Below are 57,671 nucleotides of genomic sequence, written 5' to 3'. Positions count from 1 at the left end.
GTTTGTTCGTCCGATTGACGAATATAAGGCATCGCCACGATCCCACGATCATAATTGCCAGATTGTAAATCGACTAATAATTCAGGCGTAAGCTCAGCATTAGGATCGAAATAATCCAATAAATAATCATCTAAAATGCCATTAGGCAGTAAAGCATCATCTTCAATCGGGAACCATTTTTCATTGGGATAATGAACAAAATCGCCGTTTGCAATTTCTTGTCCTAAATAGAAATCGGCAAAGAAATAATTAGTGGAAAGACGCTCAAAATATTCACCAAGGGCAGAGGCTAACGCCGCTTTTTTGCTTGCCCCTTTACCATTCGAAAAACACTGCGGGCAGTCTTTATCGCGAATATGTACAGACCATACATTTGGCACAGGATTTAGCCAAGATGCCTCTTCAATATTAAAACCAAGTGCGGTCAATTTTTGCTGAAATTTTGCAATACTATCTTCTAATGCGGCATCTTTGCCGAGGATAAAGGTTTGTTCAGACATAAAGTACCTTATTAATGTCGTTAAAAATTGTCGTATTCTAGCAAAATTTGATCGTTAGTTATAACTTTCTAATCTATAAAGTGCATTTTATTTCTTTTTATTTATTGCAAAAACTTCGTATTATTTCTCACACAAAGCACATCTATTTATATTTATTTAGGAGAAACACAATGTCTAAATTTCAAATTCATACTATTGAAACTGCACCAGAAGCTGCAATAGAGGCTTTAACTGCGGTAAAAAATACAAATGGTTTTATTCCTAATTTAATTGGTGTATTAGCCAATGCTCCAACTGCATTAGAAACTTATCGTACCGTAGGCGGAATCAATGGTCGTAATAGCTTAACGGCAACAGAACGTGAAGTCGTGCAAATTACCGCCGCAGTGGTCAATGGGTGTGGGTTCTGTGTAGCAGGTCACACCAAAGTTGCATTAAAAGTGTTGAAACTAGAAGAAGAGTTGGTAAACCAAATTCGAGCAACGGCTCGCATTGAAAGTGACAGCAAATTAGATGCTTTAGCCCGTTTTACCCTTGCAGTGATGTTACAAAAAGCAAAATTAACAGAAGCGCAATTAAATGTCTTCTTTAGTGCAGGTTATACACAAGAGCAAGCAATTGATGTTGTGTTAGGGGTAAGTTTAGCGACACTCTGTAATTATGTGAATAATCTTGCGGAAACACCGATTAATCCTGAATTACAAGCGTTCGCTTAATTGGTAATAATGTTTGAATCAATTTAACGGCAGATAAATCTGCCGCTTTTTATTGTTTTAAGGAAATGTTTCTCTAGCTGTTACACTTACTATAAATTGCTCAATAAGTTTATTTTATTTCTAGTGACTTAGGTGACGTTTCTTCATTTGGTTATTTTAACCTAATCAAGTTTTTAGTTGTTATTTGGAGCTGTCTAAACAAGAAAAATTTGGTCGCTTTGGCATTCCAGTTTACAATCATTTATTCCTCCATCACAAATGAAAAAGACGATTATGTTATTTGCTTTGCCTGCGCTGAATGATAACTACATTTGGCTTTATCAACGAGAAAATCTGCCTCTTATTATTGTCGATTTGCCTGAAACGGACAAGCTGTTTGCATGGCTAGATAAGCAAAATGCAACGGTTGAAGCGGTATTGCTTACTCACGAACACGATGATCATACACAAGGTGTGTCGGCATTTAAAAAACGTTATCCAACAGTGCCGATTTATGGGCCGCAAGAATGTGAGAAAAAAGGTGCAACTCAAATTGTGAACGAAGGGAAGATTTTTACCACACATTATCAAATTGATGTCATTCCGACGGGTGGACACACTAAACAGCACGTTAGTTTTTTAGTGGATAATCATTTATTTTGTGGTGATGCGTTATTTTCTGCAGGTTGCGGACGTGTTTTCACCGGTAATTATGCGCAGATGTTTGAAGGTTTGCAGCGTTTGAATAGATTGCTTGACGAGACGATTGTTTGCCCTGCTCACGAATATACATTAGGAAATTTAGCGTTTGCGGAAACGGTGCTGGTGGAGAAAAGTGCGGTAGAAAAAAGTGCGGTGGAAAAACAACGTATTTTTGTTGAAAAACAGCGATCTGAGAATAAACCTAGTTTACCGACCACTTTAAAACTTGAGCGAGAAATTAATCCGTTTTTACAAGCAAAAACACTTGAAGAATTTACCGCACTTCGCAAAGCAAAAGATATTTTCTAAGTTATCTTTTTATTGGGTGTAGCGCAAAGTGCGGTGATTTTTTAAATTAGCGGGTTATTTCTTTCTCGCTAACATCGTGGCAAATTTCATTTTAATACGATTGCCGTTTTCATCGGTTTTGTGTAATTCGCCCATATTTTCGTTATATTCTAAGAATTCCCAATCTTTGTAATATTCTTTCAATTCGTTTTCAGCGAAGGTGAAGGAGAATGGAAGCGGGCAAGGCACATCATCAGTGGACATCGCTGCAACGATTAAGTTATACCCACCGACATTGGTATGTTCTTGCATATTTTTAATGATTGATGGCACACGTTCACGATTTAAGAACATAAACACCACTGTTGAAACAATGAAATCGTAGTTTTCTTGAATATTGGCAGCGTTAATATCATAAAGTGCGGTAGAAATATTAAGGTTTTCTTTCTCTTTGGTTTCATTTAAAAAGGCAATGCTGTTTTCATTGTGATCCCAAGAGGTCACATCATAGCCTAATAAACTTAAATAAAGTGAATTACGCCCTTGGCCGCAACCTAAATCTAATACTTTACAAGGCGAGATAATTTTTGCTGCATCCACCACATCGCCGTGAGTGGCAGTCATATTGTATTTTTTACTGAAATAATCTTCTTTTTTGCAATAGAAACCTAGGGTACATTCTAAATCATCTGAAAGAGCTTCAACACGATGCCATGCTTGAGGTTCGACAAAAGGAATCTCGCTTTCTGAGGTAAAAATATGCTCAGCAACAACATCGCCATTTTCGGTTAGCTCATAAAATTTGAGTTTACCTTTTAATACGGTTAATTTCCCCCAAGTACCGACTTTTGTATTGTGCTTTTCTTGGAACATTTGTGGCAATTTGTCTTTTGTCCACACTGGCATTTGTTTATAGCAAATTAATTCGTTTTTCATAGTATTCTCCAAATAGATAAATAGTTGAGTGTTATAGTAGGTTATAAGTCATCTGTTTTCAACAAGAAAATAAAAGGGCAACGTAATGTTGCCCTCATTTAGATTGAATTGATTATTTTACTTGCATGCCTGCAGTGACACCACTATCGGCTGATAATAAGAATAAATCACTACCGCTTGTTACTGCGGATAAAATCATTCCTTCAGACACGCCGAATTTCATTTTACGTGGTGCAAGGTTTGCCACCATAATCACAAAACGACCCTCTAATTCTTCAGGTTTATTGTAAGCCGCTTTAATGCCAGAGAAGACTTGACGAGTATGATCGCCAAGATCTAATTCAAAACGTAAAAGTTTATTAGATTCTGGCACCGCTTCGCATTTCAATACTTTTGCTACACGCATATCAAGTTTAGCGAAATCATCAATGGTGATGGTTTCAGCAATAGGTTCAACGGCAGAAAGTGCGGTTGGTTTTACTTCTGTTTTTTCTGCTGCTTTATTGGCTGCGGCAAATAAGACTTTAGTTTCTTCTACAACCGCATCAATTTGTTTTTTCTCTAAACGAGAGAATAAGGCTTTGAACGGTGTGAGGGTATGGCCAAGCAATGGTTGATGAATGTTCTCCCAACGTAATTCAGCTTGTAAGAAGGCTTCTGAACGTTCTGCCAGTTTGGGAAGAACGGGTTTTAAGTAAGACATCAACACGCGGAAAAGCTCAATTCCCATTGAACATACGGCTTGCAATTCTGCGTCTTTGCCTTCTTCTTTTGCAATCACCCAAGGGGCTTTTTCATCAATATATTTATTGGCTTTATCCGTTAATGCCATAATTTCACGAATGGCTTTATTGTATTCACGGCTTTCGTAATAAGCGGCGATTTGCTCGGCTTGAGCGGTAAATTCTGCAAATAATGCTTCGTCTTCCAGTTTATTTGCAAGTTTGCCTTCAAAGCGTTTCGCAATAAAGCCGGCATTGCGTGAAGCCAAATTCACTAATTTGTTTACAATATCCGTGTTTACACGTTGTACGAAATCTTCAAGATTAAAGTCTAAATCTTCAATGCGATCATTTAATTTTGCCGCATAGTAATAACGCAAACATTCAGGATCGATATGATTCAAATAAGTGCTGGCTTGAATGAAAGTCCCGCGAGATTTTGACATCTTAGCCCCATTCACCGTGACATAACCGTGAGTGAACACATTAGTCGGTTTACGATAGCCACTGCCTTCAAGCATTGCAGGCCAGAATAGACTGTGGAAATAAACGATGTCTTTACCGATGAAATGATAAAGCTCTGCGTCACTGCCTTCCGCCCAAAATTCATTGAAATCAATGCCTTCACGATTGCATAGATTTTTGAATGAAGCCATATAGCCGATTGGCGCATCTAACCAAACATAGAAGAATTTATCTTTTGCACCTGGAATTTCAAAACCGAAATAAGGCGCATCGCGTGAAATATCCCATTGTTGTAAACCGCTCTCAAACCATTCTTGCATTTTGTTCGCAATTTCAGATTGAAGTGAGCCAGAACGTGTCCATTCTTTTAACATTCCTTCAAATGCAGGTAAGTCAAAGAAAAAGTGTTCAGATTCTTTTACAACAGGTGTTGCGCCAGAAACAGCTGAACGAGGATTAATTAAATCCATTGGGCTATAAGTAGAAGCACACACTTCGCAGTTATCGCCATATTGATCTTCTGCTTTACATTTTGGGCAAGTGCCTTTTACAAAACGATCAGGCAAGAACATATTTTTTTCAGGGTCGAATAATTGAGAAATAACTTTGCTTTTAATAAAGCCATTGGCTTTGAGTTTATTGTAAATTTCTGCGGTGAGCTGTTTGTTTTCTTCACTGTGAGTGGAATGGTAGTTATCAAAACTAATGTTGAAACCTGCAAAATCACGAATGTGATCGGCTTTTGCTTTGGCAATTAATTCTTCAGGTGTAATGCCAAGTTTATCGGCATTCAACATGATCGGCGTGCCGTGCGCATCGTCCGCACAAACAAAATGGATTTTATTGCCACGCATACGTTGAAAACGCACCCAAATATCCGCTTGGATATGTTCTAACATATGGCCTAAATGAATTGCCCCATTGGCATAAGGCAAGGCGCAAGTGACTAAAATTTTACGGGGTTGAGTTGTCATTTATTATTCTCTTTTTTAGCATATAAAAATTGTGGACATCTTACCCGATACAGGGCTTTTTTTCTAGTTTGAAAAACTTTAACTTAACATACCGCACTTTCCGTGATTAAATATGCCCGACAAATTTACTCTACTAAACAGGAAGTTATTATGGCAACCTACTTTTCTGATAATTTGACTGCCGAACAGCAAAATCAAGTTCAGCAGATTATTCAACAATTTAAACATCCAACCCTGCAAAAGGATCTGATTGCGCTTAATACTTTGAAAAAAGTGGAAAAGGGCGGTGATACTTTACGTATTGAATTGCAATTACCTTTTGCGTGGAATTCTGGTGCAGAACAGTTAAAACAAGCGGTTTCAGATGCGTTGTTGAAAGCAACAGATTGCAAAGCTATTAAATGGGCGGTGACCTATCAAATCGCCACACTTAAACGTGCAAATAATCAACCAGCCGTAAAAGGTGTGAAAAATATTATTGCGGTGAGTTCTGGCAAAGGTGGTGTAGGGAAATCATCGGTTTCTGTTAATCTAGCTTTAGCATTACAAGCACAAGGCGCACGTGTTGGGATTTTAGATGCGGATATTTATGGCCCTTCTATTCCACATATGTTAGGCGCAGCGGATCAACGTCCAACTTCGCCAGATAATCAACACATCACCCCAATTAAAGCACATGGTTTATCTGCAAATTCCATTGGCTTTTTAATGAATGAAGACAGCGCAACAATTTGGCGTGGCCCGATGGCGAGCAGTGCATTAAGCCAATTATTAAATGAAACCCTATGGGATAGTTTAGATTATCTTGTTATCGATATGCCACCGGGCACTGGTGATATCCAACTTACCTTATCACAACAAATTCCTGTGACTGGCGCAGTGGTAGTGACAACTCCGCAAGATATTGCTTTGCTTGATGCGGTGAAAGGTATTTCAATGTTTGAGCGAGTATCCGTACCGGTATTGGGTATTGTAGAAAATATGTCAATGCACATTTGTAGCGAGTGCGGTCACCACGAAGCGATTTTTGGCACAGGCGGTGCAGAGAAAATGGCTGAAAAATACAATGTAAAAGTATTAGGTCAACTTCCTTTACACATTCGTATCCGTGAAGATTTAGATGTGGGTAACCCAACTGTTGTGCGAGTGCCTGAAAATGAAATTTCACAATCGTTCCTACAACTCGCAGAGAAAGTCTCTACAGAACTTTACTGGCAAGGTTCAGTAATCCCAAGTGAGATTTTATTTAAAGAAGTGAAATAATCGAAAAAAAGATAGGGCTGCATTTGCAGCCCTTTTTTAATGGGATTTATTTTTATCCCACCCATTTCACCACTTCATCCAACCCTTTACGGGATTTTTTCGCAATATCGCGTGAGCGGTAGCCGAAGGTTGCGGCGACAGAAACCGCATATTCTTGAGGATCGAATAATCCTTCTTCGGCGAGGCATTCATTCATTTTGTCGTAATGAAAACCTTCAATTGGGCAAGAGTCGATGCCAAGGGCGGCAGCGCCAGTAAGCATATTGGCAAGGGCGATATAAGTTTGTTTACTACACCAATCAAATAAAGTGCGGTCGCTTTCGAGCAATTTCATATCTTCTTCTTGCAAGGCTTTGTATTTTGCGAGGGCGGCTTGTTGTTGCTCTGCGTTCAAGCCTTTACGCGCCATCACATCCACAAAAAATGGACTGTCATAACGGGCATTTTTCTTCGCTAAAATCACCACAAGGTGACTGCAATGATCAAGCTGATTCATCATTCCCCAGCTAAAAGGTTTCATTTTTTCGCGTAGGGTTTTATTTTGAATCACTAAAAATTTCCAAGGCTCAGAGCCCACAGAACTCGGCGATAATCGACCGCACTCTAAAATACATTCAAAATCTTCATCACTGATTTTTTTTGTTGGGTCGTAATAACGTGTTGAGCTGCGTTGATGAAAGAGTTCAAGAACTTGTTCACGAGTAAGTTGAGTCATTTTATTTCCTCTTTTTTAAACAAAAATTTGGTGCCATATTAAAGATTAGTTTTTGCTAAAACAAGGGAAAGATTCTAGAATAGTCAGCACTTTTATCACAGAGGGTGCAAATAATGACAAGAATTGCAATTATTCCTGCGAGAGCGGGTTCTAAAGGAATTAAAGACAAAAATTTACAGCTTGTAGGTGGCGTTTCTTTGGTGGGGCGTGCGATTTTGGCGGCACAAGAATCGGGTATGTTTGATCAAATTGTGGTGACATCAGATGGTGAAAATATTTTAAAAGAAGCCACAAAATATGGCGCAAAAGCAGTGGCACGCCCTGAAAGTTTGGCGCAAAGTGATACACGCACCATTGATGCGATTTTGCATTGCTTAGAAACACTCAATATTTCACAAGGCACCGCCGCACTTTTGCAACCAACCAGCCCATTGCGCAATGCTTTAGATATTCGTAATGCGATGGAAATTTTCCTTGGCGGCAAATATAAATCCGTGGTTTCCGCTTGCGAATGTGAGCATCATCCTTATAAATCTTTCACTTTAGAAGGCACAGAAGTTCAGCCTATTCACGAATTAACGGATTTTGAAGCCCCTCGCCAAAAATTACCGAAATCTTATCGTGCAAATGGCGCAATTTATATTAATGACATCGCAAGTCTCTTTGAAGAAAAACGCTTTTTTATTGCGCCAATGCGTTTTTATTTAATGCCAACTTATCGTTCCATTGATATTGATTCCACACTTGATTTGCAATTAGCAGAAAGTTTAATTTCAAAAGAATTCTAAAAAAATTGGCCGCACGTTGCGGCCTTTGTTTTTTGATAAGCATATTTGCTTTTTCTTCCATGATATTTTCAAATATAAATTACTGTAAAGATCGTACCTACAAATTAAGTTTTATTGCTAAATCAGTAATATTATGGCTTTATCCTTCTAACCTCTTTTTAGAATCAAATTAGAGGTTATGTATCATTCTCCTGGAGGTACGCGATTTGTCCTAAATACCACAACATATTCGCAATGTTTTAAGCTGTTATTTTGGTATTCCAAAGTTAAACTGAAGTTCACATTTCTTCAAGAATAAAGGAAGGTTTTGGTCAATTTTGTTATATTTTTTGGGTATTCTCTTCGTGTGACTCCAAAAATTTCTATAAATAACAGGTATTAGTGTTTTTGTTTTTATATTTTAACGGAATAAGACAACTTTTCCGGCTCCCTCACCTTTTTTTCCTCTGCGATACCAAAATAACTTTCATCAAGCTCAATTTAATCATCAAAAATTTTTCGGTAAAACAAAATCTCTGAATTGGCTTGGATATTGAGTAAATCGGCTGTTGCTCAGGCTGTGGTTTCCAATAAAAAATTAAGGAACTTATTTTGATAGATTTCTTTAATTTACAATAAGTTATTTTTATATGGCTAATATACTTGCTAATCTGCATTAGCCTTAATAAGAAAGTATTTGAAGGTTATTTTGATAGGTATGTAGTAGATGAAATTTATGGTAATAAAAAAGCATAAGAAAAGACCGCACTTTATTAAAAGTGCGGTCAGAAATTTAAAGAAATTAAGCGGCGAACGGATCACGTAAAATCATGGTTTCCACACGATCAGGGCCAGTTGAAAGAATATCAATTGGTACCCCAGTTACTTCTTCAATACGTTTAATGTAGTTAATGCAGTTTTGTGGTAATTTATTTACATCTGTGACCCGGAAAGTATTTTCTTTCCAACCTGGTAATGTTTCATAAATTGGTTCTACACCTTCCCAATCCTTCGCTGCTAATGGTGCATATTCAACGATTTCACCATTTGGCATTTTGTATGCAACACAGATTTTAACTTCATCAAAACCATCCAATACGTCCAGTTTGGTCATGCAGAAGCCAGAAATAGAGTTTAGTTGGATTGCTCGGCGAATGGCGACGGCATCGAACCAACCACAACGACGTGGACGGCCTGTTACAGCACCAAATTCGTTACCTTTACGAGCAATTTCAGCACCCACATCATCAAATAATTCCGTTGTGAATGGGCCTCCACCTACACGAGTACAGTAAGCTTTGATGATACCAAGTACATAGTCTAAGTTACGAGGGCCAAAACCAGAACCTGTTGCAACACCACCAGCCGTTGTATTTGAGCTGGTTACATACGGATAAGTACCGTGGTCGATATCCAACATGGTACCTTGCGCACCTTCAAATAAAATGTGCTCACCATTTTTGCGTGCTGTATCAAGAATTGTAGTGATGTCTGCTACCATACCAGTGATTACATCGGCAATTGCCATTACATCATCTAAGGTTTTTTGATAATCGACTGGTTCAACTTTGTAGTAGTTCACCAATTGGAAATTATAGTATTCAAGGATGTTTTTGAGTTTTTCGGCAAAAGCTTCTTTATCAAATAAATCGCCTACGCGTAAACCACGACGAGCCACTTTATCTTCATAAGCTGGGCCAATACCACGCCCCGTTGTGCCGATAGCTTTTTTGCCGAGTGCTGCTTCACGGGCATGATCCATCGCCACATGATAAGGCAAGATTAACGGGCAAGCTTCAGAAATTAACAATCGTTCACGAACTTTAATACCACGGCTTTCAAGTTCGCCCATTTCTTTCATTAATGCTTCAGGTGAAACCACAACGCCATTACCAATTAAGCAAGTTACGTTTGGATGTAACATACCAGATGGAATTAAACGTAATACGGTTTTCTCTCCATTGATGATAAGTGTGTGACCTGCGTTGTGACCGCCTTGGTAACGAACTACGTATTTTACGCGATCCGTTAGAAGATCGACGATTTTCCCTTTACCTTCATCGCCCCATTGAGCGCCTAAGATAACAACACTTTTTCCCATAATTTCCGCCTTTTATTCGGTTAAATTAGTCAAATGAACAGCCGTTTACTTTACTCTTTTTCGGCTTTAATCTCAATGATATAAAAGAAAAAGTGCGGTGATTTTTCACCGCACTTTAGGCTTTCTACTTTATTCAAATAAAGATTTGTGTAACGAACGAACGACTTCATCAGCATGTTCACTTTGCACGAGCATACAAATATTGTTGGTGCTTGCGCCATAACTAATCATGCGAATGTTGTAAGATTGAAGCGTATCAAAAATACGTTTTGCTACACCGGAAGCAATGTGTAAGTCGTTTCCGATTAATGCGACTAATGACACGCCGGTATCGACTTTTACTGCACAATATTGACGGAGTTCATCTAATAATTCGGTTGAAAGTAATTCCGCTCCTGAAGATGCTGAGCCAGTTTTGTCTAATGTCAATGCAACGCTCACTTCTGATGTGGTGATTGTATCCACTGAAATTTTGTGTTTAGCCAAAATGTTAAATACATTCGCTAAGAAACCTTGCGCATGCAGCATACTTAAGCTTGAAAGAGTGAGTAAAGTTTGATCTCGGCGTAATGCAATTGCACGGAAAGTTGGACGAGGTTGAGGATCGCGAGTAACCCAAGTTCCGCCTGCTTCTGGTGCTTTACTTGAGCCCACATAAACCGGGATATTGCTGCGTACGGCAGGGAGCAATGTAGCTGGGTGTAGCACTTTTGCGCCAAAGGTTGCCATTTCAGCTGCTTCAGCAAAGCTCATTGTGTCGATGCGTTGTGCAGCAGGAACAATTCGTGGATCAGTTGTGTAAATACCCGCAACATCAGTCCAAATTAAAACGTCTTTTGCATTTAATACTTCTGCTAACAAGGCAGCAGAGTAGTCGCTACCACCACGGCCTAATGTAGTTGTTTTACCGCTTGGTTCACGTCCGATAAAACCTTGAGTAATGACTAATTCACCTCGGTCGATTAATGGTTTTAAAATGCTATCGCTGTTTGATTGAGTTTGTTCATCATTCGGTGCTGCTTTACCAAAATGGTTATTGGTTGCAACAATTGTACGCACATCAACCCAAGTGCCCGATGTGTTTTGTTCACGTAAAATCTCAATAAAGATTTGAGTTGACATCATTTCACCGTGACTGATGAGTTCATCAGTTAATGCAGGGGACGTTGCAAGACTGGCCGCTTCAGAAAGTGCGGTAATATTTTCAAGATATTTTTCAATAATCGGACGAACACGGCTGTCGTCTTTTAATTCATTTAAAATATTCTCTTGAATTTGACGGATTTCACCAATTAATTTTTCACGTTCTGTCGTTTCTACACCATTTGCCAAAGCGACTAATAAATTCGTCACCCCAGCTGATGCAGAAAGCACGACTACGCGCGTATTTGGATCAGCGATGACAATTTTTGCACAAGCTGTCATTGCCGCATGGTTGGCTACAGATGTTCCGCCAAATTTGGCGACTGAGAGATGGGACATAAGATACTCCATTGATGTTGTGTGTTTTTTTATATAATTAGCTATACAAATAACGAGTTAGCTTTTTATTGTCAAATAGATTTTGGTTTAAAATTTAGAGAGTGTTTGTTTTTTAAACATAACTATATTTAGATATGATCTTTGTCATAAATCTGATTATGACAAGAGAGAAAAATTAAAGCGTCAAACTAAATAATCTCGTTGGTAATTCAGACTATAAATGCGTAAAAAATAATTGATGTGTTTTATTAATAATCAAATGAAAGGGAAAATCCAAATATTTTAAAAAAAGTATTTGACGAGTATCCTCAAAATCAGCATAATACGCCCCGCAAAGCCGATATGGTTAGGCAAATTAAGGTAATGGCTACATAGCTCAGTTGGTTAGAGCACAACACTCATAATGTTGGGGTCGCAAGTTCGAATCTCGCTGTAGCCACCAAATTTGCGGGACTGGCGAAATTGGTAGACGCACCAGATTTAGGTTCTGGCGCCGAGAGGTGTGTGGGTTCAAGTCCCTCGTCCCGCACCATTTATCGCTTTGTAAGTCAAATAGTAGTTGGGGTATCGCCAAGCGGTAAGGCACCGGGTTTTGATCTCGGCATCCCTAGGTTCGAATCCTAGTACCCCAGCCATACTATCAAATAAATCTTCTTTATATCTAATCAAAGATTTCTCTGTTGGGGTATCGCCAAGCGGTAAGGCACCGGGTTTTGATCTCGGCATCCCTAGGTTCGAATCCTAGTACCCCAGCCATATTTTTGAAATTCTCATAGCTCTAGCAAAAGCTAGTTTTTTGCCTTATTTAAGGTTGTTTTTGCGATCCAGATCTCAAATACGTTTATTTGTAATATAAAGTAATATTCTATTAATACTATCTTGTTTTCCTGTTCATTTAGGAGAGCAATATGGAATTTTTTTACAATACATCATTATTTTCATTTTTGTTATTTTATTTGTAATTGGCTTATTTTCATCTAAATCAAGATCAACTCGCCCTAATGCAAAGAAGAGTCGTCTTTATCTTTCGACAGAAAACAAAATTAATATTGTGAATAAAAATGATCATTTTGATGTCGTTATATTGAGTAAGTATAAAAGAAAAGCCTTGATGAATAAGAGTGAATATCAACTTTTTCTTCGTTTAGAAAAGTTGTTGTCTAAAGGTTATCAAGAGTTCCGTTTTATTTACTCAGGTTTTAATGGGAGAGTTTTTAGAATCAATAGATAAAGAGGCCCATTTTGCGATAAATAGTAAACGAGTAGATTTTTTGATTGTAGATAAGAACGGCTGTGCCGTAATAGTAATTGAATATCAAGGGCAGGGACATTATCAGGATAATGCGGCGAAGCGTGATGCAGTGAAACGGGAGGCTTGTCGAAAGGCAGGGGTGATTTTTTTAGAATTTCAGCCAAACTATGGAAAAGCAGAATTAGAATTTATTGGTGAAAACTTAAAACGTTATTTGATAAAAAATTAAAGTTTAGGTATTTATTGAGAAATAATTAAAATACTCAGAACAAAAAAGCTAAGACTGATATCTTAGCTTTTTTACTTTGTTCAAACTTGTGAATTACGCGCGTTTGAAGTCAATGTGAACCAATTTTGGTTTGAATGGGTGACGTTGCATTGCTTGTACTTTAACTGCAACTTCTTTACCACCGATCACTAAAGTAATCACTTCAGAATAGAAAGATTCATGTGCTTGCGCGTTGTTTAATTCATCGTGGTTTAAGATGATTGAAACTGGCTCTTCGCTACCACCATAAACGATTGCAGGGATTTGACCATTGTGACGCAGGCGGCGGCTCGCACCCTTACCTTGCGCTGTACGAACTTCAGCGTTAAATTTAAATGCCATTTTAATGTTCTCTTTAAATTAATGTTAAAAGAAAGAAAATTGCAGGCGACCCAGCAATTTTCCAAATATTGTTCTCAAAGACAAGCACTGCACTGAGCCACGCTTTGAGACGGCGAATTATAGAATATCCCTCTTTTCAAAGCAAACTTTTTCTAGGTTTTTTACCCTGAAAAGATTAGAATGCTTAGCAGTTTTTTATGATATTCATTAAAAAATAAAGTAGGAAAATTATGGAATTTCTGATTGGATTTTTTACTGAGTACGGCTATTGGGCTGTTCTTTTTGTTTTAATTATTTGTGGATTTGGCGTGCCGATTCCAGAAGATATCACGTTAGTTTCTGGCGGTGTCATTGCGGGGCTTTATCCAGAAAGCGTGAATTCACATTTAATGTTGCTAGTCAGTATGATTGGTGTACTTGTGGGCGATTCTAGTATGTATTGGCTTGGTCGTATTTATGGCACAAAAATTTTACGTTTTCGCCCAATGCGTAAAATCGTGACATTACAACGTTTAAGAATGGTGCGTGAAAAATTCGGCCAATATGGCAACCGAGTGTTATTTGTCGCACGTTTTTTACCCGGTTTGCGTGCCCCAATTTATATGGTCTCTGGCATTACTCGCCGTGTCAGTTACACACGTTTTGTCTTAATTGATTTCTGTGCTGCCATTATTTCTGTGCCAATTTGGGTTTATTTAGGCGAACTGGGCGCAAAAAATTTAGACTGGTTACATGCTCAAATCCAAAAAGGTCAAATGGTAATTTATGTGCTTATCGCTTTACTTGCCCTATTCCTTTTCTGGAAATGGAAAAAATCGAAAAAACAAGCGAAGTAATCAAACAAAAGAGCGGTTAAAAAATTCTGTGTTTTTTAGCCGCTCTTTTTTATTTTGAATCTAAGTATATTGGCTTTATTTGATCACTTAATTCAACTCAAATACCCAATTTTGACATAGATTATATATTTACCTTTTCAATAATCATCAAAAAATTTGATTTTCATCAATAAAATTTTTCTTTAAATGAGTAAACTTCACGTACCTCTTGTTAGGTATGGTTGAATAAATAAAATTTTTTAAGGAATGTCACTATGAAAAAAACAGCATTAACACTTATATTAGGTGGGATTTTATTAGCAGGTTCAGCTGTTGCACACGAAGCTGGAAGTGTTGTGGTACGTGCCGGTGCAATTACTGTTGATGCAAATTCAAGCTCAAGAACTCAAACTGCTATTGATGTAGGATTAAAAGTAAAAAATAATACTCAACTAGGTTTAACTGGAACCTATATGTTAACGGATAATATTGGTGTGGAATTATTAGCTGCAACGCCGTTCTCTCATAAAATTCATGCGAATGTGCCTGCACTTAATCTTGATTTAGGTCGAACAGCAATCGTGAAACAATTACCGCCAAGTTTATATGCTCAATACTATTTCTTTAAAGCGGATTCTGTTGTGCGCCCTTATTTAGGTGCTGGTTTAAATTATACTCGTTTCTATCACACAAAATCTGTTCACCCTGCAGTGACTAACTTAGAAGTGAAAAAACATTCATTTGGTCCTGTGGCAAATGTCGGTATAGATGTGAAATTGACTCAAAATGTTTATTTTAATGTTTCAGCATGGTATACACATATTAAAACCACGGCAAAATTCCAAGCACTTGGTGCAAATCATGAAGTTAAGTTAAAACTTGATCCAATGGTGTACTTTGCGGGCATTGCGGTGAAATTCTAATTTCATTGATAAAACAAAAAAGAGCAGTTAAAAAATTCTGTATTTTTTAGCCGCTCTTTTTATTTCAATGGACTACAAATTTCTCGCTTTTAAATAATTTTCCACTGTATCCACAATGGCTTGGGTCTGTGGATCAATTTCTATATTCACGATATCGCTCACTTTACGTTGCCCCATTAAGGTTCGTTGCAAAGTTTCAGGAATTAAATTCACACAGAATTGTGAACCTTTTACTTCGCCAATAGTGAGGCTAATGCCATCTACGGCAACAAATCCTTTCGTTAAAATATATTTCATTACATCTGCGCTTGGCAGCTCAAACCAAATTTGTCGGTTATTTTCACTAGCGATAATGTTTGAAATTTTTGCCGTACAATATACATGGCCAGATAATAAATGTCCGCCGATTTCGGTTCCCATTTGCATGGCTCGTTCGATATTTACATTATCACCTACTTTCAACAAGCCAAGATTCGTAATTCTTAAGGTTTCTTGCATGAGATCAAAGCTAACGAGATCGCCGTTAATTTCAGTCACGGTTAAACATACACCGTTATTTGCCACCGATGCGCCAATTTCTAGGTCTTTACGCATTTCAGGTGGTAATTTTACCACTTGTGTTCTAAAATTAGCCTTTTCTGTAATTGAATGAATAGGCGCAGTGCCTTGTACAATTCCGGTAAACATATTTTCTCCTTTTCTAAAAATTTTTCTTAGTATATCAAATTTATGAATTTTCGTCTTTTATCCCAATATCACGCTGATATTAAAAAATTAATTAAAATTTCTTTACCCATTTTGTTAGCGCAAATCGCACAAAACTCAATGGGACTAGCGGATACCATTATGGCTGGTCGAGTGAGTTCTACTGATATGGCAGCGATTTCTGTCGGCGCATCTATTTGGATGCCATTGGTGCTTTTCGGTCAAGGTTTATTATTGGCGCTCCCACCGACTATTTCTTACCTAAACGGTTCAGGCCAACGCCATCGCATTGCCCATCAAGTTCGCCAAGGCATTTGGCTTGTGTTAGGCGTGAGTATTCCTTTAGGTTTGCTGATTTATTTCTGTGAAATCCCGCTGCAATATATGCAAATGGAAAGCAAAATGTCAGATTTAGCACGCGATTATTTACATGCGATGTTGTGGGGATTGCCTGCTTATTTGATGCTGATTAATTTTCGTTGTTTAAATGATGGAATTGCCAAAACCAAGCCTGCAATGGTCATTACCTTCTTAGGTTTACTGCTGAATATTCCGCTTAATTACATTTTTATTTATGGAAAATTTGGTATGCCTGCTTTTGGTGCGGTGGGCTGTGGTATTGCGACAGCCATTGTAAACTGGGCAATGTGCTTAATGATGATGTTTTATTCCTACACGAATACTCAAGAACGTTCGCTAAAAGTATTTAGCCAATTAATTGAAATGCCGAATCCGAGAACCCTAAAAAAATTATTGCGTTTAGGTTTACCGATTGCGATTGCACTTTGTTGTGAAGTGGCGTTATTTGCCCTCACTTCGCTAATGCTTTCTCCGCTGGGCTCAACTATTGTGGCGAGCCATCAAATTACATTGAATACCAGTTCTTTCATTTTTATGTTCCCCCTGTCAATTGGTATGGCAACAACGATTTTAGTCGGACAAGCATTAGGGGCTGGCTCACCACAAAATTCGAAAAAAATGAGCTATGCCGCATTATTGTTAGGGCTAACGGTGACAATCATTACCGCATTAATTACGATTTTCTTCCGTTATGAAATTGCCTCTATTTTCGTAACCGATGAAATTGTCATCGCCATGGCGGCAAATTTATTATTATTTGCTGCACTTTATCAATTTTCAGATACCGTTCAAATGGTAGTTGGTGGCATTTTACGGGGCTATAAAGATACCAAAGTCATTTTATATATTACCCTTTTCTCTTATTGGGTAATTGGTGTGCCACTTGGTTATACGCTCGGTCGTACAGATTGGCTTGTGCCACACATTGATGCGAAAGGTTTCTGGATTGCCTTTGTGGTCTCACTCACTTTCGCCGCAATCTTGCTTTCTTTGAGAATGAAAAAAATGCAAGCTATGAGCGATAACGCCATTTTACAACGTTTAGAAAAACTCAAATAAGGAACTTTATGCAACTTCCAGCTTTACAATCGGCAAAATTAATTCGTCGTTACAAACGCTTTCTTGCGGATATTGAACTACCAACTGGTGATGTGATGACAATCCATTGTGCCAATACAGGCGCGATGACTGGGTGCGGTGAAAAAGGTGATATAATTTGGTATTCACATTCCGATAGTCAAACCCGCAAATATCCTCACTCTTGGGAACTTACTCAACTTGAAAATGGGCAACTTTGCTGTATCAATACGCATCGTTCTAATCAGCTTGTCTTTGAAGCACTGCAAAATAAGCAAATCAAAGAATTAGCAATGTATGAGGAAATTTATCCTGAAGTGAAATACGGCGAAGAAAATAGCCGAATTGATTTCTTACTAAAAGGCGAAGGCTTACCCGATTGTTATGTGGAAGTGAAGTCCATCACCTTAGTGAAAGGAAATTTAGGCATGTTCCCCGATGCGGTTACTACGCGTGGGCAAAAACATGTCCGAGAATTACTGGCAATGAAAAAACAAGGTCATCGCGCAGTGGTACTATTTGCTGGGTTACATAATGGTTTTGATCGTTTCAAAATCGCAGAATATATCGATCCCGAATATGATCGCTTATTAAAAGAAGCAATGGAACAAGGCGTTGAAGCCTATGCTTATGCGGGTAAATTTGAAATTTCTAATGGAATTCCTACCGCACTTTCCTTAACAGAATCGGTGCCTTATATAAAATAATATTTTTTGAGAATTATTTTCATTTAATTATTGACAAGGTTATTGATAACAATTATCATCTAACTATTCCAACAACAATATTAGATAATCACTCCAACATTCCCGCCTATTTCCCCACAAATAGGCGTTTTTTTTATTCACAAATCGTCAAGAATCCCTATAATAAAACCTTTCAAAAAACATAATTAGGAAATAATAATGACTGACATTAATACCGTTCTCGCGGAACTAAAGCGCGGTACTGATGAAATCCTTTCAGAAGCGGATTTAATCGAAAAACTGAAAGAAAATCGCCCATTAAAAGTAAAATTAGGCGCCGATCCAACCGCACCAGATATTCATTTAGGGCATACTGTTGTATTAAATAAATTACGTCAATTTCAACAACTCGGTCATGAAGTCTATTTCTTAATTGGTGATTTCACTGGAATGGTGGGAGATCCATCGGGAAAAAACGCCACGCGTCCTCCACTCAGCCGTGAAGACGTATTGCGTAATGCTGAAACCTATAAAGAGCAAATTTATAAAATTCTCGATCCACAAAAAACTAAAATCGTCTTCAACTCTGAATGGTTAAGCAAACTTGGTACAGAAGGCATGATTCGTCTTGCAAGCAACTACACCGTTGCGCGTATGCTTGAACGTGACGACTTCAAAAAACGCTTTAGTAACAACCAACCCATTGCAATCCATGAATTTATTTATCCATTATTACAAGGTTATGATTCCGTTGCATTAGATGCAGATGTGGAACTAGGTGGTACAGACCAAAAATTCAACTTACTTGTTGGTCGTGAATTGCAAAAATCAGCAGGCAAAAAACCACAGGTTGCGATTACACTCCCGTTACTCGTTGGCTTAGACGGCGAGAAAAAAATGTCCAAATCACTTGGTAACTATATCGGCGTAACGGAAGCACCAAGCGACATGTTCGGTAAAGTGATGTCAATTTCTGATGAACTCATGTGGGATTGGTATAACCTTCTTTCATTCCGTCCATTAAGTGAAATTGCACAATTAAAATCAGAAGTAGAAAACGGCAAAAATCCACGTGATGTAAAAATCTTATTAGCAAAAGAATTAATTGCACGTTTCCACAATGAAGAGGCAGCAAACGCCGCAGAACAAGAATTTATTAATCGTTTCCAAAAAGGCGCGATGCCTGATGAAATGCCTGAATTTACGTTTTCTGGTGAAATTGGTTTAGCCACCTTATTAAAAGAAGCGGGACTTGTGCCTTCTACTTCAGAAGCAATTCGCTCTGCTCAACAAGGCGGTGTAAAAATCAATGGTGAAAAAGTCGATAACGTAAAAGACAATGCACCGAAAGGCACAAATGTTTACCAAGTGGGTAAACGAAAATTTGCGCGTGTAACGGTTGAATAAAGTAGATACAGATAAATAATGTAAATAAAAAAATACCGCACTTTGGCAATAAAAGTGCGGTATTTTTCATTGAAATTTTAATTTAGTTAAACATAGCAGAAATAGATTCTTCGTTGCTAATTCGACGAATAGCTTCTGCCAGCATGGAAGAAAGCGTAAGCACGCGAACTTTACCGATAGCTTTCATTTCTTCTGATAATGGAATGGTGTCAGTAACAACAATCTCATCGATGGCATCGCTGGCTAAGTTTTTGGCTGCAGCGCCAGAGAAAACTGCGTGAGTTGCATAAGCAAAAACACGTTTCGCACCACGTTCTTTTAATGCTTCTGCCGCTTTACAAAGCGTACCGCCAGTATCAATCATATCATCTACTAAAATACAATCACGATCTGCAACATCACCGATAATATGCATCACTTGTGCTACGTTTGCGCGAGGGCGGCGTTTGTCAATGATAGCCATATCGGTATCGTTTAATAATTTAGCCACAGCACGAGCACGTACAACACCGCCAATATCTGGGGAGACAACAATTGGGTTTTCAAGATCAGATTTTTTCAAAATATCGTGAATTAAAACCGGAGAACCAAATACGTTGTCTACTGGAACATCAAAGAAACCTTGAATTTGTTCTGCGTGTAGGTCGCAGGTTAATACACGGTCAATACCAACAGTTGAAAGTAAATCAGCTACAACTTTAGCGGTAATTGGTACACGTGCCGAACGAACACGACGATCTTGGCGAGCATAGCCGAAATAAGGAATCACGGCAGTAATACGACCAGCAGACGCTCGACGTAATGCATCTACCATCACAATCAATTCCATCAAGTTATCATTGGTTGGTGCACAAGTTGATTGGATGATAAATACATCCGCACCACGCACATTTTCATTGATTTGAACTTGAATTTCACCATCGCTGAAACGTGCGACCGTCGCATCGCCTAGTGAAATATATAAACGTTCAGAAATACGTTTTGCAAGTTCAGGTGTTGCATTACCCGCGAAGAGTTTAATGTCAGGCATTTTATAAAACCTCAGGTTTAGATTGTCGATGAGTATAAGTTGATGATAGCTGCTTCAACATTGCGTGCAAGGGAGAAACATTGAGTCCTTTAGTGACGAAACCAAAAAATTCTTTTGGTTTTTGTCTAAATACCGCTTGTGCCTCTGCCTCATGCTCAAATTCAGCAAAAACACATGCTCCCGTTCCTGTTAATCTTGCCGGCGCATATTGTAGCAACCAGTTTAGCGCTTTTTCAACGTTTGAATAATGATTTATCACAATTTTTTCGCAATCGTTTACATAAGATTCGCTCAAAAGTTGTTCTAGGGATTTTTTCGGTGTATTACGTGGTAAATTTGGATCTTGAAATATCGCAGCCGTCGATATTGAATCATCGGGTTTTAATACAACAAACCATTTTTCGGCAGGTTCACAATAAGTGATTTTTTCCCCTACACCTTCAGCAAAAGCAGCATGTCCATGTACAAATATTGGCACATCAGCGCCTAGTGTTAATCCTAATTTTGCCAGTTCATCAATGGATAAATTGGCTTGCCATAAATAATTTAACGCGACTAATGCGGTTGCTGCATTGGATGAACCACCACCGACACCGCCTCCCATTGGAAGAATTTTGTCTAAATGAATATTTGCACCTAATTGAATATTGGCTTTTTCTTGTAAAAGTTTTGCAGCTCGATAAATTAGATTATTTTCCGTTTTTAGATTTGGAATTTCTGGGGTTAAAACAATTTGATTATCTTCTTCACGGATACTCATTTCTAACCAATCGCCGAAATCTAAAAATTGGAAAAGTGTTTGTAATTCATGGTAGCCGTTCGGCAATTTTCCGTTGATATAAAGAAATAAATTCAGTTTGGCTGGGCTAGGGAAGCGCAATGGCTTCCCATTTGATTGTGTTGTATTTTGACAAAGTGCGGTAGAAAATTGATGTGATTTCATTAATGTATTCATTAGTAAATCCACTCATCCACGCGAATTTTTAGAGTTTGTTTCGTGCTGTCATTTTTTAGCAGAATATTTTCAGGCATCGAATTATTTGAGTGATAGGTTAGATAATCTGCTGTCCATTGAGAACCATCCACATGATAAGTAAATGCGCCAAGTAAATGGTTGGTGCCCACTTGATAATCCGCGTTCATTGCCGGTTGGCCTTTCAACCAATAAGCTAAATGTTCTAATGGCACATCCATGCCAATGATCTCTTGTAATAATAGTTTCGCATTGGCTGCAGATTGTTGATTACCGTTGTTATCGGAAATTGTCATACCGCTTTGATGCATTTGAATCCAAAGGGTAGATTTACTGATCAAAGAATAGAGTTTAAGTGTATAAGATTTTGGATTTTGGTATTGCCATTCAAAGCGGCTAGAAAAACGTTCTGTAGGACTGATATAACCAATTTGTCCTTTAGCTTGATAGGATTGAATTTTTTGAATCTTTTGTAGATGCTGTTGCCATGTGGCATCCGTTTTATCGATGTATTGCACGTTAACTGGACGTTCAGCATCCATCGTACAGGCTGTAAGTATGCTGGTTACAAAAAGTGCGGTGAGAAATTTAAACGTTTTCATATTATTCATCAAGTTAATAAGCTCGCGTATTTTAAGGATTTAGTTTAATTGAGTAAAGTTACTTTTATTTGTTAATTTTGGGGGTAATTTGCTTTTGTTTGTTTAACCGCTAAGATTCTTCGTTTCGTCAATTCATTTCTAATTTCTTGTTTCTCAAATCCATCAGCAATAACTTGCTGTACATCTACTTCATTTGCCGCTTGTAATAATTGATTGATGTAATCTATTTGTGGATAGTCTTTATTTTCAAAACCTGTTCTTCCTCGAGTATCAGCTAAACATACTTGTAGAAATTCTTGAAAGCGTTGTGCTTTTCTCCACACATCAAAACGATTAAACAGCGTTATGACGGTTTCAGCTCGAAGCTCGAAGGCTTTGTGAATATGCGTGTGAAATTCACAAGTCAGTTCTGCAAGTTCTTGAAAATAACTTGGGACTTTCAAGCGTCTGCACAATGATCTAGTCGGTTTTATGCCAGCTTGTTCATGCCCATAATGATGAGGAAGAATATTTTGAGGCGTAAGAGCCTTGCCAAGATCATGACAAATTGCGGCAAAACGGACTGCACTTCTGTTTAGGATAGGATTATTTTCAGTCAAATTAACCGCTTGTTTTAATACCAGCATGGTATGAATAAAACTATCTACTTCTGGATGATGTTTTACTGGATTTGGTACGCCATAAAGGGCATCGATTTCAGGAAATAAAACTCTTAACGCACCTGTTTTATGTAAGGTTTCAAAATAAATTTCAGGATTTTTTTCGTTTAAGGCTTTTTCTGTTTCTAGCCAAACGCGCTCGGCGGTGAGATGTTGTAATTCTCCTGATTGGGCAAGTTCTGCCATTAGAGATAGTGTTTCCGAGGCAATTTTAAAACCGAGTGAATGATAACGGGCTGCAAAGCGTGCTACGCGTAATACTCGTAAAGGGTCTTCTGAAAAAGCAGGAGAAATATGGCGTAAAATTCGATTTTCTAAATCTTGTTTTCCGCCATAAGGATCGATAATTTCACCTTCTTCACTTTGAGCCATCGCGTTAATGGTGAGATCTCGTCGAATTAAATCTTGTTCTAATGTGATTGTTGGGGAGAAATCACAAATAAAGCCCGTGTAACCTGCACTAGATTTACGTTCTGTTCGGGCAAGCGCATATTCTTCTTTTGTTTTAGGATTGAGAAAAACTGGAAAATCTTTGCCTACTTGTTGATAACCGAGAGAGAGTAGCGTAGCAGGGACTGCGCCTACCACAATCCAATCACGATCTTTTACTGGTAACCCCAATAATTGATCGCGAACAGCCCCACCAACTAAATAAACTCTCATTCGTGATTATGCCCAGCCATCACGACGGCGACGTTTTGGTAACACATAAGGAATGAGCAAGCCGAAGAGTAAGCCTACACCCAATACTGAACCGCCATAAATAAACCATTGAATCGCAATTTCTCGTTTACCTGCATCAAGCATCGCTTCTAAATCACGATTTTTATTTTTGGTCATTTCAAGTTCACGTTTCAATTGTGAATTTTGTTCTAAAAGATCCGCACTTTGTTGTTCAGCTTGTTTGGTTCGACGTTGCATTTCGACGGTACGTTGTTGCCAATCGCCATCTAAACGATTAAGTTTTAAGGTTAATTCTTGAACTTGGGCTTTTAATTTTGGATTTTCTTCTTTACTACTTGGCGTGCTGCTTAAGTCTGAGTTTAAAATCCAAGCTTCACGATTTTTATTGTCGCGAATGAGTGTGTATTTGCCTTGGCGATCTAATACATTCACCGCTTCGCCTGCTTGAATTGAACCTGCAATTTTAAATTGTTCACCAGCACCGCGGCGTAAGAACGTACTGAGATTTTCAGTAACATATTGCGTTTCTGCATGAGCAGTTGCAATACCTGTACCAAGTAAAGCGCAAGATAAAAGTGTATTGTAGATTTTTTTCATGCTTTCTCCTTAAAAATAAAAACAACAAAAGTGCGGCTGAATAAACCGCACTTTTTGTTGCAATAAATTAATTAAACACCGCACGTAGTAAATAGAAGATAATAATTGCGAAGAATGCGCCGGCTGGTAAAGTGATTATCCAAGAACTAATGATGTTTCGGATAACCGTTAAATTGAGTGCCGCGATACCGCGAGCAAAACCGATACCTAAAATTGCCCCAACAAGAGTTTGTGTTGTTGAGATCGGCAAGCCTGTACCTGAAGCAACTACAACGGTCATCGCAGTAGCAAATTGAGCTGCAAAGCCACGGCTTGGCGTTAAATCAGTGATTCCAGATCCAACAGTCGCCATCACTTTTTGTCCCATAGTAATTAAGCCTACAGCAATACCTAATGCACCTAGTGGTAAAATCCACCAAGTTAAGGCTCCGCCTGAAACAATTTTACCGCCTTGTTCAACTATTGATACAACCGCTGAAAGTGGACCAATTGCATTGGCTACATCATTTGAACCATGAGCGAAAGCCATCGCACAGGCTGTTAATAACATTAAAATGCTGAAGACTTTTTCTACCGCACCAAAAGTCCCTTTGCTTGCAGATTGAGTGAATGTTTTGCTTTTAAAATAGAAATGGAAAAACAGCATGCCTACAAGGCTAATGATAAGTGAAATGACTAAAGTTTCTTTATTGGAAAGATTTAAACCAACATGTTTTAAACCTTTTGTCATGGTTACGATACACAACACAAATACGGTTATCCCCATGTAATAAGGGCCATATTTTTGTGCATTTTTCAGCGGATGTTCGGTATCAAAAATAAGTTTTTGCGTACTTGCAAAGATTGCATAGGCGAGAATACCTGCAATGACAGGTGTGATGAACCAGCTACCAACGATGCTACCAATATTTGACCAATCTACTGCGCCAGGGCCAATCGTAATACATGCAAATCCAATAATTGCACCGATGATAGTGTGAGTACCTGAAACTGGCCAGCCCATTTTGGTTGCGATAAATAACCAAGCGCCAGATGCAAATAAAGCAGATAGCATACCTAGTGCCAAAATATCGGGCGTATCAACAAATTGCATTGGATCGATTACGCCACTTTTAATCGTTTCTGTTACTTCACCACCAGCTAGATATGCGCCAGCGGATTCAAAAATTAACGCGATAATAATTGCTTGTTTGGCTGTTACAGTACCAGAACCTACGGATGTACCCATTGAGTTTGAAACATCATTGGCTCCGATACCGAAAGCCATAAAAAAGCCGAAGGCTGCTGTAATCCACACCAAGCATGAACCATATTGACTAATAACTTCCATAGTTAATTTCCTATATTTTGTTGATTATGAACGCGCCAGCATTAATTCAATGCGTGAGCCAACACGTTGTGCTTGGTCAGCTAGCACGCCAACCCATTCAATAATTTTATATAAGAACATCACATCAATTGGGTTATAACGGCTTTCGATGGTGTAAAGCATTTTACGCAGTTTTATCTGCATTTGGTCGGTATCATCTTCAATGGCATCGAGTTCTTGAATCATATCGTTAACTAATTTTAGTTCACGGCCTTTAAAACCGGTTTCTAAAAGTTGATCCATTTCTTCGATTACTCGATGAGCTTGATGAATGGCATCTAAACTACGTTTTACATAATGTAAGAATTCTTCCTGCATTTCTTCAGGAATACCAAATTGGCGACCAATCATACGGCCTGCAATATCTTTAGCAAAATTTGCTAACTTATCTTGTTGCGTGACTAATTCTAAGAGATCAGTACGATCGATAGGTAAGAATAAACCACGTGGCAATTTTAAACGAATCTCACGTTTCAAGCTATCCGCTTCACGTTCACGCTGAGAGATTTCTAAGCGTTTTTCTTCCGCTTTTTCCCAATCCTTTGAGAAGGTGGTTTCAAAAAAAGGAATTAAAAGATCGCTACATTCAGTGACTTTTTCCGAATGCTTTTGCAATGGTTTTAAAGGCGAATGGGCAAATAATCCGAGAATATTATTCATTGCCATAAGTGATTTACTCCATAAGGGGTTAAAAATTCGTGCGCATATTACCCGATTTTTGTTGATATTTAAAATTTTTCAAAAAAATTTGTAAGAAAAAAGGTTTATCTCCGACTAATAGAATAACTGGGAAACATGTCCTAGCATAATGAACTAAATAATTTCATAAAATAGATAATCAACAAGAGGAAAAAGATGAAAGATTGTAAGATACAAAGTATCAGCAGCGGCGTGAGTTTATTGATTTTACGCTTTTTTCTTGCATGGGAGTTTTTAGAGGCAGGGTTAGAAAAATGGAATGGTCAAAATTGGTTTACTGAAATACAAGATCGTTTTCCTTTTCCGTTTAATCTTATTCCTGCTGATATTAATTGGCTCGTTGCAATGGGGTCGGAATTAATTCTCCCTTTCTTGCTAATATTCGGGGTATTAACTCGTTTTAGTGCATTAGGTTTAACGATTTTAATCTCTGTTGCGTGGTATAGTATTCATGCTGATTCAGGTTATAACGTTTGTGATAATGGTTATAAATTACCTTTAATTTATGTGGTAACTTTATTAATCTTAATTACGCAGGGAGCAGGGAAACTCTCTTTAGACACGCTTATTAAGAAGGTTTATCCAACTAAAAGCTGGTTAAAATTCCTCTAACTATATATTCAATATCAAACTCTAGGAGATTCAAATGAAAAAATTATCCACTTTAGCCGCATTAGCAGGAGCATTAACGATGACAGTAGCTACTGTTGCACATGGTGAGTCAAAATCAAGCAGTATGGATAAAGCTGCAACACCTTGTGTAGGTGATAAATGTGTGAAAACAAAAGCTGCAGAAGGTAAATGCGGAGAAGGCAAATGTGGTGCAAACGAAACGAAAGCCGCAGAAGGTAAATGCGGTGCGAGCAAACCAAAAGCTGCAGAAGGTAAATGTGGTGAAGGTAAATGCGGCTCTAAATAATCGTATTTTAATCTAGATGCCATACATAACACTGGTGTAAATTTACACCAGTGTTGTATTAAAAGGAGTAAATAATTATGTTACAAGGTGCAGGATTAGGGTATCGTCGAGATTTAGCGGATGATTTTTTGAATTTATCATCAAATAATGCGATTCAGTTTATGGAAGTTGCTCCAGAAAATTGGGTAAAAATGGGAGGAGCTGCTCGTTATAAATTTGATCAAGCCGCTGAAAGATATCCACTTGCGGTACACGGACTATCACTTTCATTAGGTGGGCAAGCACCACTTGATCGCGAGTTATTAAAAAATACTAAAGCATTAATGACTCAATATAATTCGACATTTTTTTCTGAACATTTGAGTTATTGTGAATGTGAAGGGCATTTATATGATTTATTACCTATGCCATTTACAGAAGAAGCTGTAAAACATGTAGCACAGAGAATCCGATATGTGCAAGATTTTTTAGGATTACAAATTTCATTAGAAAACACCTCTTATTATTTACATTCTCCCACCAGCACAATGAATGAAGTAGAATTTTTAAATGCTATTGCACAAGAAGCGGATTGTGGTATTCATTTAGATGTGAATAATATTTATGTAAATGGCGTCAATCACGGTTTACTTGATCCTTATGTTTTTTTAGATCAAGTAGATGTGAAACGTGTCAATTACATTCATATTGCAGGACATGATGAAGAACATTCTGCGGCACAAGTTGTGGAGGATTTAGAAGGAGAATCATTTAATAAAATAAAAGGGGCATATCGCCATTTACCAGAATTATTAATTGATACGCACGGTGAGGCAGTAAAAGGTACTGTGTGGGATTTATTAGAATATGCCTATCAACGACTACCTGTCATTCCGCCAACATTATTAGAGCGTGATTTCAATTTCCCTCCATTTGCAGAACTTTATGCTGAAGTTGAACATATTGCACAACTACAGCAAAAATATGCTCAAAAAGAGGTAATATCCTATGCAGCCTAAACCTTCGCTTATTGAAACACAAAAAGCACTTGCTACAGCAGTTCGATTGGCTCATGCTCAACCTTTAAATGGTTATGCTCCGAATCGCATCGCTGTTTATGCTCGCTTAGTTCGAAATAACATCTTTGGTTTTATTGACCGCTGTTTTGTTGAAGCACCTAAACACGTTTCTGCTGAGAGTTGGTCTCAGACAAAAGAAACGTTTGTATTAACAGGAAAATCACATTCGCCTTATTTTCAAGATATTGCAGGAGAATTTCTTTTATTTTGTCAAGAAAAAGAGAGTTTTGACGCCAATATACTGGCATTGATGGATTTTGAAAATACACAATTACTTGCAGAAGTTTCTTTAGCAAAAGTACCTGAAAAATTTGAGTGGGATAAGCATAGCGTAATGCAGTTATCTGATGCAGCTTATTTAAAAAGCTATGAAGTCGATTTTTTATCAAGCGATTTTAAACAATTTGATGAAAACCCTATGCAAGCTGTTATATGGCGGGATAGCGATTTTAATATTCTGCAACAACGCTTATCTGAACTTGACTTTTGGCTATTAACTTATATACAAGAACAACCTTCGTCTTTAGAAGAGGTATTATCTGCCTTAAATACTGTAGTTGAAGATAGCACCCCCTTAATTCCATTATTGGAAAACACTTGGGTTAATTGGATTAATGCTGAAGTGCTTTATCCGAAAGAGGGATAAATTTTGTATAGAAAAACTAACAAAATGTTAGATAGGTGAAAAAGATGACTTTTTCACCTAATTTTTTCTTGGTTAGTATTTTCCATATATTATCCAAATCTTTTTAATATAGATTTGAGAACAGTTCGAATCATATTCTCCGCTAAAATGAAATCTTTCAGTTATAAATCTAAAAATTTGATTTACAATTTATTCAATTTCATATAATGAAAATTTGTCACATAATTTTTGAATAACCTTTCATTTATAATTTCCTATATTTTAATTATAGGAAAATACTTCACAATAAATATAAATTCATTTATAGCTATTTAATATGTAAAGTAAAACACCACAAAAATCTTGATTTATTTCTATTGTATTGTATATTCAAACAGTTAATTTGAGTAAGGAATATTATGCTACAAGAAATTGAATTAAAATTGGCGATTTCGCCACAAATCAGTATTGAATTGCCACAATATCTTGCAAAATTTACGATTTTAGATCATCAAGATTTATTTTTGAGCAATACTTATTATGACTATCCTGATCATTTTCTTGCTAAACAAAAGATGGGATTACGTATTCGTCAAGAAGATCAGGAACTTACATTAACGCTTAAAACTAATGGCGAAGTTGTTGGTGGATTACATAGTCGCCCAGAATATAATTTACCATTAACAGAAAAAGAAACGCCAACTAATGCCCAATTAAGAGAGCTTTATCCTTTTGAACAATTACCTAGTTCTACACTACAACCTATTTTCTCCACAGATTTTAACCGCACTTTTTGGTTAGTTGAATTTCAACAATCCAAAATTGAAGTGGCGTTCGATCAAGGCAAAATTATTTCAGGAGTATCTGAGCAACCTATTTGTGAAATTGAGTTTGAATTGAAATCTGGCAATGTGCAGGATCTTTTTGATTTTGTGGAAACTTTGCCTTTCGAAAGAGATATTTATTTTAGTAGCGCAAGTAAAGCGAAGCGTGGTTATTTACTAGGTTCAAAACAATTTTTAACAGATTGGTTAAATAAATGGCGTGATTTCTTAAAAGAAGAACGAGAAGAAAGTGCGGTAGATTTTGGTGCAAAATTTAATTCCGTGTTGAAAATGGAACAGAAACTTTTGGAAGAAACCTTATCCTTTTCTCCCGCACTTTTTAGCCAAGATTTTATGAAAACAGTGGAGCGAGTTGGGGCATTTTTTAATCTTTATCATTATTATGATGAAAATGGAAAAATCCTAGATGCAGTGGCAACAGAGAAACAAAAAGAAACGCTCTTATCAGCTTTGTTAGAACGCAATCAGAAAATTTTTGCTGAAATCCGTGATTTGATTCGTTTTCATAGTGAAACGAAAGACAATGAAAAAACTATTGAAAAATTGACCGCACTTTTGAAAAGTCGAGTTTATTTTGAGCGAATGATCAAATTAATGAGATTTTCAGCGTAATGCGAATCAACCGTGCAAATGGGTAAGCTATACTTCTAGGCATTATGTAAGCTCGCCCTGAATAATATAATGATATTTAGCCGTAGGTATATGAATACTAGGTTAAAGGATGATAAGGATAAAAAATGGCTAAAGCCTCGAAAACAGCTTATGTATGTAACGATTGTGGTGCGGAGTTTTCTCGTTGGCAAGGGCAATGCTCGGCTTGTAAAGCGTGGAATACAATTACGGAAGTGCGGTTAATTTCCATAGCAAAATCAAAAAACGATCGTTTTAGTGGCTACGCAGGTGAAACTCAGGCAAAAATTCAAACGCTCTCTGAAATTAGTTTGCAAGAAACTCCTCGTTTTTCCAGTGGCTTTAATGAATTAGATCGCGTACTGGGTGGAGGGATTGTACCGGGCAGTGCGATTTTAATTGGTGGACATCCTGGTGCAGGGAAAAGTACCTTGTTATTACAAGTCATGTGCGGTTTAGCGAAAAACATGACCGCACTTTATGTAACGGGAGAGGAATCATTACAACAGGTTGCGATGCGTGCAAGTCGATTGGGATTGCCAAACGATCAATTAAAAATGTTGTCAGAAACCTCTGTGGAACAGATTTGTAACTTAGCGGATCAATTAAAACCTCAAATTATAGTGGTGGATTCGATCCAAGTAATGCATTTGGCGGATATTCAATCATCACCGGGAAGTGTAGCTCAAGTGCGTGAATGTGCTTCTTTCCTTACTCGTTATGCGAAAACTCGCCAAGTCGCCATTATTATGGTGGGGCATGTAACGAAAGACGGAACACTTGCCGGGCCAAAAGTGTTAGAGCATGCCATTGACTGTTCATTACTATTAGAAGGCGAAGCCGATTCTCGCTATCGTACCTTGCGTAGTCACAAAAACCGTTTTGGCGCGGTGAATGAATTAGGCGTATTTGGTATGACTGAGCAAGGTCTGCGAGAAGTAAAAAATCCATCAGCAATCTTTTTAAGTCGAGGTGATGAAATTACATCGGGCAGCTCCGTTATGGTACTTTGGGAAGGCACTCGCCCTCTTTTAGTGGAAATTCAAGCCTTGGTGGATCATTCAATGTTAGCTAATCCTCGTCGTGTTGCGGTGGGATTAGAGCAAAATCGCTTAGCACTATTATTGGCGGTGTTACACCGACATGGTGGCTTACAAATGGCTGATCAAGATGTCTTTGTAAATGTCGTTGGTGGTGTAAAAGTGAGTGAAACAAGTGCGGATTTGGCTTTGTTGCTTGCATTAATTTCTAGTTTCCGTAATCGCCCCTTGCCACAAGATTTAGTGATCTTTGGTGAAGTTGGATTAGCGGGAGAAATTCGTCCTGTGCCAAGTGGGCAAGAGCGTATTAGTGAAGCGGCAAAGCATGGTTTTAAACGTGCTATTGTTCCTTTTGGTAACAAGCCGAAAAGTGCGGTCGAAAATATGCAAGTTTTTACGGTGAAGAAACTTTCCGATGCGCTAGCTGTATTGGATAATTTCTAAATAATTCCATTAGAGATAATTAATAGTCTCAATTGAAATGAATTATCTAATTCCGTTGTACTGAAAACATTAGCAAAATTTGTTAAAATAAACATACTTTTTATTCAAAGAAAAATAAGAAAATGGAAAAAAAACTGAATAAAGCGCTGGATGCGATTGATAGAAAAATTCTTAATGAATTACAACGCAACGGTAAAATTTCTAATATTGATTTGTCGAAAAAAGTAGGGCTTTCACCCACGCCTTGTTTAGAACGTGTGAAACGTTTAGAAAAACAAGGCGTAATTATGGGATATCGCGCGTTGTTGAATCCTGAATTATTGGAAGCGCCTTTGCTTGTGATCGTGGAAATTACGTTAGTTCGTGGAAAACCTGATGTATTTGAGGAATTTAATGCTGCGATTCAAGAGTTGGAAGAAATTCAAGAATGCCATTTAGTATCGGGCGATTTTGACTATTTATTAAAAACTCGTGTTGCCGACATGGCTGAATACCGAAAATTGCTGGGGACGACATTATTGCGTTTACCTGGTGTAAATGACACTCGCACTTATGTTGTGATGGAAGAAGTAAAACAAACCAATTTCCTTGTATTGAAATAATATGATTAGACAAATAACAGAACGATTTACGCCAAGACAGTATTTAGCTGAACTTTTGCTTGGATTGACCGCACTTTTCGGGCTTTATTTAATTATTGCTTGGTCAAGTTATACTCCGCTTGATAATTCTTGGGCAACGGCAGGTGCGCATGGTGAAACAATTAATAAAGTTGGCGCATTTGGTGCGTGGATTATCGATCTTTCTTTTGTTTTCTTAGGCTATGTCGCCCATGTTATTCCTTTTGCAGTTTTTTTTGTACCTGTCTATTTATTGAAAACAAGAGCAGTTAAAAATCTTTCCTGTACTCGAATTATTTTACGTAGTTTTGGCTTTACTATGTTGATTATTGGGCTTTGTGTGATGAGTATGTTGCTTTTATCAAGCAATGCCTTTTATTTAAGTGGTGGAGTAGTAGGCGGTTCACTTGTTGTAAATTGGCTTTATCCAGCATTAGGTAAATTCGGAGCTATTTTAATTGGTTTTACATTTGCTTTAATTGGTTTTATTTTTTGCTCTGGAGCCTCATTAATTAGATTGATTGTGGCCTTTTATCATTGGTTGACAATGAAAAATGAGCAGGAAGAACGTGTTGAGCAAGAAATGTCAACGGAAGAATTAGAGCAAATCGTGATTGTAAAATCCGATAGTTCAGAAACAGAAAATCTAGATCAAAATAATCTTAATGTAGAACCAAATAGTGAGATTGAAACTCAAAAATCGTCTTTAGAGGCAGAAGACAACTCAGTTGAGCAACCTTCGCATTTAATTAATATTCATGGTTTAAATTCAGAGGTTTCTATTAAATCAGAATATGAAGTTTCTCCTGAAGAGAGTGTAAAACCTCAGTTTTCTCTTGAGTTTGAATCTGAATCATTACCTAGCGTGAATTTGTCGAGTGATTCGCATGGACAAACAGTAAGTAAAAATGATTTTGTTCCAGTTTGGAATAAGTCGGTTAAACCTACTGTTCAAGATGATGAATCAATTTATGAAAGTGCGGATGATTTTACTAAAGTTTCTTTGCTTACACATGATGAAATGCCAACAGTTTCATTAAAACCGACTCATGAATCCTTGAATACTGAAATGGCGGATAATAATTTTAATGTTCAGGCTGATGAAAAAGTACGCCTGGGTGATGATGAATTAAAATTTAATGTATCCTTACAGGATGATATAAGGGATGTTCAATTAGACAAAAATCAAGAGGAATCACCTAATTATAAAGGTTATAGCGGTAGCTTGATTCATCCTGCATTCCAACAGCAAACAACTAAACGTGAAAAGCCTAGTACGCCGTTGCCAAGTTTAGATTTATTATCAAAACATCCTGCAGTGGAACAAAATATTACGCAAGAAGAAGTTTTTGAAACATCCCAACGTATTGAACAACAATTACGTAATTTTAATGTGAAAGCGACTGTAAAAGATGTGCTTGTTGGCCCTGTTGTTACTCGCTATGAATTAGAATTACAACCTGGGGTAAAAGCGTCAAAAGTAACGAGTATTGATACTGATTTGGCGCGTGCATTAATGTTCCGCTCAATTCGTGTGGCAGAGGCTATTCCTGGCAAGCCTTATATTGGTATTGAAACACCTAATCTTCATCGTCAAATGGTGCCATTACGTGATGTGTTAGATAGCAGCGAATTCCGTGATACTCATGCCACTTTGCCAATGGCTTTAGGTAAAGATATTAGCGGAAAGGCAGTGATTGTTGATTTAGCGAAAATGCCACATTTGTTGGTGGCAGGATCAACGGGATCAGGTAAGTCTGTTGGCGTGAATACGATGATCTTAAGTTTACTTTATCGTGTTCAACCAGAAGATGTGAAATTCATCATGATCGATCCTAAAGTTGTTGAACTTTCAGTTTATAATGATATTCCGCACTTGCTAACGCCTGTTGTAACAGATATGAAAAAAGCCGCTAATGCATTGCGTTGGTGTGTAGATGAAATGGAACGCCGTTATCAGTTGCTTTCTGCTCTACGTGTCCGCAATATTGAAGGCTTCAACGAAAAAATTGATGAATACGAAGCGATGGGAATGCCAGTGCCGAATCCAATTTGGCGACCTGGTGATACAATGGATGCAATGCCACCCGCATTGAAAAAATTGAGTTATATTGTGGTTATTGTCGATGAATTTGCTGATTTAATGATGGTAGCAGGTAAGCAAATTGAAGAACTCATTGCTCGCTTGGCACAAAAAGCGCGAGCTATCGGTATCCATTTAATTCTAGCCACACAACGTCCTTCTGTCGATGTGATTACAGGTTTAATTAAAGCGAATATCCCAAGTCGTATTGCCTTTACTGTTGCAAGTAAAATTGACTCACGCACTATTCTTGATCAAGGTGGCGCAGAAGCTCTTTTAGGCCGTGGTGATATGCTTTATTCGGGGCAAGGTTCATCGGATTTGGTGCGTGTTCATGGTGCCTTTATGAGTGATGATGAAGTTATTCGTATTGCGGATGATTGGCGCGCACGTGGTAAACCTGATTATATTGATGGTATTTTAGAAAGTGCTGACGATGAGGAAGGTACAGAAAAAGGAATATCAAGTGGTGGGGAATTAGATCCACTCTTTGATGAAGTAATGGATTTTGTTATTAATACCGGTACAACTTCAGTATCTTCTATTCAACGTAAATTCAGCGTGGGTTTTAACCGAGCAGCGCGTATTATGGATCAAATGGAAGAACAAGGGATTGTCAGCCCAATGCAAAATGGTAAGCGTGAGATTTTATCGCGTCGTCCAGACTACTAATTTAAAAGGAAAGTAAAATGAAAAAAACAGCGTTAAAATTTGCCGCACTTGCCTTACTTGGTTTGAGTAATTTGGCATTGGCTGATGCGGCAAGTGAATTGCAAATGCGTTTAGCCAAAGTCGATGTGTTAAGCGCTGAATTTGTGCAAACAGTGACATCTGGAAGTGGCAAAAATGTTCAACAAGGAAGTGGCAAACTTCAAATTAAACGCCCAAATTTATTCCGTATGGATACTAAAACCCCTCAAGAAACCCAGATTATTTCTGATGGTAAAACCTTATGGTTCTACGATCCATTTGTGCAACAAGTAACAGCACAATGGGTTAAAGATGCGGTGAATAATACACCTTTCGTTTTGCTTACAAGTAACGATAAAAGCCATTGGGATCAGTATTCGGTTATGCAACAAGTGGATACTTTCGTATTGAAACCCAAATCTTCAAAAAGTAATATCAAGCAATTTGATATTCGCGTCGATGTCAATGGCGTATTAAGAAATTTCAGTACGACCGAGAAAGATGGGCAAACCAATCTTTATGTTTTACGTAATATTACGAATCAAACCTTGTCTGATAGCTTGTTCCAATTCAAGCCAGAAAAAGCCGTTGAAGTTGATGACCAACGTAAAAAATAACAAATGATTATTTTAAACAAGGGCGTAGAAATACGCCCTTCAATTTTGTGAGAAATAAAAATGTCTAACCTCAATTTTGATTTTGCCGAAAATGATTTCCGTCCACTGGCAGCCAAGATGCGTCCAACGAGTCTAGAGCAGTATTTTGGGCAAACTCATCTTATTGGTGAAGGTAAGCCGCTGCGTAAAGCTATTCAAGCTGGACATATTCATTCTATGATTTTTTGGGGGCCTCCAGGTACGGGAAAAACAACGCTCGCAGAAATTATAGCGCAACGCATTAATGCAGAAGTTGAGCGAATTTCTGCGGTGACGAGTGGCATCAAAGAAATTCGTGAAGCCATTGATCGTGCAAAACAAAATCGTCTTGCAGATCGTAAAACTATCTTATTTGTGGATGAAGTCCATCGTTTTAATAAAAGTCAGCAAGATGCATTTTTACCGCACATTGAAGACGGAACCGTTATTTTCATTGGGTCGACAACAGAAAATCCATCTTTTGAGCTAAATAATGCGTTGCTCTCTCGTGCTCGAGTTTATGTGCTGAAATCACTCACAACGGCTGAAATTGAACAAGTTTTGCAGCAAGCTGTAGAAGATCCTGAACGTGGATTGGGTAAAGAGCGGTTAATTTTAGAAGAGAATTTACTGCAAGTGCTTGCCGAATATGTTAATGGAGACGCGCGATTAGCCTTGAATTGCCTCGAATTAATGGTGGATATGGCAGATGAAACGGAAAATGGAAAGAAAATTGACCGCACTTTATTAAAAGAAGTCTTAGGCGAACGCCAAGCGAGATTTGATAAACAAGGTGATCGCTTCTATGATTTAATTTCTGCGTTACATAAATCTGTTCGCGGTTCTGCACCAGATGCTGCATTGTATTGGTATGCACGAATTTTAACAGCAGGGGGAGACCCTTTATATGTCGCGCGCCGATTACTTGCTATTGCTTCAGAAGATGTGGGAAATGCAGATCCTCGCGCCATGCAAGTTGCATTGGCCGCATGGGATTGCTTTACTCGAGTGGGGGCTTATGAAGGGGAGCGAGCCATTGCCCAAGCCATTATCTATCTTGCGGTAGCGCCAAAAAGTAATGCCGTTTATACCGCATTTAACACTGCGAAACAGCAAGCGAAAGATTTGCCAGATTACGATGTTCCACCACATTTACGCAATGCGCCGACTAATTTAATGAAAGAGCTTGGCTATGGTGCTGAATATCGTTATGCTCATGATGAACCTAACGCTTATGCGGCAGGTGAAAATTATTTCCCGTCTGAATTAAAAGATACTCAATATTATTTTCCGACAAATAGAGGTATGGAAATTCAGATTAAGGAAAAACTAGAACGATTACGCGAGCAAGATAAAAGTGCGGTGAAAAAGCGGTATAAATAAATTTGAGTTAGTATTATTTTAAATTATCTGTATAATTATAATGCTTTTATTACATAGAATATGTAAAAATAAAGGCGACTAATTTATTATTTTAATTTTATATGAAAGATAGGAGATTCTTATGAAAAAACTAACTTTGCTGCGAGTTTAGTGTTAGGGCTAAGCATAGCCATAGGGGCATCAGCAAATGATGGAACAGTTACTTTTACTGGTAAAATTGTTGATCAAACTTGTCAGGTTGAGACGGATAGTAAAAATTTAACAGTTAAACTGCCAACCATTTCTAAATCAGCATTACCTTCAGTTGGAAGTGTTGCAGGACGAACTGCTTTTGATATAAAAGTTAGAGGATGTGCAGCAAATAAAGCTGATGCAAGTAAGGTGGCAGCTTATTTTTTACCTAATGCACAGTATGTTGATGAAACATCGCATAATTTGTTGAATAAAGCTACAGGCCCTAACGTTGATAAAGTACAAATCCAATTACTTCAACATAGTGTAACTGGAATTATTCCAGTAGGTGAAAATATTGGTCTACAATACCCCGATAACTCAAATGATTATGTTACTATCGGAGCAAATGGAGATGTTTCTTTAAGATATTATGCACAATACTATGCGGCTAAGGCTGGTGTAGAGCCTACAGATGTAACAGCGAAAGTTGAATACGATATTGTTTATAAATAATAGAAGAAATAGGCTATAGAATTCCCTGTTCTTAGCCTATTTTTGAATAAGATATAGGTTAATAAAATAATGTTCAAAAAAACTTTCTTTCTACTGGGGATCATGCCGTTTTTTTCTTATGCTAATGTTGTTATCACAGGTACTAGAGTTATTTATCCAGCAGATCAAAAAAGTATTAGTGTTCAATTGACTAATGTCGGAAATGAGCCATCTTTGGTACAGTCTTGGCTAGATAAAGGTAATATTAGTAGTAATCCAAATACGGAATCTGTTCCTTTTATTATTGCCCCTCCAGTCACTCGTGTAGAGGCAAACGCTGGGCAGACATTGCGTATAAACTTTACTAATACAGAGTCCTTAGCTCAGGATAGAGAATCTCTTTTCTATTTTAATTTGCTTGATATTCCGCCAAAACCAAGCGATAGCGACTTACAAAACAACCCAAATTATTTACAACTTGCTATTAGAAGTCGTTTAAAATTTTTTTACCGTCCAAGTGGATTGAAAATTACGCCATCTGACGCTTATAAACAGGTTAAGTGGAAAATTCAATCTAATGGGATAAATATTGATAATCAGAGCCCATACTATATTACTTATAATCATTTTCAAATAGGTGGGCAAACAGTTCATCCTAAAGAGATGATCCCTCCTTTCTCTCAGCATTTGTTTGAGGCTAAAGGCATAAAACCAGGTTCAACAGTAAAATGGAGTGTAGTAAACGATTATGGCGGCGATGAAACTGGCGAATCTCCACTACAATAAAATAAATAATTATAAATGCATGGTAAATTATGCGTTGCAAAAATATGTTTTTTAGACGAACTCTATTGTCTCTTCTTATTGGCTATTTCAGTTTACAGCAAGTAATAGCAAAAGATGAATTTGACAGCGATTTTCTACGGCATAGTGAAGATGATAAAAACATTGATATTAGTCGTTTTAATCATAAAAATGGTGTATTAGCAGGAAAATACCCTGCTGATGTCTATGTCAATGGTAAAAATAAAGGAAATTTATCCCTCACTTTTGCTGAGCAAAATAAACAAGTTGTTCTTTGTCTTACACCTGATTTGGTCAATTTATTAGATTTAAAAAAAGATGCCTATACTCAACCAATTGAAGGTGATTGCGTAGCAGCAGAAAAAACACTCAAAGGCAATTTTTCTTTTGATACTAGTTTACTTAAATTAGAGGTTAATTTACCCCAAGCATTAACCATACAGCACCCAAGGGATTATATTCCATCAACACTATGGGAAGACGGTGTTGCAGCAGCATTTGTAAATTATGATGTCGATAATTATCACTATCAATCTCAAGGTAGTAGATTTGAGCAAACTTATTTAGGTATTCGTGCTGGTGCTAATCTAGGTAGTTTGGCATTACGTCATCGTGGCTCACAATATTTTTTTAAAGAAAAAGATAGTTTAGGAAACGAAACTTCTGAAAAGAGTCACTATAGCACTAGTGAGACCTATCTGCAGAAAGATTTTGCAACTATTCGTGGTTTAGTTACTTTAGGTGATTTTTTTACTACAAGCCCAATTAATGAAAATATGGCATTGCGCGGTATTCAGGTTGCTTCAGATGATAGAATGTTACCGGCTTCGCAAAGAGGATATGCCCCTGTCATCCAGGGAGTTGCGAATACTAATGCTAGTGTGACAATACGCCAAAATGGTGTAGTTATTTATCAAACTACAGTACCTGCAGGTGCTTTCGTTATTTCTGATTTATATCCTAGCGGTTCAAGTGGTGATTTATCTGTTGAAATTATGGAAGCAAATGGTCAAAAACGTATGTTTATCGTTCCTTATGCTTCTGTTGCTCCATTAATTCGATTTGGACAATTCCGTTATCATATGTCGGCTGGCCGTTATCGTTATGGCAAGGATATTTACCCAGATAGAGTAGCTCAATTCTCTTTACAATATGGTTTATTAAATAACTTAACTCTTAATAGTGGTTTGGTTTTACATAAAAATTACCAATCTGCTTTGGTGGGGGCTGGCTTTAATACTCCAATAGGTGCATTTTCAACTGATGCAACCTTTGCAAAAACCACGTTTTCAAACTCAAACCAAACGAAACGAGGCTATAGTTTACACGCTAACTACAGCGTTAATTTGCTTTCGACCAATACTAATTTAACTTTGGCTGCTTATCGTTATTCTTCTAAAGATTTTTATACATTAAGGGATACTATTTGGGCAAATCATAGTGATTTTATTGATGATGAGAGCATTCAATATATTGAAAATTTCCGCCCTAAAAATCAGTATCAAATATCAATTAATCAGAGTTTAGGGGAAACTTTAGGATCGCTTTATCTGATAGGTTCTACTTATCGTTATTGGAATAAGACTGGTGCAAGAAATGAATATCAGCTTGCCTATAACAATAATTATAAGAGTGTCAGTTACCAATTCGGTTTTTCTCAATCAATTGATCTTGATACTAAGAATCGAGAAAACAGTGTGTATTTAAGCTTATCGATACCGTTTGGAGAGGGTAATTCAAGTCTGTCAACTAGCTTGACACATAGCAAAGAGCAAAATAGCGTACAAACTACCTTTAGTGATGCAATTGGGGAATATAACCAATTTAACTATAGCCTATCAGCTAGTACCAATGATCGTCGCGAACGTACTCTTTCAGCTAATGCTTATTATCGTAATAACTTTGCTGAATATCGCAGCACAATTAGTCAAGATCAGGATAAAAATCTTCAATATTCATTAGGTTTGAGTGGTTCAATTGTCGCACATCCTCATGGTATCACATTAGGTAATTCTGTGAGTGATAGTTTTATGATTATTCATGCTAAAGACGCGGCTGGTGCATTAGTTACCAACACAGGTCAAGGGCAAACTTTAGATTATTTTGGTAATGCAATCGTGCCTTATTCTACTCCTTATAGCATAAACTATGCTGGTATTGATCCTACAAATTTGCCAATTAATGTGGAATTTTCAGCGACAGAGAAACAGGTGATTCCAAGGGCCAATAGCATTAGTGTTGTCAATTTTGATTCTCGTATAAATACCATGGTGTTATTTAAATTACGAGATCAAGATGGTCTAATACTTCCAATGAGTGCAGAGGCTAAAGACGACGTTGGTAATATTGTAGGTTATATCGCACAAGGCGGGATTTTATTTGCCAATAATCTCAGCAAGGAGAAAGGAAAAATTACTGTTATGTGGGGAATGGACAGTAAGGCACAATGTCATTTTGACTATGTAGTGAAGTTGGATAAAAAATCGACAGAAATGAAACAGATTGATGCAATCTGTCATCGATAAAAAAGGATAAAAAATGAAAATGAAATCCATTGCATGGCTACTAGGATTTATCAGTTTAGATGCCATAGCTGGCATATGTTCATTAGAGAGCTATGGTTCGCATGATTATTTTGCACATTGCGGGATTAATCCCAATATAAATCTTATTGCTAATAATCCTAGTGCTATAGGTTTTTTTGCAAGAGATCATTTACCATTTCCATTAGTGAATTATAAACGTACCTTAACAGGTAGTCCGGTGGGGATTTTAGACCAGCGCTTAGCTCGACGAGGCGTTTGTTTTGCACTTGTGGTAAAAGGTTTTTCAAATCGTTTAAAGCAAGATGTCCTTATTAACGAAGAAGGAAAAATGAAACGAGTTTATCGTATTGATAACTCAAATGTTGGGGTTATTATTGAGGTGGGGGATGGTAAAGATTTTACTGCGATCGATCGAATTAATAATAAGGATACTTATGCCACAAATAGTTTTTGCACAAGAGATGGTATAAATATTCAAGCAAGGCTTACCCCCGTACTTTTATCAACTCAACCAATAGCAGTAGAAAAAACTATACATAATATTAGTAATGCGGCTGTAATAGAGGTGGTTAGAGCACCTTATGCTAGACCTGGTTTTGAAAGAGATTTCTCTAATTTCAGAGGCTTTAAAGGTAATACTAGAATAAATATTTCATTAACTGGTTTTTCTTTTCAGTTACAACCTCAAACTTGTAAAATAACTAGTCCGAATAATATTAATCTTAATTTACCAACAGTAGCAGCAAAAGATATTAAAGCGGGAAAACGTTATGGCGGGAAGTTTAATATTCGTATGGAATGTCCTAGAGATGTTAACGAGAAATATATTTCCACCTATATTACTTTCACAGATGCGACTAATCCTAGTAACAGAGGAAATATTCTAAGTTTAACCAAAGATTCAAGTGCTAAAGGAGTGGGAATTCAACTTTATCAAGGGGATAATCCAATCCCAATTAGTTATGGCGCGGATAGTTCAAAACGTAATAATCTAAATCAAATATTGCTAGGTAAGGATATAGATACACGCACACCACATAGCACATTTTATGCATATTATGCTCACAGCGGTGGTGTAATTACGCCTGGTACGGTAAAAGCAATTGCAACTTATACTCTTTCTTATCAATAAAAAATGGAGTAATAGTTTATCATCAATTACATTCTATGGTTCAACATTGTTCAATCTTATTAAGTCTGTATTAATTGATTTAAATAATCTATGTTTGGGTTGATTATATTTTGAGATTTTATATGTAATTGATATTAATTTGGGGATAATCTACTTCAGTCCCTAACAAAATAAGTGCGGTTAATTTTGAAAACTTTTTTGAAATTTACCGCACTTTTTTAATTTAATCTCTTAAGCAAATTTTCTCAAATTCACTAAAGAATGTTGGAAAGGTTTTGGCAGTACATTTGGGATCTAAAATTGTCACTGGTGTATTGGACAGTGCGATTAGAGAAAAACACATTGCCATGCGGTGATCGTTATAAGTCTCAATATCTGCATGTTTAAACTGATTGAGCGTAAGTGGTTGAATACGAATAAAATCTTCACCTTCTTCGACTTCTGCACCGACTTTACGTAATTCGGTTGCCATTGCTGTTAAACGATCTGTTTCTTTCACGCGCCAGTTATAAATATTTCGAATGATGGTTTCTCCTTTAGCAAAAAGAGCAGTGGTCGCAATCGTCATTGCGGCATCTGGAATGTGGTTCATATCCATATCAATGCCATGTAATTCAGCACGTTCGGCTTGAATAAAATCCTCTCCCCAAGTAATTTTTGCCTCCATTCTTTCTAATACATCAGCAAATAAACGATCGCCCTGAATAGAGTTTTTGCCAATTCCCGTTACTTTTACTTTTCCTTTAATGGCACCAGCTGCGAGAAAGTAAGATGCCGATGAGGCATCGCCTTCTACCAAATATTTTCCAGGTGAAATGTAGGATTGATTTCCCTTAACTTGAAATTTTTGGTAGTGATGGTTTTCAACATCAACACCAAAATCTCGCATCATCGCAAGGGTGATGTCAATATAGGGTTTAGAGACTAGTTCACCGATAATTTCGATTTCTGTGTCATTTTCTGCAAGTGGCGCAGACATTAAAAGTGCGGTCAAAAATTGGGATGAAATAGAGCCATCAATTTTGACATTTCCACCTTTTATCCCTTTGTTAAGAATTGCGACTGGAGGATAACCTTCATTTTCTAAATAGCGAATATCTGCGCCCGCTTGGCGTAAAGCATCGACTAAATGGAGAATCGGCCGTTCTTTCATACGAGGTTCACCCGTTAAGATGATTTCGACTTCGTGGTTTCCTTTTAAGCAAAGTGCTGCGGTTAATGGACGCATTGCCGTACCCGCATTGCCAAGAAAGAGAGAAAGATTGTTCTGTATATTGAATGCTCCGCCCAATCCTTCTATTTCACAAATAGTTTTGTCATCAGAAAGTTGGTAGCGTACACCTAACGCTTTGAGAGCGTTAAGCATATGTCGAATATCATCACTATCTAATAAATTGGTTACTTTTGTTGTGCCTTTAGCTAAGGCTGCTAAAAGTAATGCGCGATTCGATAAACTTTTAGAACCTGGTAAATTAATTGTTCCTTCAACCGCACTTATTGGCGCAAGGGTGATTTTTTCCACTACAACACCACCGTTTTATTTTTATAAACGAAAATTCTATCGTGTAAAGCAAGATCAAGGGCGAGACTTAGCACGGTTTTTTCTACATCACGACCAGCACGCATCATTGCTTCAGCGCTATAAGTATGATCCACATTAATGACATTTTGCATAATGATTGGGCCTTGATCCAATTCATTATTAATGAAATGTGCTGTGGCGCCGATAATTTTTACACCTCGTTCATAGGCTTGTTGATAAGGCTTGGCACCAATAAAAGCAGGTAAGAATGAATGATGGATATTAATCACTCTATTTGGATAACGAGCGACAAATTCAGGATTTAACACACGCATATATTTAGCGAGTACAATATAATCTGGCGTGTATTCATCAATTTTTTCAGCTAATAATTTATCGTGCTCAATACGAGTTAAGCCTTCATGACTAACCAAATGAAACGGAATGTTAAAACGCTCAACGAGCTCGCGTAAATTATCATGGTTGCCGATGACTGCTGCAATTTCTACATCAAGCGCACCATAATAATTTTTCATTAAAATATCGCCGAGGCAGTGAGCTTCTTTGGTGACTAAAATAACAATTCGTTTACGTTGTGTACTAATTAATCGACAATGCGTTCCTTCGGGTAAGCTATATTTTAGATCTTCTAATAAAGTAGCTTCGTTAAAAATACCTTCCAATTCTGTACGCATAAAGAAATGCTTGGTTTCAAAATCTACAAATTCATTATTATGCAGAATATTTAGTTGGTGTTTGTAACAGATGTTGGTTATTTTAGCTATTAGGCCTTTATCATCGGGACAATCGGTGAGTAATATTTTTTTTTCGATCATAATGTTGTGTGCTACGTTTAGATAAAAAAATAGAACCCATAAAAATGGGTTCTAGTTTCAAATAAAAAAATTAAATTTCGAAATCAGATAATGATTTACCAGAATTCAATGCATTTTGAATTGGGCGTGGTGTGCGACCTTGGCCAGTCCATGTTTTACGCTCACCATTTTCATCAATAAATGCATATTTTGCTGGGCGAGGTGGACGTTTTGCTCTAGCAGATGTTGCTGCAGTACCAAAGATCTCTTGTAATTCTTCAGGTGTAATACCTTCTTTTTCCATTAATTCTTTATATTTAGCTAAACGTTCTTTTCGCTCTGTTTCTGCTTTAATTAATTCTGCTTCATTAGCACGTTTCTCTTCAACCGCAGTTTGTAATTTTTCAAGAGCACTTTCCGCTTGTTCTAAAGTCAATTCGCGCACCGCTGCACGTAAATTACGAAGATTTGTCAAACCTTTTGCTAATTCGCTCATAATAAACCTCGATAAAATAATCTTGTGTGTGGAAAACTTATTTAATAATAGGGAAAATAATATTTATTGTAAATATCTATTTTAAATAAATGGTCGGAGCAGAGATATATCTTTAAATTCTTTTTGTTTATTTTTTATATTTTTAATTCAATCTAATAAAAAATTTTATAAAACCTGTTGGCATTTGGATTTTTTTACGGTAATCTCTTGAATCACTACAAAAGTAGAGGTGCAATCATTATAAGTATTTTTTCAGAGTGGATAACGATGAAGAAAAAAGAAAGGAATGATTGCCGAAATCAAATAGAAGTCATTTTGTTTGGTTGGTGGCGTACTTGAAAGGGGCGACACTGTCATAGTTTTTTGATTAACTATGGAGCGCTACGGTTGTTCTGGTCTTATTCTGTCCTTTGCTTTCCGTTCTCTCCATTAATTGTAGGTATCTCTTAATGGAACTTATCGATTTTTCATCTTCAGTTTGGTCAATCATTCCAGCTTTATTGGCGATTGTCTTGGCCATTGCAACTCGTCGTGTATTGGTGTCTCTCAGTGCAGGGATTATTGTTGGTGCGTTAATGTTAGGTGGCTGGAATATTGGCTCATCTTTCAGTTATCTATCAAGCAACGTGATTTCACTTGTTTATGCTGATGGCGCAATTAACTCTAATATGAACATTGTCTTGTTCTTATTATTACTTGGTGTTTTAACCGCACTTTTAACTGTATCAGGTAGTAATCGTGCGTTTGCTGAATGGGCACAAAGCCGTATTAAAGGCCGTCGTGGTGCTAAATTATTAGCTGCATCATTAGTTTTTGTTACTTTTATTGACGATTATTTCCACAGTCTTGCTGTAGGCGCAATTGCTCGCCCAGTGACAGATCGTTTTAAAGTTTCTCGTGCGAAACTTGCTTATATTTTGGATTCAACGGCTGCGCCGATGTGTGTAATGATGCCAGTTTCAAGTTGGGGCGCATACATTATTACCTTAGTAGGTGGTTTATTAGCGACTTATTCGATTACTGAATACACACCAATTGGTGCATTCGTGGCAATGAGCTCAATGAACTTCTATGCCATTTTCTCAATTATCATGGTGTTCTTTGTGGCATATTTTTCTTTCGATATTGCGTCAATGGCACGCCATGAACAATTAGCTTTGGAAAATTCTGAAGATGAATTAGAAGAAGAAACGGGTGCAAAAGGTCACGTACGTAATCTCGTATTACCTATCTTAGTTTTAATTTTTTCAACGGTTACAATGATGATTTACACTGGTGCATCAGCATTAGCAGCGAATGGTAAAGAATTTAGCATTTTAGGTGCGTTTGAAAATACTGTTGTTGGAACTTCTTTAGTTGTGGGTGGTACTTGCTCAATTCTAGTTTCTACTTTATTAATTATTATTGATCGTCAAGTGAGTGTTCCAGAATATGCACGCTCTTGGATTGCAGGTATTAAATCAATGGCTGGTGCAATCGCAATTTTATTCTTTGCGTGGACAATTAATAAAGTTGTTGGGGATATGCAAACTGGTAAATATTTATCTTCTCTAGTTTCCGGTAATATTCCAATGCAATTTTTACCAGTAATTTTATTTATTCTTGGTTCTGCAATGGCATTCTCAACCGGTACTAGCTGGGGGACATTTGGTATTATGTTACCAATTGCAGCGGCTATGGCTGCAAATGCCGCGCCAGAATTATTACTCCCTTGTTTATCAGCAGTAATGGCGGGGGCTGTATGTGGTGACCATTGTTCGCCAGTATCGGATACAACGATTTTGTCTTCAACTGGTGCAAAATGTAACCATATGGATCATGTGACTACTCAGCTTCCTTATGCTGCGACAGTTGCAGCCGCAACAGCCATTGGTTACATCGTGGTAGGCTTCACTTATTCAGGTTTGGCTGGTTTTGCTGCGACAGCGGTTTCATTATTTTTAATCGTATTTGCAGTGAAAAAACGTTAAAAATGTGATCTTGCTCAAAAATCTAAATAAAATATAAAATTTTGATAAATTTATAAAATGCGACATAAGGTCGCATTTTTTTATTTAAAAGTGTTATTTTTTTTATAAAAATCTGATTTTGTGTAGTTGTTTGATTTTTTATTCTGTTTTGTTGGTGTTTTTTAGCCGTTATGTAGACTAGACAAAAACTTTTTGCTTAGTATGATGTAAATCATTGATACAAGGCATGGGCACTTTTGAAAGTGCGGTTCGTTTTAGGAGTAAAAAATGAAGAAGTTATCTGGCGCAGAGATGGTCGTTCAATCTTTACGCGATGAAGGCGTAGAGTATTTATTTGGTTATCCAGGTGGGGCAGTATTAGATATTTATGATGCGATCCATACATTAGGTGGTATTGAACATATTTTGGTTCGCCATGAACAAGCGGCTGTGCATATGGCGGATGGCTATGCACGTTCTACAGGTAAAGTTGGATGTGTGTTAGTGACTTCGGGGCCTGGAGCAACAAATGCAATTACTGGGATTTTAACTGCTTATACAGATTCCGTTCCTATGGTCATTATTTCTGGTCAGGTCATGAGTAATTTAATTGGCCGAGATGCATTCCAAGAGTGTGATATGGTGGGGATTTCTCGTCCTGTTGTGAAGCATAGCTTTATTGTTAAAAAAGCGGAAGATATTCCCTCTATTTTGAAAAAAGCTTTTTATATCGCATCAACTGGTCGTCCAGGTCCTGTTGTGGTGGATATTCCAAAAGATACTGTAAATCCGAATTTTAAATATCCCTATGAATATCCTGAATCTGTAGAGTTACGCTCTTATAATCCAACAGTAAATGGGCATAAAGGCCAAATTAAAAAAGCATTAAAAGCACTTTTAGTAGCGAAGAAACCAATACTTTTCGTCGGTGGCGGCGCGATTGCTGCTGAATGTAGTACGCAGTTAATTCAGTTTGCACAACGGTTAAATTTACCAGTTACCTCATCATTAATGGGATTAGGCGCTTATCCAAGTACGGATAAACAATTCCTAGGCATGTTAGGGATGCACGGTACTTTCGAAGCTAATACGGCAATGCACGAAAGTGATCTTATTTTGGGGATTGGCGTTCGTTTTGATGATCGTACAACAAATAATTTAGAAAAATATTGCCCGAATGCCAAAGTGATTCATATTGATATTGATCCAACCTCGATTTCTAAAAATGTGCCAGCAGCGATTCCAATTGTTGGAAATGCGAAAAATGTATTAGAAGAATTTTTGAGTTTATTGAATGAAGAGGGATTGAAATCTCAAACAGATCTTGAAAGTTGGTGGCAAGAAATCAACCAATGGAAAGCAAAAAAATGTTTGGAATTTGACCGCACTTCTAGCGTGATTAAACCACAACAAGTTATGGAAGCGGTATATCGTCTTACTAAAGGACAGGCGTATGTAGCTTCTGATGTAGGGCAACATCAAATGTTTGCTGCGTTACATTATCCGTTCGATGAACCTCGTCATTGGATTAACTCTGGCGGTGCTGGCACCATGGGATTTGGTTTACCCGCTGCATTAGGCGTGAAATTGGCTCATCCGGAAGGAACTGTTGTTTGTGTTACTGGTGATGGAAGTATTCAAATGAATATTCAAGAGCTTTCTACCGCAACGCAGTATGGCATTCCTGTTGTCATTATTTGTTTGAACAATCATTTCTTGGGAATGGTAAAACAATGGCAAGACTTGATTTATTCTGGTCGCCATTCGCAAACTTATATGAATTCATTACCTGATTTTGTGAAATTGGCAGAATCTTATGGTCATGTCGGTATAAAAATTGCTACGCCAGATGAACTCGAAAGCAAATTGCAAGAAGCATTTAGTATGAAAAATAAATTAGTATTTGTGGATATTAATGTAGATGAATCTGAGCATGTATATCCAATGCAAATTCGTGGTGGCGCAATGAATGAAATGATTTTAAGTAAACCTCAAGAGGAGACAAACTAATGCGTAGAATTTTATCTGTTTTACTCGAAAATGAGTCTGGTGCTTTATCGCGTGTTGTTGGTTTGTTCTCTCAACGTGCTTTTAATATTGAAAGTTTGACGGTGGCACCAACGGATGATCCAACACTTTCTCGAATGACTATTGAAGCGGTGGGCGATGCTCAAGTATTGGAACAAATTGAGAAACAACTCCATAAATTAGTGGATGTGTTTAAAGTGATTAATTTGAGTGAGCAAGAGCATATAGTCCGTGAAATTGTTTTAGCGAAGGTGAGAGCAGTGGGTTCATCTCGCGATGAGATTAAACGTTTAGCCGATATTTTCCGTGGACAAATTGTAGATGTCACACCTAAATCTTACACGATCCAATTAAGTGGAACCAAAGATAAAATTGATGCATTTATTTCTGCATTGAAAGAAGAAACCACATTGTTGGAAATTGTTCGCTCTGGGTTGATTAGTGTGTCTCGTGGAGAAAAGAATATTCTCTAAAGTAGGGGCGTAAAGTGCGGAAATATTTTAATAGAATTTTACCGCACTTTATTAGAAATATATGTGTTTTTAGTTTTTTTATAAAAAAATCGTGACCAAGTTCACAAATCTAAAAATATGTATTTGCATAACTGATCGGATTTCTTTATTCTGAGGCTACTAAAAACAAGTGCTATCTTAAATAGCCGACATCTATTTTGCTTTCCGAGTAGTGCCCCATTGGGGCACTTTTTTTATTCTGTAAATAAGCATAAAAAATCCCTTTCGTGAGAAAGGGATTTTAATTATCTAAATTACATTTTTTCTACGGTTTTAATACCGAGTAACTCTAAACCTTGTTTTAAGGTTTTTTCCGTTAATAATGCCAATTTCAAACGGCTTAATTTTACGGACTCATCTTCAGAATTTAAAATTGGGCAATGTTCATAGAATGACGAGAATATGCCTGCTAGTTCGTATAAATAAGCACAAAGCACGTGTGGTGTGCCTTCTTTTCCGACAGTTTGCACAGCTTCCTCAAATTGTAGAAGTTTAATTGCAAGCGCTCTTTCTTTATCCTCTTCAAGCGTTAAAGGTACAGCTAAAAGTGCGGTCGAATTTATATCTGTTTTATTAAAGATCGAACGAATTCGGGTATAAGCATATTGCATATAAGGCGCAGTGTTACCTTCAAAGCTTAACATGTTATCCCAATCAAAAACGTAATCAGTAGTACGGTTTTTGGAGAGATCTGCATATTTCACCGCACCAATACCGACAGCCTCAATCACGGCTTCTTTTTCATCATTAGATAAATTTGTATTTTTTTCATTAATTAATACAGTGGCGCGCTCAATCGCTTCATCTAATAGATCGGCTAATTTCACTGTGCCACCGGTACGGGTTTTAAATGGTTTGCCATCTTTACCAAGCATCATCCCAAAGTTTTTATGCTCTAAAGAGAAACTGTCTGGTACATAACCTGCTTTACGAGTAATTAACCAAGCTTGTTGCATATGTTGGCTTTGGCGAGTATCTGAAAAAACAAGTGCGCGATCAGCTTTTAATGTTTCATAACGATATTTTGCTGCAGCAATATCGGTTGTAGTGTAAAGGAAACCGCCATCTTTTTTCTGAACGATCACGCCCATTGGGTCGCCTTCTTTATTTTTGAATTCATCCAAATAAACAACCAATGCACCATCATCTTCTACAGCTAAGCCTTGTTTTTTAAGATCTTCTACGATGTTTGGTAACATAGGATTATAAAGACTTTCACCCATCACATCTTTTTCGGTTAAAGTTACATTCAAGCGATCATAGTTGTGTTGATTTTGTTGCATGGTGATGTCGACTAAACGTTTCCACATCGCTCGACAATATTCATCACCACCTTGTAATTTCACAACATAATTACGCGCTTTTTCAGCAAAAACTTCATCTTCATCGTAATGTTTTTTGGCTTCACGATAAAAGGCTTCAAGATCTTGCAATTCCATTTCACTCGCATGCTCGTTTTGCATTTTTTCAAGATAAGCAATAAGCATACCGAATTGAGTTCCCCAGTCACCAACATGGTTTGCTCGAATGACATTGTGACCTAAAAATTCTAGGGTTCTCACAACTGCATCACCAATGATAGTAGAGCGCAAGTGACCTACATGCATTTCTTTTGCTACGTTTGGTGATGAATAATCAATCACGACAGTTTGCTTATCCGTAGCTTGAATGCCAAAATTCTTTTGGGAAAGCGCAGTTGAAACCTCTGTTGTTAGCCAAGTTGGATTTAAGAAAATATTAATAAAGCCTGGCCCTGCGATTTCTAATTTTTCTGCAATATCAGATAGTTGAGCATTATCTAAAACTTTTTGAGCAAATTCTTGTGGATTTAAACCTAATTTTTTCGCCGCAGCCATAATGCCATTGGCTTGATAATCGCCAAATTGTGGTTTTCCTGATTGACGAACAAGCGCATCGCAAGATTGATCTGCTCCAGCAAGAATCATAGCTTGTTTGATTTTGTCGGATAAAATAGATTGAATATTCACGTTTTTTCCTATGTTCAAATTGAATAATGAAAATAATCGGCTATGATACCGTTCTTTATGAGTTTCTCAAAGGGACAAAATGACAAATTTACAGGAAAAATCACCCGCACTTTTTTCTGATTTGGCAGAATTTGAAAAAAAAATTCAACAATTAGCTCAAATAATGTTAATTGATTTTTCAAATTATGAAATTGATCACCTTGCTGTGCGTGTAAATAATGAACAAAATGCAAAAGACTGGCTGACACTTTTATTGAAATACGGTAGAATTTTATCCGATAACGTTGTCAACGGGCGCAAGATTTATCTAATTCAGTTAGAAAAAGCAGTGAAATTTGCTAATCAGTTCGTTGATGTTATTGAACTTCCGTTCCCTAAAAATAAGGAGTATCCCGTAGAAGGTTGGGAGCATATTGAGGTTGTAGTGCCATTTTTACCGAATGAATCGATAAATGAATGGGTACAGCGTATTAATATGCGTTTTTTATTGAGCGAATTAACTCAATTAACTATTAAAGTGAGTGAGCCTAAAGTGGATGGCGAGAGATTGCCTAATCCATCTATTGCAGTAAGTTTTGTTGATAAGACATCAAATCATACTTGTATTAAGGTTCATCCTTATTCTATAAAGAAAATACTCGAGGTTTAGCAAAATGAAAAAATTATCTCTTGCATTAACGGTTTTAGCGGCTGTAGGTTTAAGCGCTTGTTCTTCTTCCCAAAAAGATGAAAATGCTTATAAAGGCCAAATCGTTTTTAGCCAAATGGAAGGTGAAAATCTTAAATTAACCATCCGTAAAAATGATTGTTCAGGTCGTCAGCAGGATGGCGATCAAGTTGAGCTTGCTCACAAGTATGATTCAACTTTAGTTGTTGGTGCTTGTGTTTTAGTATCTGATAATGGTAATACTAAAAATATTTCAACTTTTTCTCCAAGAAACTCACTTTAATTCCTTTCTAACATAGAGAATATTATATGAAAAAAACAAATATGGCATTAGCACTGTTAGTTGCTTTTAGTGTAACTGGTTGTGCAAATACTGATATTTTCAGTGGTGATGTTTATAGCGCATCTCAAGCTAAAGAAGCTCGTTCAATTACTTATGGTACGATTGTTTCTGTGCGTCCTGTTAAAATCCAAGCTGATAATCAAGGTGTTGTTGGTACACTTGGTGGCGGTGCTTTAGGTGGTATTGCTGGTAGTGCAATTGGCGGTGGTCGTGGTCAAGCTATTGCTGCAGTAGTTGGTGCGATTGGCGGTGCAGTAGCTGGAAGCAAAATCGAAGAAAAGATGAGTCAAGTAAATGGCGCTGAACTTGTAATTAAGAAAGATGATGGTCAAGAAATCGTTGTCGTTCAAAAGGCTGACGGCAGTTTTGTAGCTGGTCGCCGAGTTCGTATTGTGGGTGGTGGCTCAAACTTAAATGTTTCTGTGCTATAACTAATAGCGTTAACGCTTAATATATTATTAATCAGCGTCTTAATCAGTTAAGGCGCTGATTTTTTTATTATTAAACATACAAAAAACAATTAATTAAAAATTGCTATATCTATTCATAACATCTTAAAGATAAATTAAAGGACTAAATCCTATAATAAATATGGAATTTAGTCCTTGATATAAAATTATAATTGTTTAAATCTTTTATATTAAATAAACAATTAACGCCATGCTTTAAATTGATTAATTAACCCATTGGTTGAACTGTCATGACTTGCTACTTTTTCAGAATCTGTTAATTCAGGAAGAATTCTGTTTGCCAGTTGTTTGCCTAGTTCTACACCCCATTGATCGAAACTAAAGATATTGAAAATCACACCTTGTACGAAGATTTTATGTTCATACATAGCAATTAATGCCCCCAAGGTAAATGGCGTGATTTTTTGAATGAGAATCGAATTAGTTGGCTTATTACCAGTGAATACTTTAAATGGAACAATATTTTTTACATCATCCAAAGATTTACCCGCTTTTACAAATTCAGCCTCGACTTCCTCTTTTGTTTTTCCGAATGCTAATGCTTCTGTTTGTGCGAAGAAGTTAGAAAGCAATTTATTATGATGATCTGCCAATGGGTTATGGCTTTGGGCCGGCGCGATAAAATCACAAGGAATTAAAGTAGTGCCTTGGTGAATTAATTGATAGAACGCATGTTGTCCATTTGTACCTGGTTCTCCCCAAATGATAGGGCCAGTTTGGTAATTGTTAATGACATAGCCATCACGATCCACATATTTACCATTTGATTCCATATTACCTTGTTGGAAATAAGCCGCGAAGCGATGTAAATATTGATCATAAGGTAAGATCGCTTCTGTTTGTGCACCAAGGAAATTGGTATTCCATAAGCCAACTAATGCTAAGGTGGTTGGAATATTTTTTTCAATTGGAGTAGAACGGAAATGTTTATCCATTTCATGCGCGCCATTCAATAACTCTTCAAAGTTTTCAAAGCCAATTGATAGTGCAATTGAAAGACCAATAGCTGACCATAAAGAGTAACGACCGCCAACCCAATCCCAAAATTCAAACATGTTATTGGTATCAATACCAAATTTTTCTACATCTTTAGCATTGGTTGATAGAGCTGCAAAATGTTTTGCAACCGCGCTTTCATCTTTCGCTGCTTTTAGTAACCAATCACGTGCACTTTGCGCATTTGTCATGGTTTCTTGAGTGGTAAACGTTTTAGATGCCACTAAGAAAAGAGTGGTTTCTGGATTGACTTTTTTTAAGGTTTCCGCAATATGTGTGCCGTCTATATTTGAAACGAAGTGCATATTTAGATGATTTTTATACGGGCGAAGTGCTTCTGTTACCATATAAGGACCTAAATCAGAGCCACCAATACCAATATTCACAACATCAGTAATTGCTTTGCCTGTATAGCCTTTCCATTCCCCAGAAATAATACGCTGACAGAAATCTTTCATTTTAGCTAGCACCGCATTGACTTCAGGCATAACATCTTTGCCATCAACAAGCACTGGAGTATTAGAGCGATTGCGTAGTGCGGTATGTAATACAGCTCGATTTTCAGTACGATTGATTTTTTCACCTGTAAACATTGCTTCTTTTGCGCTATCAAGAGAGCATTCTTGAGCAAGTTGGCGAAGATGTGAAAGGGTTGTTTGATTGATGTTGTTTTTGGAAAAATCTACAAGAATTTGGTTATTGAATGTTAAAGAATAATCGTCAAAACGATTTTTTTCTTGTTTAAATAAATCTTGGATGGTGGTGTTTGACAATTCAGCTTTATGTGCTTCGAGAGATTTCCACGCATGGGTGTGAGTAGGGTTAATGTTTTTCATGGTATTTCCTTTCATTAAAAATAATCAAAATTTTAACCGCACTTTCTAGGATTTTTATTAGAGAGGGAATGAATCCCTCTTTTCAGAAAATGCAGTGATTAACAGATTAATCAACATATTCAGTTATAACACGCGGTGTTAATTTTGTAATTAGCTCATAGCTTAAAATTCCCGTGAATTTAGCTACGGTTTCAATAGGTAATTCCTTACCCCATAGAATTACTTCATCACCTACCTGATCTTGACTATCAGATCCTAAATCAACGGTTAACATATCCATTGAAACCCTTCCAACGATTGGCACGATACGACCATTCAAATAAACAGGCGTGCCTTCAGGCACATCTCGAGGATATCCATCGCCATAGCCAATAGCCACAACGCCGATTTTTGTATCATGCGAACTTGTCCAAATGCCACCGTATCCAACTGGTTCACCTTGTTTATGGTTGCGAACAGCAATCAATGATGAAGTTAAATTCATTACTGGCGTTAAACCAAACTCAGCGCCGACGGTATCAGTTGGTGAAATGCCATACATAATAATACCTGGGCGGATACATTCCAGATGAGATTCTGGCCAGAAGAGAATGCCGCCTGACGCGGCAATAGTACGTTCACCTTGTTTATCTTTTGTAGCGGATAAAAAGCGGTTGATTTGAAGTTGGGTATAATTGGATTCTAATTCATCAGCGCGGCTAAAATGGCTGACAAAGCCTAAGTGCGGTTGAATATATGGAAGTTTTTTAAGTTCATTATAGAAAAAATCCACTTCATCTAATGCAACACCTAAACGATGCATGCCTGTGTCTATTTTTAACCAAACTTTAATTGGACTTGGTAAATTTGCACGTTTTAGTGCATCCAATTGTTCGCGATTATGTACGATAGTTTCGATATTATTGACCGCTAAGACGGGCAAATCTTGTTCATTAAAAAAGCCTTCAAGCAATAAAATTGGTTTAGTAATACCATTGGAACGTAATGCCAGAGCCTCTTCTAAACGAGCCACGCCAAAGCAATCAACATTTTGTTCTAAAGTTGATGCGACAAACACAACGCCGTGACCATAGGCGTTTGCTTTAACCACGGCGATGATTTTACTATTTGGTGCTTTTTGTTTAATTATTTCTAAATTTTGTTTTAAGGCGTGCGAGCTAATTTTCGCTGTCGCCGGTTTTACATTCATTGTTATTCCTTAATAATCATCATGATATTCACGTTGTTCGGCGAGATTATCGAAGCGTGAGAATTGTCCATTAAATTTTAACCGCACTCGACCAATCGGGCCATTACGCTGTTTACCGATAATAATTTCTGCAACACCTTTATCTTCCGAGTTATCGTTATAGACTTCATCTCGGTAAATAAACATAATCAAGTCTGCATCTTGCTCAATGGAGCCTGATTCACGTAAATCTGAGTTTACAGGGCGTTTGTCTGCACGTTGTTCTAAAGTACGATTTAATTGAGAAAGCGCGACTACTGGCACTTGTAATTCTTTGGCGAGCGCTTTGAGGGAACGGGATATTTCTGCGATTTCTAGTGTTCGGTTATCTGAAAATGCGGGTGCGCGCATTAATTGCAAATAATCCACCATGATCATACTTAATCCAGCATTTTCACGATAAACTCGGCGTGCGCGGGAACGAACATCAGTAGGCGTTAGGCCTGAAGAGTCATCGATATAAAGATTATTTTTTTGCTTGAACATCCCAACTACGCTAGCAATTTTGTTCCACTCGATCTCATCTAAATTTTGACCTGTTCGGATTTTAGTTTGATCAACGCGAGCAAGTGATGCGATCATACGCATCATAATTTGTTCTGCTGGCATTTCTAAACTAAATACTAAAACAGGTTTTTCACTTGCCATTGCGGCATTTTCGCAAAGGTTCATGGCGAAAGTAGTTTTACCCATTGACGGACGTGCCGCCACGATAATTAAGTCAGAAGGCTGTAAACCTGCCGTTTTTTTATCAAGATCAGTGAAACCGGTCGTAATGCCCGTTACGCCTGAATGATTTTCAAGTTTGCTCAAAATATCGATTTTTTCAATAGTACTTTCCAGAACATTGATCACATTTTGTGGACCTTCGCTAGAAGTCGTCCGTTTTTCTGCAATCGCAAATACTTCACGCTCTGCTTCATCAAGAATTAACTTGATGTCTTGTCCTTTGGGAGAATAGCTATTTTCAGCAATACGATTTCCTACCGAAATAAGTTCTCGTAATATGGCTTTTTCTCTCACAATATCCGCATAAGCCAAAATATTAATGGCGTTCGGAGTATTATTGGAAAGCTCTGCTAGATAAGCAAACCCACCCACTTCATCGCTTACACCACGGTTTCTTAAGGCTTGATCTAGCGTAATTAAATCAATAGGCGATTGATTACGCATTAGATGTTCCATTTCTGTAAAAATTAGACGATGCTGAAAAGTATAAAAATCGTCAGCAATCACACGTTCAGCAATACCATCCCAATGTTGATTGCTCAGCATGATGCCACCCAACACGGCTTGTTCAGCCTCAAGTGAGTGCGGTGGAATACTTATTTGTGCTGTTTTTTTGTCAGAAGATTTGATTTGAGGTTGTGATGCCATAGGACTTATTTCGATACTAGAATGTCGTCTATGATACCGCAAATATCTATTGGATTTAAGTGAAAAGTGCGGTGAAAAAAGGAAATAAAAAACGGTGGAAAAATCCACCGCTCTTTCATTTTAAAGTATTCATATTGTTGATTATTCAACAATTAATGTACGACATACGTTGGTTTGTGTCGCACCTTGACCACCGTGAGTAACAAGCACTAAATCACCAGTAGATAAGTAACCTTTTTCTTTTAATGATTGAAGTGCTACTTTTG

General features: G+C 37.4%; 52 protein-coding genes, 4 tRNA genes, 1 pseudogene and 1 riboswitch (1 of these 58 running past the window's edge). Of the genes and pseudogenes, 34 read left to right on the top strand and 23 right to left on the bottom strand.

Features of this window, described 5'->3' with window-relative positions; translation table 11 throughout:
• Positions 1 to 500, bottom strand: partial view of a 30S ribosomal protein S12 methylthiotransferase accessory factor YcaO gene (gene ycaO / locus AAX18_RS07900; protein ID WP_046953496.1) — the start only. It extends 1,264 nt beyond the left edge of the window; the window shows 500 of its 1,764 coding nt (coding positions 1–500); the start codon lies at positions 498 to 500; the stop codon falls past the left edge of the window.
• 170 nt (positions 501 to 670) lie between these two features.
• On the opposite strand from ycaO, the gene AAX18_RS07895 reads away from it, so the two are divergent.
• Together AAX18_RS07895 and gloB are read left to right on the top strand one after the other, a co-directional pair.
• A complete protein-coding gene (locus AAX18_RS07895) occupies positions 671 to 1,216 on the top strand; it encodes a carboxymuconolactone decarboxylase family protein (RefSeq protein ID WP_046953495.1) in 546 nt (181 codons plus the stop codon).
• 273 nt (positions 1,217 to 1,489) lie between these two features.
• Positions 1,490 to 2,206: a hydroxyacylglutathione hydrolase gene (gloB, locus tag AAX18_RS07890; protein ID WP_046953494.1), complete on the top strand. Its 717-nt coding sequence runs from the start codon at positions 1,490 to 1,492 to the stop codon at positions 2,204 to 2,206.
• Positions 2,207 to 2,260: 54 nt separating this feature from the next.
• Here gloB and tehB read toward each other — a convergent pair whose 3' ends face one another.
• Together tehB and metG are read right to left on the bottom strand one after the other, a co-directional pair.
• Positions 2,261 to 3,121, bottom strand: coding sequence for an SAM-dependent methyltransferase TehB (gene tehB / locus AAX18_RS07885; RefSeq protein WP_046953493.1), 861 nt, complete (start codon positions 3,119 to 3,121; stop codon positions 2,261 to 2,263).
• Between the two features lie 112 nt (positions 3,122 to 3,233).
• The gene (gene metG, locus AAX18_RS07880) at positions 3,234 to 5,282 is read right to left on the bottom strand and encodes a methionine--tRNA ligase (protein WP_046953492.1); all 2,049 of its coding nucleotides are present in this window, start codon (positions 5,280 to 5,282) and stop codon (positions 3,234 to 3,236) included.
• Positions 5,283 to 5,432: 150 nt separating this feature from the next.
• Between metG and apbC the strand changes: the two genes are divergently transcribed.
• Entirely contained in the window at positions 5,433 to 6,545 is a 1,113-nt protein-coding gene (apbC, locus tag AAX18_RS07875; RefSeq protein ID WP_046953491.1) for an iron-sulfur cluster carrier protein ApbC, read from the top strand.
• Between the two features lie 52 nt (positions 6,546 to 6,597).
• On the opposite strand, the gene AAX18_RS07870 is transcribed toward apbC, so the two are convergent.
• Positions 6,598 to 7,260 carry an NAD(P)H-dependent oxidoreductase gene (locus AAX18_RS07870; protein ID WP_046953490.1) on the bottom strand — a complete coding sequence of 221 codons (663 nt, stop codon included), beginning with the start codon at positions 7,258 to 7,260 and terminating at the stop codon, positions 6,598 to 6,600.
• Between the two features lie 113 nt (positions 7,261 to 7,373).
• Here AAX18_RS07870 and siaB point away from each other — a divergent pair, with 113 nt between their 5' ends.
• The gene (gene siaB / locus AAX18_RS07865; RefSeq protein ID WP_046953489.1) at positions 7,374 to 8,048 is read left to right on the top strand and encodes a 5-acetyl neuraminic acid cytidyl-transferase; all 675 of its coding nucleotides are present in this window, start codon (positions 7,374 to 7,376) and stop codon (positions 8,046 to 8,048) included.
• 247 nt (positions 8,049 to 8,295) lie between these two features.
• Here the strand turns inward: siaB and AAX18_RS08950 are convergent.
• From AAX18_RS08950 to lysC, 3 genes and pseudogenes are all read right to left on the bottom strand, one after another.
• Positions 8,296 to 8,677, bottom strand: a pseudogene (locus AAX18_RS08950) (hypothetical protein).
• A gap of 152 nt (positions 8,678 to 8,829) precedes the next feature.
• Complete coding sequence (gene purA, locus AAX18_RS07860; protein WP_046953488.1) at positions 8,830 to 10,128, bottom strand: adenylosuccinate synthase; 1,299 nt, start codon at positions 10,126 to 10,128, stop codon at positions 8,830 to 8,832.
• A 129-nt stretch (positions 10,129 to 10,257) separates the two neighbouring features.
• Complete coding sequence (gene lysC, locus AAX18_RS07855) at positions 10,258 to 11,610, bottom strand: lysine-sensitive aspartokinase 3 (RefSeq protein WP_046953487.1); 1,353 nt, start codon at positions 11,608 to 11,610, stop codon at positions 10,258 to 10,260.
• Positions 11,611 to 11,975: 365 nt separating this feature from the next.
• Between lysC and AAX18_RS07850 the strand changes: the two genes are divergently transcribed.
• From AAX18_RS07850 to AAX18_RS09030, 5 genes are all read left to right on the top strand, one after another.
• Positions 11,976 to 12,052, top strand: a tRNA-Met gene (locus tag AAX18_RS07850).
• Between the two features lie 5 nt (positions 12,053 to 12,057).
• Positions 12,058 to 12,142: transfer RNA gene (locus tag AAX18_RS07845), tRNA-Leu, on the top strand.
• Between the two features lie 28 nt (positions 12,143 to 12,170).
• Positions 12,171 to 12,245: transfer RNA gene (locus tag AAX18_RS07840), tRNA-Gln, on the top strand.
• A 46-nt stretch (positions 12,246 to 12,291) separates the two neighbouring features.
• Positions 12,292 to 12,366: transfer RNA gene (locus AAX18_RS07835), tRNA-Gln, on the top strand.
• A gap of 446 nt (positions 12,367 to 12,812) precedes the next feature.
• Positions 12,813 to 13,091 carry a DUF2726 domain-containing protein gene (locus AAX18_RS09030; RefSeq protein WP_230599575.1) on the top strand — a complete coding sequence of 93 codons (279 nt, stop codon included), beginning with the start codon at positions 12,813 to 12,815 and terminating at the stop codon, positions 13,089 to 13,091.
• A gap of 93 nt (positions 13,092 to 13,184) precedes the next feature.
• Here the strand turns inward: AAX18_RS09030 and rplY are convergent, their stop codons facing one another.
• Positions 13,185 to 13,472, bottom strand: a complete 288-nt coding sequence (rplY, locus tag AAX18_RS07825) for a 50S ribosomal protein L25 (RefSeq protein WP_005633680.1) — start codon at positions 13,470 to 13,472, stop codon at positions 13,185 to 13,187.
• Positions 13,473 to 13,702: 230 nt separating this feature from the next.
• Here rplY and AAX18_RS07820 point away from each other — a divergent pair, with 230 nt between their 5' ends.
• Together AAX18_RS07820 and AAX18_RS07815 are read left to right on the top strand one after the other, a co-directional pair.
• Positions 13,703 to 14,308 (top strand): DedA family protein, encoded by a 606-nt coding sequence (locus AAX18_RS07820; protein WP_046953486.1) that lies wholly within the window; start codon positions 13,703 to 13,705, stop codon positions 14,306 to 14,308.
• A gap of 254 nt (positions 14,309 to 14,562) precedes the next feature.
• A complete protein-coding gene (locus AAX18_RS07815) occupies positions 14,563 to 15,210 on the top strand; it encodes an OmpW/AlkL family protein (protein ID WP_046953485.1) in 648 nt (215 codons plus the stop codon).
• Between the two features lie 72 nt (positions 15,211 to 15,282).
• Here the strand turns inward: AAX18_RS07815 and ribE are convergent, their stop codons facing one another.
• On the bottom strand, positions 15,283 to 15,897 hold the full coding sequence (ribE, locus tag AAX18_RS07810) for a riboflavin synthase (protein WP_046953484.1): 615 nt from the start codon (positions 15,895 to 15,897) through the stop codon (positions 15,283 to 15,285).
• 42 nt (positions 15,898 to 15,939) lie between these two features.
• On the opposite strand from ribE, the gene hmrM reads away from it, so the two are divergent.
• The 3 genes from hmrM to tyrS all read left to right on the top strand — a co-directional run bounded on the left by hmrM (position 15,940) and on the right by tyrS (position 19,445).
• Positions 15,940 to 17,334 carry a sodium-coupled multidrug efflux MATE transporter HmrM gene (gene hmrM, locus AAX18_RS07805; protein ID WP_046953483.1) on the top strand — a complete coding sequence of 465 codons (1,395 nt, stop codon included), beginning with the start codon at positions 15,940 to 15,942 and terminating at the stop codon, positions 17,332 to 17,334.
• Positions 17,335 to 17,342: 8 nt separating this feature from the next.
• Positions 17,343 to 18,059, top strand: a complete 717-nt coding sequence (gene sfsA, locus AAX18_RS07800) for a DNA/RNA nuclease SfsA (protein WP_046953482.1) — start codon at positions 17,343 to 17,345, stop codon at positions 18,057 to 18,059.
• Positions 18,060 to 18,257: 198 nt separating this feature from the next.
• On the top strand, positions 18,258 to 19,445 hold the full coding sequence (gene tyrS / locus AAX18_RS07795) for a tyrosine--tRNA ligase (RefSeq protein WP_005625679.1): 1,188 nt from the start codon (positions 18,258 to 18,260) through the stop codon (positions 19,443 to 19,445).
• 82 nt (positions 19,446 to 19,527) lie between these two features.
• Here the strand turns inward: tyrS and AAX18_RS07790 are convergent, their stop codons facing one another.
• From AAX18_RS07790 to AAX18_RS07760, 7 genes are all read right to left on the bottom strand, one after another.
• Positions 19,528 to 20,475, bottom strand: a complete 948-nt coding sequence (locus AAX18_RS07790; RefSeq protein ID WP_005641811.1) for a ribose-phosphate pyrophosphokinase — start codon at positions 20,473 to 20,475, stop codon at positions 19,528 to 19,530.
• A 1-nt stretch (position 20,476) separates the two neighbouring features.
• Positions 20,477 to 21,418 carry a 4-(cytidine 5'-diphospho)-2-C-methyl-D-erythritol kinase gene (ispE, locus tag AAX18_RS07785; protein WP_046953497.1) on the bottom strand — a complete coding sequence of 314 codons (942 nt, stop codon included), beginning with the start codon at positions 21,416 to 21,418 and terminating at the stop codon, positions 20,477 to 20,479.
• Positions 21,419 to 21,429: 11 nt separating this feature from the next.
• Complete coding sequence (gene lolB / locus AAX18_RS07780; RefSeq protein WP_032825338.1) at positions 21,430 to 22,050, bottom strand: lipoprotein insertase outer membrane protein LolB; 621 nt, start codon at positions 22,048 to 22,050, stop codon at positions 21,430 to 21,432.
• 71 nt (positions 22,051 to 22,121) lie between these two features.
• Positions 22,122 to 23,372 (bottom strand): multifunctional CCA addition/repair protein, encoded by a 1,251-nt coding sequence (locus AAX18_RS07775; protein WP_046953481.1) that lies wholly within the window; start codon positions 23,370 to 23,372, stop codon positions 22,122 to 22,124.
• Positions 23,373 to 23,378: 6 nt separating this feature from the next.
• Complete coding sequence (locus tag AAX18_RS07770) at positions 23,379 to 23,990, bottom strand: TIGR04211 family SH3 domain-containing protein (protein WP_005625686.1); 612 nt, start codon at positions 23,988 to 23,990, stop codon at positions 23,379 to 23,381.
• Between the two features lie 67 nt (positions 23,991 to 24,057).
• Positions 24,058 to 25,320 (bottom strand): inorganic phosphate transporter, encoded by a 1,263-nt coding sequence (locus AAX18_RS07765; RefSeq protein WP_005625687.1) that lies wholly within the window; start codon positions 25,318 to 25,320, stop codon positions 24,058 to 24,060.
• A 24-nt stretch (positions 25,321 to 25,344) separates the two neighbouring features.
• The gene (locus tag AAX18_RS07760) at positions 25,345 to 26,025 is read right to left on the bottom strand and encodes a TIGR00153 family protein (RefSeq protein WP_005638079.1); all 681 of its coding nucleotides are present in this window, start codon (positions 26,023 to 26,025) and stop codon (positions 25,345 to 25,347) included.
• Positions 26,026 to 26,214: 189 nt separating this feature from the next.
• Between AAX18_RS07760 and AAX18_RS07755 the strand changes: the two genes are divergently transcribed.
• The 14 genes from AAX18_RS07755 (at position 26,215) to AAX18_RS08630 (ending at position 42,178) form a co-directional block, all read left to right on the top strand.
• Positions 26,215 to 26,670, top strand: coding sequence for an HvfX family Cu-binding RiPP maturation protein (locus tag AAX18_RS07755; RefSeq protein ID WP_005625698.1), 456 nt, complete (start codon positions 26,215 to 26,217; stop codon positions 26,668 to 26,670).
• A gap of 34 nt (positions 26,671 to 26,704) precedes the next feature.
• Positions 26,705 to 26,977, top strand: a complete 273-nt coding sequence (gene hvfA / locus AAX18_RS07750) for an oxazolone/thioamide-modified RiPP metallophore HvfA (protein WP_005625700.1) — start codon at positions 26,705 to 26,707, stop codon at positions 26,975 to 26,977.
• Between the two features lie 77 nt (positions 26,978 to 27,054).
• Complete coding sequence (locus tag AAX18_RS07745; protein WP_046953480.1) at positions 27,055 to 27,975, top strand: HvfB family MNIO-type RiPP peptide maturase; 921 nt, start codon at positions 27,055 to 27,057, stop codon at positions 27,973 to 27,975.
• Positions 27,965 to 28,681 (top strand): HvfC family RiPP maturation protein, encoded by a 717-nt coding sequence (locus AAX18_RS07740; protein WP_046953479.1) that lies wholly within the window; start codon positions 27,965 to 27,967, stop codon positions 28,679 to 28,681. Before AAX18_RS07745 ends, AAX18_RS07740 begins: the two co-directional genes overlap by 11 nt.
• Before the next feature lie 398 nt (positions 28,682 to 29,079).
• The gene (locus AAX18_RS07735) at positions 29,080 to 30,117 is read left to right on the top strand and encodes a CYTH domain-containing protein (RefSeq protein WP_046953478.1); all 1,038 of its coding nucleotides are present in this window, start codon (positions 29,080 to 29,082) and stop codon (positions 30,115 to 30,117) included.
• Positions 30,118 to 30,242: 125 nt separating this feature from the next.
• Entirely contained in the window at positions 30,243 to 31,619 is a 1,377-nt protein-coding gene (gene radA, locus AAX18_RS07730; protein ID WP_005626006.1) for a DNA repair protein RadA, read from the top strand.
• Positions 31,620 to 31,741: 122 nt separating this feature from the next.
• A complete protein-coding gene (gene lrp / locus AAX18_RS07725; protein WP_005626005.1) occupies positions 31,742 to 32,221 on the top strand; it encodes a leucine-responsive transcriptional regulator Lrp in 480 nt (159 codons plus the stop codon).
• Position 32,222: 1 nt separating this feature from the next.
• Positions 32,223 to 34,994 carry a DNA translocase FtsK gene (locus AAX18_RS07720; RefSeq protein WP_046953477.1) on the top strand — a complete coding sequence of 924 codons (2,772 nt, stop codon included), beginning with the start codon at positions 32,223 to 32,225 and terminating at the stop codon, positions 34,992 to 34,994.
• A 17-nt stretch (positions 34,995 to 35,011) separates the two neighbouring features.
• Positions 35,012 to 35,629 (top strand): outer membrane lipoprotein chaperone LolA, encoded by a 618-nt coding sequence (gene lolA / locus AAX18_RS07715; protein WP_046953476.1) that lies wholly within the window; start codon positions 35,012 to 35,014, stop codon positions 35,627 to 35,629.
• 60 nt (positions 35,630 to 35,689) lie between these two features.
• Positions 35,690 to 37,030, top strand: a complete 1,341-nt coding sequence (locus AAX18_RS07710; protein WP_046953475.1) for a replication-associated recombination protein A — start codon at positions 35,690 to 35,692, stop codon at positions 37,028 to 37,030.
• Positions 37,031 to 37,180: 150 nt separating this feature from the next.
• Complete coding sequence (locus tag AAX18_RS07705) at positions 37,181 to 37,717, top strand: fimbrial protein (RefSeq protein ID WP_046953474.1); 537 nt, start codon at positions 37,181 to 37,183, stop codon at positions 37,715 to 37,717.
• A 69-nt stretch (positions 37,718 to 37,786) separates the two neighbouring features.
• Positions 37,787 to 38,482 carry a fimbrial biogenesis chaperone gene (locus AAX18_RS07700; protein ID WP_046953473.1) on the top strand — a complete coding sequence of 232 codons (696 nt, stop codon included), beginning with the start codon at positions 37,787 to 37,789 and terminating at the stop codon, positions 38,480 to 38,482.
• Positions 38,483 to 38,547: 65 nt separating this feature from the next.
• Entirely contained in the window at positions 38,548 to 41,025 is a 2,478-nt protein-coding gene (locus tag AAX18_RS07695) for a fimbria/pilus outer membrane usher protein (protein WP_230599572.1), read from the top strand.
• 13 nt (positions 41,026 to 41,038) lie between these two features.
• Positions 41,039 to 42,178 carry a fimbrial protein gene (locus AAX18_RS08630; RefSeq protein WP_052748878.1) on the top strand — a complete coding sequence of 380 codons (1,140 nt, stop codon included), beginning with the start codon at positions 41,039 to 41,041 and terminating at the stop codon, positions 42,176 to 42,178.
• 223 nt (positions 42,179 to 42,401) lie between these two features.
• On the opposite strand, the gene aroA is transcribed toward AAX18_RS08630, so the two are convergent.
• The 3 genes from aroA to AAX18_RS07675 all read right to left on the bottom strand — a co-directional run bounded on the left by aroA (position 42,402) and on the right by AAX18_RS07675 (position 45,011).
• Positions 42,402 to 43,700: a 3-phosphoshikimate 1-carboxyvinyltransferase gene (aroA, locus tag AAX18_RS07685; protein WP_046953471.1), complete on the bottom strand. Its 1,299-nt coding sequence runs from the start codon at positions 43,698 to 43,700 to the stop codon at positions 42,402 to 42,404.
• Positions 43,700 to 44,536, bottom strand: a complete 837-nt coding sequence (gene purU, locus AAX18_RS07680; protein ID WP_046953470.1) for a formyltetrahydrofolate deformylase — start codon at positions 44,534 to 44,536, stop codon at positions 43,700 to 43,702. Before purU ends, aroA begins: the two co-directional genes overlap by 1 nt.
• A gap of 70 nt (positions 44,537 to 44,606) precedes the next feature.
• Entirely contained in the window at positions 44,607 to 45,011 is a 405-nt protein-coding gene (locus AAX18_RS07675) for an H-NS histone family protein (RefSeq protein ID WP_046953469.1), read from the bottom strand.
• Between the two features lie 216 nt (positions 45,012 to 45,227).
• A riboswitch (Lysine riboswitch) is annotated at positions 45,228 to 45,403 on the top strand.
• 57 nt (positions 45,404 to 45,460) lie between these two features.
• On the opposite strand from AAX18_RS07675, the gene AAX18_RS07670 reads away from it, so the two are divergent.
• The 3 genes from AAX18_RS07670 to ilvN all read left to right on the top strand — a co-directional run bounded on the left by AAX18_RS07670 (position 45,461) and on the right by ilvN (position 49,461).
• On the top strand, positions 45,461 to 46,981 hold the full coding sequence (locus AAX18_RS07670; RefSeq protein ID WP_046953468.1) for a Na+/H+ antiporter NhaC family protein: 1,521 nt from the start codon (positions 45,461 to 45,463) through the stop codon (positions 46,979 to 46,981).
• A gap of 267 nt (positions 46,982 to 47,248) precedes the next feature.
• The gene (locus AAX18_RS07665; protein WP_046953467.1) at positions 47,249 to 48,970 is read left to right on the top strand and encodes an acetolactate synthase 3 large subunit; all 1,722 of its coding nucleotides are present in this window, start codon (positions 47,249 to 47,251) and stop codon (positions 48,968 to 48,970) included.
• Positions 48,970 to 49,461: an acetolactate synthase small subunit gene (ilvN, locus tag AAX18_RS07660; RefSeq protein ID WP_005626246.1), complete on the top strand. Its 492-nt coding sequence runs from the start codon at positions 48,970 to 48,972 to the stop codon at positions 49,459 to 49,461. Before AAX18_RS07665 ends, ilvN begins: the two co-directional genes overlap by 1 nt.
• Before the next feature lie 293 nt (positions 49,462 to 49,754).
• Here ilvN and argS read toward each other — a convergent pair whose 3' ends face one another.
• Positions 49,755 to 51,488 carry an arginine--tRNA ligase gene (argS, locus tag AAX18_RS07655; protein WP_046953466.1) on the bottom strand — a complete coding sequence of 578 codons (1,734 nt, stop codon included), beginning with the start codon at positions 51,486 to 51,488 and terminating at the stop codon, positions 49,755 to 49,757.
• Positions 51,489 to 51,567: 79 nt separating this feature from the next.
• Here argS and AAX18_RS07650 point away from each other — a divergent pair, with 79 nt between their 5' ends.
• The 3 genes from AAX18_RS07650 to AAX18_RS07640 are packed head-to-tail and all read left to right on the top strand — an operon-like array spanning position 51,568 to position 52,929.
• Positions 51,568 to 52,137, top strand: coding sequence for a VOC family protein (locus AAX18_RS07650; RefSeq protein ID WP_046953465.1), 570 nt, complete (start codon positions 51,568 to 51,570; stop codon positions 52,135 to 52,137).
• Positions 52,138 to 52,141: 4 nt separating this feature from the next.
• Positions 52,142 to 52,438 (top strand): hypothetical protein, encoded by a 297-nt coding sequence (locus tag AAX18_RS07645; protein ID WP_046953464.1) that lies wholly within the window; start codon positions 52,142 to 52,144, stop codon positions 52,436 to 52,438.
• Between the two features lie 26 nt (positions 52,439 to 52,464).
• Positions 52,465 to 52,929 (top strand): outer membrane lipoprotein, encoded by a 465-nt coding sequence (locus AAX18_RS07640; protein WP_046953463.1) that lies wholly within the window; start codon positions 52,465 to 52,467, stop codon positions 52,927 to 52,929.
• Positions 52,930 to 53,150: 221 nt separating this feature from the next.
• Here AAX18_RS07640 and pgi read toward each other — a convergent pair whose 3' ends face one another.
• The 3 genes from pgi to AAX18_RS07625 form a co-directional block, all read right to left on the bottom strand.
• Positions 53,151 to 54,800 (bottom strand): glucose-6-phosphate isomerase, encoded by a 1,650-nt coding sequence (pgi, locus tag AAX18_RS07635; RefSeq protein WP_046953462.1) that lies wholly within the window; start codon positions 54,798 to 54,800, stop codon positions 53,151 to 53,153.
• Between the two features lie 106 nt (positions 54,801 to 54,906).
• A complete protein-coding gene (alr, locus tag AAX18_RS07630) occupies positions 54,907 to 55,989 on the bottom strand; it encodes an alanine racemase (RefSeq protein ID WP_046953461.1) in 1,083 nt (360 codons plus the stop codon).
• Positions 55,990 to 55,998: 9 nt separating this feature from the next.
• Entirely contained in the window at positions 55,999 to 57,414 is a 1,416-nt protein-coding gene (locus AAX18_RS07625; protein ID WP_268988379.1) for a replicative DNA helicase, read from the bottom strand.
• Between the last annotated feature and the right edge of the window lie 257 nt (positions 57,415 to 57,671).

Source organism: Haemophilus haemolyticus (assembly GCF_001008205.1).
Taxonomy (GTDB): Bacteria; Pseudomonadota; Gammaproteobacteria; order Enterobacterales; family Pasteurellaceae; genus Haemophilus; species Haemophilus haemolyticus_Q.
This window is presented reverse-complemented; position numbering and strand designations above follow the sequence as displayed.

Coding starts and splice junctions, on each gene's coding strand:
- AAX18_RS07895 (WP_046953495.1), top strand. CDS start 671: ATGTCTAAATTTCAAATTCATACTATTGAAACTGCACCAGAAGCTGCA.
- gloB (WP_046953494.1), top strand. CDS start 1,490: ATGTTATTTGCTTTGCCTGCGCTGAATGATAACTACATTTGGCTTTAT.
- tehB (WP_046953493.1), bottom strand. CDS start 3,121: ATGAAAAACGAATTAATTTGCTATAAACAAATGCCAGTGTGGACAAAA.
- metG (WP_046953492.1), bottom strand. CDS start 5,282: ATGACAACTCAACCCCGTAAAATTTTAGTCACTTGCGCCTTGCCTTAT.
- apbC (WP_046953491.1), top strand. CDS start 5,433: ATGGCAACCTACTTTTCTGATAATTTGACTGCCGAACAGCAAAATCAA.
- AAX18_RS07870 (WP_046953490.1), bottom strand. CDS start 7,260: ATGACTCAACTTACTCGTGAACAAGTTCTTGAACTCTTTCATCAACGC.
- siaB (WP_046953489.1), top strand. CDS start 7,374: ATGACAAGAATTGCAATTATTCCTGCGAGAGCGGGTTCTAAAGGAATT.
- purA (WP_046953488.1), bottom strand. CDS start 10,128: ATGGGAAAAAGTGTTGTTATCTTAGGCGCTCAATGGGGCGATGAAGGT.
- lysC (WP_046953487.1), bottom strand. CDS start 11,610: ATGTCCCATCTCTCAGTCGCCAAATTTGGCGGAACATCTGTAGCCAAC.
- AAX18_RS09030 (WP_230599575.1), top strand. CDS start 12,813: ATGGGAGAGTTTTTAGAATCAATAGATAAAGAGGCCCATTTTGCGATA.
- rplY (WP_005633680.1), bottom strand. CDS start 13,472: ATGGCATTTAAATTTAACGCTGAAGTTCGTACAGCGCAAGGTAAGGGT.
- AAX18_RS07820 (WP_046953486.1), top strand. CDS start 13,703: ATGGAATTTCTGATTGGATTTTTTACTGAGTACGGCTATTGGGCTGTT.
- AAX18_RS07815 (WP_046953485.1), top strand. CDS start 14,563: ATGAAAAAAACAGCATTAACACTTATATTAGGTGGGATTTTATTAGCA.
- ribE (WP_046953484.1), bottom strand. CDS start 15,897: ATGTTTACCGGAATTGTACAAGGCACTGCGCCTATTCATTCAATTACA.
- hmrM (WP_046953483.1), top strand. CDS start 15,940: ATGAATTTTCGTCTTTTATCCCAATATCACGCTGATATTAAAAAATTA.
- sfsA (WP_046953482.1), top strand. CDS start 17,343: ATGCAACTTCCAGCTTTACAATCGGCAAAATTAATTCGTCGTTACAAA.
- tyrS (WP_005625679.1), top strand. CDS start 18,258: ATGACTGACATTAATACCGTTCTCGCGGAACTAAAGCGCGGTACTGAT.
- AAX18_RS07790 (WP_005641811.1), bottom strand. CDS start 20,475: ATGCCTGACATTAAACTCTTCGCGGGTAATGCAACACCTGAACTTGCA.
- ispE (WP_046953497.1), bottom strand. CDS start 21,418: ATGAAATCACATCAATTTTCTACCGCACTTTGTCAAAATACAACACAA.
- lolB (WP_032825338.1), bottom strand. CDS start 22,050: ATGAAAACGTTTAAATTTCTCACCGCACTTTTTGTAACCAGCATACTT.
- AAX18_RS07775 (WP_046953481.1), bottom strand. CDS start 23,372: ATGAGAGTTTATTTAGTTGGTGGGGCTGTTCGCGATCAATTATTGGGG.
- AAX18_RS07770 (WP_005625686.1), bottom strand. CDS start 23,990: ATGAAAAAAATCTACAATACACTTTTATCTTGCGCTTTACTTGGTACA.
- AAX18_RS07765 (WP_005625687.1), bottom strand. CDS start 25,320: ATGGAAGTTATTAGTCAATATGGTTCATGCTTGGTGTGGATTACAGCA.
- AAX18_RS07760 (WP_005638079.1), bottom strand. CDS start 26,025: ATGGCAATGAATAATATTCTCGGATTATTTGCCCATTCGCCTTTAAAA.
- AAX18_RS07755 (WP_005625698.1), top strand. CDS start 26,215: ATGAAAGATTGTAAGATACAAAGTATCAGCAGCGGCGTGAGTTTATTG.
- hvfA (WP_005625700.1), top strand. CDS start 26,705: ATGAAAAAATTATCCACTTTAGCCGCATTAGCAGGAGCATTAACGATG.
- AAX18_RS07745 (WP_046953480.1), top strand. CDS start 27,055: ATGTTACAAGGTGCAGGATTAGGGTATCGTCGAGATTTAGCGGATGAT.
- AAX18_RS07740 (WP_046953479.1), top strand. CDS start 27,965: ATGCAGCCTAAACCTTCGCTTATTGAAACACAAAAAGCACTTGCTACA.
- AAX18_RS07735 (WP_046953478.1), top strand. CDS start 29,080: ATGCTACAAGAAATTGAATTAAAATTGGCGATTTCGCCACAAATCAGT.
- radA (WP_005626006.1), top strand. CDS start 30,243: ATGGCTAAAGCCTCGAAAACAGCTTATGTATGTAACGATTGTGGTGCG.
- lrp (WP_005626005.1), top strand. CDS start 31,742: ATGGAAAAAAAACTGAATAAAGCGCTGGATGCGATTGATAGAAAAATT.
- AAX18_RS07720 (WP_046953477.1), top strand. CDS start 32,223: ATGATTAGACAAATAACAGAACGATTTACGCCAAGACAGTATTTAGCT.
- lolA (WP_046953476.1), top strand. CDS start 35,012: ATGAAAAAAACAGCGTTAAAATTTGCCGCACTTGCCTTACTTGGTTTG.
- AAX18_RS07710 (WP_046953475.1), top strand. CDS start 35,690: ATGTCTAACCTCAATTTTGATTTTGCCGAAAATGATTTCCGTCCACTG.
- AAX18_RS07700 (WP_046953473.1), top strand. CDS start 37,787: ATGTTCAAAAAAACTTTCTTTCTACTGGGGATCATGCCGTTTTTTTCT.
- AAX18_RS08630 (WP_052748878.1), top strand. CDS start 41,039: ATGAAAATGAAATCCATTGCATGGCTACTAGGATTTATCAGTTTAGAT.
- purU (WP_046953470.1), bottom strand. CDS start 44,536: ATGATCGAAAAAAAAATATTACTCACCGATTGTCCCGATGATAAAGGC.
- AAX18_RS07675 (WP_046953469.1), bottom strand. CDS start 45,011: ATGAGCGAATTAGCAAAAGGTTTGACAAATCTTCGTAATTTACGTGCA.
- AAX18_RS07670 (WP_046953468.1), top strand. CDS start 45,461: ATGGAACTTATCGATTTTTCATCTTCAGTTTGGTCAATCATTCCAGCT.
- AAX18_RS07665 (WP_046953467.1), top strand. CDS start 47,249: ATGAAGAAGTTATCTGGCGCAGAGATGGTCGTTCAATCTTTACGCGAT.
- ilvN (WP_005626246.1), top strand. CDS start 48,970: ATGCGTAGAATTTTATCTGTTTTACTCGAAAATGAGTCTGGTGCTTTA.
- AAX18_RS07650 (WP_046953465.1), top strand. CDS start 51,568: ATGACAAATTTACAGGAAAAATCACCCGCACTTTTTTCTGATTTGGCA.
- AAX18_RS07645 (WP_046953464.1), top strand. CDS start 52,142: ATGAAAAAATTATCTCTTGCATTAACGGTTTTAGCGGCTGTAGGTTTA.
- AAX18_RS07640 (WP_046953463.1), top strand. CDS start 52,465: ATGAAAAAAACAAATATGGCATTAGCACTGTTAGTTGCTTTTAGTGTA.
- pgi (WP_046953462.1), bottom strand. CDS start 54,800: ATGAAAAACATTAACCCTACTCACACCCATGCGTGGAAATCTCTCGAA.
- alr (WP_046953461.1), bottom strand. CDS start 55,989: ATGAATGTAAAACCGGCGACAGCGAAAATTAGCTCGCACGCCTTAAAA.